Source organism: Nitrospira sp., assembly GCA_024998565.1.
Lineage (GTDB): Bacteria > Nitrospirota > Nitrospiria > Nitrospirales > Nitrospiraceae > Nitrospira_A.
On sequence record JACOEM010000005.1, the window covers coordinates 1 to 57,671 of the forward strand.

Genomic DNA, 57,671 nt, shown 5'->3' on the forward strand with positions numbered 1-57,671 from the left:
CTCAGCGATGCGGTCGCTCCCTGATACGGCCCAAACCGTCCCTCCGAATTCTTCGGTGTCCTACCGCCTTAAGTCTATGCGTCAGCCGCCGATAACGGTTGTGATGAATAGTCGTCGTCATCCTGCATGGTATCTTGCCATAGCTCTGACAGGTGTGGTGTGCGGGTGCGCGGGGCAAGCGCCTCCTCCGCGGAGTCATCATGACGCCACCGCCGGACGGATCGGCGTAGGGGCTGAGTCGCCGAAGTCGGAGAACGGGTTCTCGCCGGTACCCCCGCTTCTGACGGCCGATGAGTATGAGCATCTTGCAGATCGATCCGTGGCCGGGAGGAATTTGACCGTTGCGATGGCGCAGTACGAGAAAGCGTTGCGACTGGACCCGGGGCGCGCACGGGTTCGAGAGAAACGCGGCATCCTGTTTCTTGAGAGGGGATTGGCCGAGGATGCTCTTCTGGAATTCAAGGTCATAGCCGATCAAAACCCGATTTATGCTACGGCGTTCGACGGGGAGGGGCGAGCGCTGGTGAGTCTTGGCCGGTTGGAAGATGCCCAGAAGGCGTTTCGCCGCGCCCTAACTCTAAATCCGCAAGATTGGCGCGCCTATGCGTGGCTGGGCATTGTCGCCTATGTTCAGGAACGGTATCCCGATGCCCTTGCCGCATTTCAAACCGCTTACTCCATCAAGCCGGAGCATCCTGGTCTGGCCAACAACCTTGGGCAAACCTACGTCGCATTGGGGCGCTATGATGACGCGATTGCCAGTTTTCGCCTGGGTGACGCGCATGCGCCGGACCATCCACGCCTCACCCAGAATCTCATCGGTGCACTGACATTGGCCGGACAACACGATGCGGCGGAGCAGATTCGCCGGCACCGGGACCACGATGTGCCGACGAAAGCTCAGCACAGCCAGAACACACGTTTCAGCGAGTAAGACTCCCATCGGAAGCGTCCTCACCGCTGGTAGAGGGCCGTAGAGCCGATCGCCGCGCGTTCCCAACCTATGACATCAACAGACCATTCAAGTTTGTGACGGTGTGCACCGATACCATATCCATTATGAACGATGCCATCACAGCAACAACCAAAGTGAACCTCGACGGTGCATCGCCTTCGGATAGCGAAATTCTAACCGTGTTGGAAGTGGCGCGCTTTCTGCGCGTGCCCAAGTCCACGGTCTATAAGCTCGCGCGCCTCGGACAACTGCCGGCGTCAAAAATCGGAAAGCATTGGCGGTTTCTCCGACGCGATATCCACGACTGGATGCACAACCGAACTCAGCAGAACTGATCTCTTTCTGAGAGAGCATCTGCGGGGTTTACAGGAACATGAGTGGCTCGGACGGCCTTGCCGTCCGATGCTCGGGCCTATCACCACGGACGGGTTAGACGAGGAAATCGATGGCCGACACCAACACGGTAAGAAAAACGGATCTCCCCGCGCCCAAGCTGTCTCCTGACACGTTCAAACAGCTCAGGGATCTGATCTATGAAAAGACGGGCATCTTCTTTCAGGACAATAAGACCTATCTGCTGGAAAGCCGGCTCCTCCCTCGATTGAAGGCCTGCCACTGTCAGACGTTCGAGAGTTATCTCAACTTCCTGCGCTTCGATGCATACCGGGACCGTGAGGTCACCGAACTCTATACGGTGATCACCACCAATGAGACCTATTTCTTCCGCGACGAGGCTCAGCTTGAGAGCTTCATGAAGGTCATGATCCCGGAAGTGATGAAGACGAACGCGGGCACAAAACAGCTCCGGATCTGGAGCGCCGCCTGCTCGACCGGCGACGAGCCCTACACCCTTGCTTTGCTGCTGCGGGACTATGCTCCGCTCTCAGGCTGGACCATCGACATCCTGGGAACTGATATCAGCGAAAATGTCCTGAACATTGCGCGGACCGCGACCTACAGTTCCCACTCCCTGCGGAAAGTCCCGCCGGGCATGCTGGCCAAATATTTCACCGGCAAGAAAGAGCAGCAGACGCTCGTGCCTCAGGTGAAGGACATGGTGCGGTTCATGAACGTGAACCTCTACGACCGCCCCAGACTCAAGCTGATCCGCGGCATCGACATCGTGTTCTGCCGCAACTGCCTGATCTATTTCGACGAAAAAGCCAAAGGGCAGATCGTGTCGGATCTGCGCGACGCCTTGCGGCCCAAAGGCTACTTGATGATCGGATTCTCAGAAACATTGCACGACACCACCGGGCTTTTCAGAACCATTCATGCGGGCCGTTCCGTCATTCATGAGAAACAGTAAGGAGGATGATTCATGCCAGCCGATCCAAATATGAAGATTCTCGTCGTCGATGACATGTCCACCATGCGCCGCATCGTGAAGAATATCCTGAAGCAGCTCGGCTTCAACAATTTAGAAGAAGCCGAAAACGGGCAGGAAGCGCTGACGAAGTTAAAAGCCGACACCTATGGCTTCGTGGTGTCCGACTGGAACATGCCGGTCATGATGGGCATCGACATGCTGCGCGCCATTCGTGCCGACGAGAAGCTGAAAAAAATCCCCGTCCTGATGGTCACCGCCGAAGCGCAGAAAGAAAATCTGATGGAGGCCGTCCAGGCCGGCGTCAGCAACTATGTCGTCAAGCCGTTCACCGCCGAGACGATGCAGGAGAAGATCAACAAGATTTTCAAGTAATCGGCTCTTAACCGGTGAGGGTCACGATGGCACAACCACAGGCGGCGACAAAAAAACAGATTGCGGTCAATGACGATGAGCAGGAAGCGAAGGCGCCTGACACGAAACTCTACGAGGAGCTGGGAGAACTCGCCCGGTTCATCGATACCACGATGAAGACGCTCTCCGAATTCAGCGCCCCGGTCAATGCATCGACGGAGCAGTTACCTCAAGCGCAGACCCACCTTCTCAATCTGAAAACCCAGACCGAACAGGGCACACATCGGGTCATGCTTGAAGTGGAGGCCATCCAGGACAACCATGCCCAGATCAGCAAGATGCTGAAGGAGATGACACAGACCCTCCAGCAAGCGAAGGTTTCCCCCGCGCTCATACAACAGATGCACACACTGGGGCAGACGCTGGGACAAGACGACAAGCGGTTGCTCGATATTATGACGGCGCTGTCCTTCCAGGACCTGGTGGCGCAAAGCGTCAACAAACTCGTCACGATTCTGGATGAAGTCGAGCATAAACTCCTTCAACTCGTGGTGGTCTTCGGTCCCTATCAAAAGCAGGCTGCGAAGGCCGATCAGGGCAAAGCCAGCGAAATGTTGAAGCAACTGGAAGCAACGAAGAATACGTCGATGGATCAGGATCTCGCGGACGAAATCTTGAAGCAATTCGGTTTTAACTGAGGTGGGTTATGAGCGATGAAATGCAGGAAATACTGAACGACTTCCTGACCGAATCCAATGAAATGCTGGAAGTCTTGGATCAGCGATTCGTCACCCTCGAATCGGATCCCACTAACACGGACCTTCTGAACGAAATCTTTCGTGCGATGCATAGCATGAAAGGATCCGCCGGTTTTCTCGGTTTTAATCACCTGGTGGACGTCGCGCATCGCGGAGAGAACATTCTCAACAAACTGCGCCAGGCCGAAATGGCCGTCAGCCCGGCGATCATCAGCGTGATTCTTGAAACCATCGATGTCATCAAAGCGATCATGGCCGACATTCGGGAGTCGGGTACCGACAACCATGTCGCCACGGCCGTCATTGCGTCGAAACTCGACGATATCCTCAACGGCACAGCACCGAGCGAGCCTCAGGCCTCGGCACATGTGGAAACATCGCCGGCTGCGCCGAAGGTCGAAACTTCCACGCCCGCTCAGGAGGCCCCGGCGACCGCGCCGCCGACGCTGGGTGAAATTCTGGTGAACGACGGCCTGGCCTCTAAAGAACAGGTCCTCGATGCGCTGACCACCCAACAACATCAGCCGGAGCCCAAGACGCCGCTGGGCGAGATCTTGCTTCAGGCGAAAGCCATTACCGAGCGCGCCCTGGATCAGGCGCTGCACAAGCAGGAAAAACAGCCGAAGCCTGTGGAAGAGGATGCCACCATCCGCGTGGAAACCAAACGCCTCGACAGCGTGATGAATCTGGTCGGGGAGTTGGTCTTGGGTCGCAATCGTCTGATCAAAATCGGAACGCAGCTGGAACAGCACCATGAATCCGATCCGCAGGTGCGCGTGTTGAGCGAAACACTCGCGCAACTCAATCTGGTGACCACCGACTTACAGCTGGCTGTCATGAAGACGCGCATGCTGCCGATCAAGAAAGTGTTTGCCAAGTTGCCTCGCATGGTGCGTGACCTCTCGCAGAAGCTGAACAAGCAGGTTCATCTCGAAATGCGCGGAGAGGAAACTGAACTCGACAAGTCCGTCGCCGACGAAATCGGAGACCCGCTCGTGCACTTGGTGCGCAACGCCATCGATCATGGCATTGAAACTCCGGCAGAACGACAGGCCAAAGGCAAACCGGCCGAAGGTCAGCTGACCATTGCCGCCAGCCAGGAAGGCAACAGCATCGTGATCCGGATCAACGACGACGGTCGCGGGATTCAAGTCGAGAAGATCAAAGCGAAAGCGTTGGCAAAGGGGCTGATCAGCGAAGCCGAACTCGCGACGATGGAGCCTCGCGAAGTCTTGAACCTCATTTTCCTGCCTGGATTCAGCACGGCCGAACAGGTGACCGATGTGTCGGGTCGTGGCGTGGGCATGGATGTGGTACGCACCAACATTCGAAAAATCAACGGTAGTGTGGACCTCGAATCCGAAGCCGGCAAAGGCAGCCAGATCATCATCAAGCTGCCGCTCACGATTGCGATCATTCAGGCGCTCATGGTGGAAGTTGAACGCTCGATTTTCGCCATCCCGTTGAGCACCGTGATCGAAGCGGTCCGGATCTCACGTTCGGACATCAAAACGATCAACGGGCGTGAAGTGTTGCACCTGCGGGATCGAGTCTTGCCGCTAATTCGTCTGGCGCAGGAATTCGACATTCCAACCGACACGGAACGGGAGCGATTTTATGTGGTCGTCGCCGCGTTGGGCGATCGACGAGTCGGAGTGGTCGTCGACGAACTGCGCTCGCAGGAGGAAGTCGTCATCAAGTCCATCTGGGATTATCTGGAAACGGTCAAAGGCGTGTCAGGAGCCACCATTACCGGCGAGGGTAAGGTCGTGCTGATTCTGGACACTTCGGAATTGGTCCAGAACGCCCAAGCTTGGCACAACTCCGGGATAACCGTCTAACGGTCGCCCCCGGCGAATAAGCAGAGACAGGTGAGAGATAGTCACCTGCGTAGGCTAACGCGATAGATGAACAGCGACGTGCGAGATCGGAGGAAGTATGTCCACTCTCATCAATGAAATCGATGCTCGAACCAGATTGGCCGGGGCCAATCAGATGGAATTGCTGCTGTTTAAACTTGGTACTAACGAAATCTTCGGGATCAACGTGTTTAAGGTTCGTGAAGTGATGAAATTGCCCGAGCTCACTCAGATTCCGGAGGCAGACAGCCGCATCGTGGGGATGGCCAATATTCGCGGAATCATGGTTCCCGTGGTGGGCCTTAAACGAAGCTTGGGATTGGGAACGGAACACGAGGGTCAGGTGGGAGGCCCGCCCGGAACAAATCCCTATTTGATCGTGTCGGAATACAACGGGAGCTTGCAAGGATTCCTGGTCGCCGGCGTCGATCGGATCATTCGCTTCTCATGGTCAGCCATCAAGACGCCCCCGGCGATTGTCAGAGAAAACAACAAAGGCGCGGTCACAGCCGTCACGATGCTTGAGGACGGTCGGATGGTCCTCATTTTGGACGTGGAAAAAGTGTTGAACGACATTTGCCCCCGTTCGGACGATGAGGTGTTTGCGGGTATGGTGGCCGCTCCGGCGCTTAAATCGAAGTGCATGTTGTTCGCCGACGATTCATCCGTCGCCCGGATGCAGATTCGTAAGGCGTTGGAACGTCTCGAGATGTCCTACATCATGGCGACCACCGGAGGAGAAGCCTGGGCAAAACTGCAAGCACTCGCAGATCAGGCGACGGCGGAAGGCAAGGAGCGAGTGGATCAGATCCAATGTATCCTCAGCGATATTGAGATGCCGGAAATGGATGGATTCACATTGACCAAGCACATTCGTGCCGACTCGCGGCTGGCGCACTTGCCCGTCATGTTGCACTCCTCCTTAACCGGTGCCTGCAACATGGAAAAGGGGAGAGCCGTCGGGGCGACCGATTACATCACCAAGTTCGACGCCAAGATGTTGGGTGAGAAACTCGCATTCCATATCGAGGAGTCCAACCAGCAGGCGCAGAAGGCCGCATAAGCACAGACTTCATGAACGACCGAAGATCCGGAGGCTTAAGCTTTCGGAATAGACGGCCGATGTATCGGCTAGAGATTATGGCGCTTCCACAGATACAGGCACAACGTGCAACGAATCCGGTCCGCGTCTTGGTCGTGGACGACTCGGCCTTCATGCGAAAAAGCCTGACGACCATGCTCGAAGAGGGCAAACAGATTCACGTTGTGGGCGTCGCACGGAACGGCGAAGAAGCGATTCAACAAGTCCAGCAGTTGAAACCCGATGTCGTCACGATGGATGTGGAAATGCCGGGGATGACGGGCCTGCAGGCGTTGCAGCAGATCATGTCGAAATTCCCTGTGCCGGTCATTATGGTCAGTTCGATTACCGTCGAAGGCGCTCAAGAAACCCTGCAGGCGTTGGAATGGGGTGCGGTTGATTTTGTGCCGAAACAACTCGATGGTGTCGTGTCCAAGATTGCGGACATTCAGCAACAGCTGGTCTCCAAAGTTCTGGCCGCCAGATATGCCGGCGCGAAACTGAAAAGGATGCCGGTGACGGGAAGCGTGAAGCCAGGCGTTATGCCGGCCAAAGCGTTAAGCAGCCAATCGGTGAGTGTGACTCGTGGCACCAAGCTCATAGCCATCGGCTGTTCGACAGGCGGACCCCAAGCGCTGTTTGAAATCATCCCGACGATTCCTGCGGATTTTCCGGCCGGCATCGTCATCGTCCAGCACATGCCGAAGTCCTTTACCAAACCGTTTGCCGAGCGACTGAACAATCTATCCCCATTGGATGTGCGGGAAGCCGTCGACGGCGATGAAGTGAAACCCGGCCGTGTGCTCGTCGCTCCCGGTGGGATGCAGTTTCGCATCGTCAAGAAAACAATTACGAGTTCAGTCGTCAAGTTATCGCCCAATGTGGAAAACCATCCTCACGCTCCGTCGGTCGACATCATGTTGAAATCCGTGGCGGCGCTGTACGGCGAACGCACGATCGGGGTGATCTTGACCGGGATGGGACACGACGGACTGGAGGGGATGAAAGCGATCAAGGCAGCGAAGGGGCGGACCGTGGCGCAAGACGAGGCATCGAGTGTCGTGTACGGCATGCCGAAAGCCGTCGTCGAGGCCGGATGTGCTGAGAAAGTGGTTTCGCTGTCCAAAGTGGTCGGCGAAATCATGAATATGGTGTGATAGGGAACCTCAACTCAATCGTTCACAAATGGAGAGGTAGGAGGAGTTATGGGGAGCATGATGAAGAGTATGACCATTGGACCCAAGTTCATATTGTCGATTTCTGTGGCGGCGTTCATCGCGATCGCCATCGGACTTTTCGTGTTGTATCAGCAAGAAGAAGATAAGATGGACACCATGCTGGTCGGGCGTGCCCAAGTGTTATCGCAGCAAATCTTGATCGGGCGGGCCTACATCGCCACCAACTATGCCGCCAAGATTAAGAAATCGAAGGCTGGCTCTGAAATCCAGGTGCTTAAAGAGCATGCGGGAAACGCGGACGCGATTCCGGTTCCGGCCACCGCGGTTCGAGAAATGGGGGAAGAAGCCACCAGGTCGGGAATGTATAGCGCCAGACTCGTGAGTCAGAACCCCATGAACTCCTCAAATTCCCCGAAAGACAATTTCGAGAACGAAGCGATCAGGGCCATTATGGCCGGAGCCGAGAGCTACGCTCGACGGGATGATATCAACGGAGTACCGACCTTTCGCCGTGCGGTCGTAGATAAGGCGACGACGGCGGCTTGCCTCAGCTGCCATACGAGCAATCAGGTCGGCGACACGCTCGGCATGTTGAGCGTGGCCTTGCCGATGGGCCCCGCCATTGCGCTGTCCAGTAAATCCATGTGGCAGACCGGCGGCCTGATGGCCGGCGTGGTCGTGATCATCATGGCGATCACCTATTTCCTGCTCCGCACGATCGTGCTGCAACCTTTGGCAAAAATGAGCGACATTTCTCGCGACATCGCCAAGGGCGAGGGCGACCTTACCAAGCGTGTGCCGGCTGAGGGCAACGATGAAATCGCTCACATGGGCAAGTACTTCAATGAGTTCATTGAAAAGTTGCAGAACATGATCAAAAAGGTCGCCCACGTGACGGACAAAGTGGCGTCCGCCTCGGTGGAATTATCCGCGACCGCTGAAGAGATTTCAAAGGGCACCGACACCTTGACCTCGCGCGCGTCTCAAACCGCTGCTGCGGTGGAGGAGATGAATGCGACCGTCGGCCAGGTTGCGCAGAACTCCGGCAAAGCGGCCAGTCTGGCGCAAGACACCGTGAAAACCGCTCAAGAAGGCGGAACCGTCGTGTCGAGCACCATCTCGGGTATGCAACAGTTGTCTGAAGCCGTGTCGAATTCGGCGACGATTATCTCTGATCTCGGCAAATCGTCCGACCAAATCGGCGAGATCGTGCGCACGATCGAAGACATCGCCGACCAGACCAATTTGCTGGCCTTGAACGCGGCAATCGAAGCGGCTCGAGCCGGTGAACAGGGTCGGGGATTCGCCGTGGTGGCCGATGAAGTCCGAAAACTCGCTGAACGGACGACCAAAGCGACCAAGGAAATCGGCGATATGATCCGCCAAATCCAGCACGATACACGGGGAGCCGTGGACTCGATGCAACAGGGTACACAGAAAGTCACGGCCGGTGTGGATCTGGTCAATAAGACCGGTGAAGCCCTGTCGCAGATCGTGCGCATGGTCTCAGAGAGCGCCGATATGATCCGACAGATTGCGGTGGCATCGGAACAGCAGTCGGTCGCGACGCAACAGATCGCAAGCGATATTGAAAATGTGGCGAAGGTCACCAAAGAGTCGTCGTCCGGCGCACATGAGTCGGCGAAGGCCAGTCAGGACCTGAGCCAGTTGGCGGTCGAACTGCAGGGGATCGTGGGTGGATTCAAGCTCTAAGCAGCAACCACGAGAAGGAGCCCAGCATGAGTGCGACTGAACAACAGGTGCAATCTCACTACCAGGCGACCGCAGACACGCCTGCGGACCGTCTGGAGGAGAAGACCGGTGACGATCTGCTGCAGTTCGTGATTTGCCTGATCGGTAGCGAAGAGTTCGCGGTGGATGTCCTGAGTGTACAGGAGATCAACCGGATCGTGGAGGTCACGCGAGTCCCAAAGACGCCTCCCTATGTGGAGGGAGTCATCAATCTGCGGGGCCGCATCATTCCCGTACTGGACCTGAGAAAACTGTTTGGCCTGAGCGGAGCCCAACAGACCACGCAGACGCGTATCGTGGTGGTCTCGGTACAGGCACGACTGGTCGGGCTGATCGTGGATTCAGTGGAAGAGGTCTTGCGGGTGCCGAGAAGCGCCATTGAGCCGCCGCCTTCGGTCGGCACAATGGCCGGGGCTGAATTCACCCAGGGGGTCGGACGGATCGATGACCGGCTCCTCATTCTGGTGGATCTGAGTCGGCTGCTCTTAGCCCGGGAAGCAGCGTAGGAATCTGCCTGACCATGATGGGTGTACGACAGAGGCGTTGTGATCGTCCAGGGGTGGGTTAGGAGTTCTGGGGGTCGGAAGAAGGTGGCTGAGAGGGTCCGCGACGGCTTCGGGCGTCAAGGACCCTCTCAAGCAACTGCAAGGACTCCGTCAACACATCCGATGCGCAACGCAAGGTGACATGAAACTGTTGCATGGCTTCCGGCCAACGCCCCTCCTTCTGCAGGACCTGAAATTTCCGATGTTGCTCATCGAGAATGGCTTGTTTGGCATCGAGCATCAAGCTATCGGCAGGACCCACGAGAGCACCTCCATGCAAGACAATTGTGACTCGATCGCACGCTATCAGAGTGCTTCCGAACGACGCAAGCCCACCATTCTGGGTACGGCGATGCGCGGCGTCCGGAAGCCGTGGTGAGGTAATCGACCCGTGGATATCGCAACAATCTTAGGTGTCGTCATCGCGATCGGCTCCATCCTGGGCGGCCAGGCGCTCGAAGGCGGCCATGTCGGATCAGTCCTCCAACTGACGGCGTTTATCATCGTCATGGGTGGAACGATCGGCGCCTGTTGCGTTCAGAACCCGCTGTCTGTGGTCTTGAAGTCCATCAGCATGGTCTCGCTGGCGCTGACCAATCCTCCTCACGACGTGAAAGGGACGATTACACAGATCCTCGACCTGGCCAACGTGTCGCGCAAGCAGGGGTTACTCGCGTTGGAAGGGAAAATAAAGGACCTGCACGATCCGTTTTTTAAAAAAGGCATCCAGCTGATCGTCGATGGCACCGACCCGAAACTGCTTCAGGAAATCCTGGAAATCGAGGTCGAACACCATGAAGAGGAAGGCGTCCATGCGGCCAAGGTTTGGGAAGCCGCCGGCGGATATGCGCCCACCGTCGGAATTCTCGGGGCCGTCCTCGGGTTGATTCACGTGATGGAGAACCTGGCCGACCCGTCAAAACTCGGCGGCGGTATCGCCGTTGCTTTCGTCGCAACGGTCTATGGCGTCGGCGCCGCGAATCTGTTCTTCCTGCCGATCGGCAACAAGATGAAGTTCAAACTGAAAGAAGAAGCCGGCTTGCGGACCATGGTCATTATGGGGCTCGTCGGCCTGGCTCAGGGCGAAAACCCCCGGCTCTTACAGGAAAAGCTCGAGAGTTTCCTCCCTCCGCACGAGCGAAGTAAAGAAGACAAGAAATAACATCACTGGTCGTGCGGAACCCTATCTCGTAGCCTTGATCCAGCACTTCACGTTGCACCTGAGACGATTCACGGGCATTCGATGGCGAAGAAGAAACACGAAGAACACGAAAACCACGAACGCTGGCTGGTGTCCTATGCGGACTTCATCACGTTGCTGTTCGCCTTTTTCGTGGTCATGTATTCCGTCTCGTCCGTCAACGAGGGCAAGTATCGAACGGTGAGCGACTCGATCAAAGCGGCATTGAATCCGGTGAACAGCACGCCGTCCAGCCGCTTGCCTTTCGCCGTCGGCGACGCGAAGCCGAAGATGATCAATCCCGACATGTCCAGCGCCAACGAACCGGTCATCAGGCGGATGAAAGAGATCATGAAAAAGATTCATCCGTCGCTCGCGCTGGAAATGCCGGATATCAAAATTATCGAAACCGGCAACGGGACCATCATGATTTCCCTGCCTGAATCGATTCTCTTTACGAGCGGAGAAGCACGGGTGCGTCCCGAGGCCTTACCGTTTCTGAAATCCCTGGCTCAGATTCTGATCGAGATGGATCGGCATGTCCGTATCCTGGGTCATACCGACAATGTGCCGATCAGGACCGCGCAATTCCCATCGAACTGGGAACTGTCGGCGGTCCGGGCCGTCATGGTCGTCCGGATTTTTTCCGAACTCTATGAAGTGCCGATTTCACACCTCTCAGCCACTGGATTCGCCGACTCCAAACCAGTCGCAAGCAACGACACGCCTGAAGGCCGGACGAAAAACCGTCGGGTTGAAATTATTATTCTGGAGAAGAGCCTGAGCGAGGAGACTCTCGATTCCATGTTGCCGGGCAATACCCCCCCGGCTCAACCGCTCTAAGAGCGGTCGGCATCTCCAGTGAGCGGACGGTGACCACGGCGTCTACAGCAACACCCTTAGGTGTTAAGAATTGTCCGACAGTGACCGATACGTACGTGAGGCGGAGTTCACCTCTCGAAAGGAAGATGTTCATGATCCTCAAGCCGGCTGGTGATTTAACAATATTTGAAGTCGGTGCGTTGTACGAGGAGCTCAAGCAGGCGGTCACCGCCCATCCTCAAGTCGAACTGGACCTGTCCGAGGTGGACAAACTCGATGCCTCAGCGATTCAACTGCTTATTGCCGTCCGTCGGTCCGAACGTATTGTGCTGACAGGGGTGACTGATCCGATGCGATCGCGCATGGCTGAATTAGGCGCGTAATCATTGTCCCACTTCGTCACCACGTACGGGAATCAAGCCGATGATGTCATACTTATCAGTCTCTCTGGGAGCCTTCTTCGCCGGTACCTGTGTCGCCTGGATGTGGTGTCAGCGCCGAACGGCTTCAGCAAGACAGGCGCTCCAGGCCACCCATGACGCCATGCTGAAAGAGCAGGCGGAGCGTACCGCCGCGTGGGAGCAACTCGGACAGTCCACCATTCCCCTGGTCGCCGTCCTAAACGCTCAAATGAAAAGCGTGATCAGCCAGACCGAGCAGGCTGCCACCGATCTGGGGCAGCGGTTCAGCATGATCGCGTCGCGCGCCACGGTCCAAGCCAGGGAATCGACGCATCTCTTTGGTGACGGCGAGATGAGCCTCGATACGGTCTTGAAGACCACGGACACCATGCTCGAAGGCTTTGTCGGCGACGTCATGAAGTCATCGGAAATGGCGCTTCAGATCGCGACCATTATGGACGAAGTCGAGCGTAGCACCAAGGCGATCACCGGCATGATCGGCGAAATTGAGTTTATTGCAGACCAGACCAGATTGCTGGCCCTCAACGCCGCGATCGAAGCCGCACGAGCCGGAGAACATGGTCGCGGGTTCGCCGTCGTCGCCGATGAAGTGACCAAACTGGCGAACCGTTCAGGACAGGCTGCCAGCAGCATTAACAGCCTGGTCATGGACGTCCAGAAGAACACCACGTTAGCGATGGGTACGGTGGAAAGCCTGGCGTCTGTGGATCTGAGCAAAACCTTGTCGATTAAACACCGCCTCGACAAGATGACGCGTGACCTGGCCGAACGGAATAATACGCTGAAATCGGCCGTGATGAACTCGAAATCCCATGCGGATGAACTGGCGCGGGACGTCGGTCAAATCATCATGGCACTCCAGTTCCAGGACATCACCAGACAGAAACTGGAACACGTCATCGAACCGCTCACCGAGGTTCGCGCGGTGATGGATGCCCTGATCCAGGGATTTTCGCAGGAGCAGGTGGCAGCCAAGATGGACTTCCTCACGAAGCTCGACCGCAGCTACACCATGGAAGAAGAACGCGCGGTGTTCCACCAGGCCGCAACCGGGTATGTCCCCGCGCCATCCCAGGATAGTGCTTCTTCGGAAGACGCCAATGTCACGTTGTTTTAGGTAACGTCCGTTTATCAGAAGAATGAAGGAGTGCGCCATGGCGAAAACAGTGTTGGTGGTCGACGATTCTCCCACGATGCGACAGATGGTGGCATTCACCCTGACCAGCGCGGGCTATCAGGTTGTGGAAGCCGGCAACGGCAAAGAGGCGGTCGGCAAAGTGAACGGCGGGGCCAAGCCGGACCTTGTCGTCACCGACCTGAACATGCCCGAGATGGACGGCATCACCCTGATCAAGGAAATCAGGAAGATGCCGGCCCTCAAGTTCACCCCGATCTTGATGCTGACGACCGAAGCCTCCGACGACAAGAAAAAGGCGGGACAGGCCGCCGGAGCCACCGGATGGATCGTGAAGCCGTTCAATCCCGAGCAGATGATGGCCGTCATTAAGAAGGTGCTGCCCGGTTGAATCGCGTCACCCGCCGATGGTCACGCGTCATCCGCAATCGGAACGTGGTAGCGACCAGGCGGGTGTGACTCTTTCATTTCCATCGACGAACGACGATTGACCGATGACGAGGCCCATCACATGAGCACTGATCTCTCACACTTCAAAGACGCCTTTTTCGAAGAGTCCCAGGAACACCTGACGACGATTGAAGAAGGATTGCTCCAGCTCGAACAGCGGCCGGGCGACATCGACCTGCTGAATCGAATCTTTCGCGGGGCCCATTCCATCAAGGGCAACAGCGGCATGTTCGGATTCACCGCCGTCTCCCAGTTCACCCACAAGATGGAATCGGTGCTGGATCAGCTGCGCAGCAGTCAGATGGTCGTGACGGTCGACATCACGGATTTGCTGCTGCAGTCGCTGGATTGCCTCAAAACCCTGATCGATTGCGCCCGCACCGGTGCCGCTCCTGACGAAGCCCACGTGGCCGCCCTTGGAGGCAGGCTTGAAGCCTGCCAAGGCACACCGGCTCCCGGCCAACCGACGGCGGTGCCGGCTGCGGATCAACGTTCGCTGCCGCCGGGCACACATCGTTTCACCATCACCTGGGCGCCGCCGCAGTACCTGTTTCAGCGGGGGCTCGATCCTGCACAGTTCCTCAAGGAACTGGCCGGCCTGGGTACCGTCACGCATCTCGCTTTGGATGCCGGACGATTACCAGCCCTGGCGGAGTTAGATCCCGAGCAATGTTATCTCGGCTGGACGCTGGATCTCGAAACCGGCAAAGACCTCAAGGTCATCGACGCAGTCTTTGATTTCGTCCGCGAGGACAGCACCCTGACGATCGTCGACAATCCGGTCGACACACACGCGACCGCCGCAGTGTCCGAGGGGGCGAAGCCATTGGGCGAAATCCTCGTCGAGACCGGAGTGGTGTCACAGTCTCAGTTGAATCAGGCCTTGTCCCAACAGAAGAAGGTCGGAGAAATCCTGGTCGAACAGAAAGTGGCCACTCCGGAGCAAATCTCCGAGGCGCTCAAGAAACAATCCGAAGGCGCCGTACCGGCCAAGAAGGCTGAAACCCCGTCGATCAGAGTCGATACCGTCAAGATCGATCGCCTCATCAACCTGGTCGGGGAGTTGGTCATTACGCAGTCCATGTTGAGTGATCTGGGGTCTCGTTTTGAAATGAGCCAGCTCCCGGTTCTGCTCGAACGCGTCGCACAATTGGAACGCAATACCAGGGAAATCCAAGAGCGCGTCATGGGGATTCGCATGGTCCCGATCGGGAATGCGTTCAGCCGGTTCCCGCGTCTGGTGCGCGACCTGTCCGGCAAGGCTGGAAAGAAAATTCAACTGATCCTGTCGGGAGAAGAAACCGAACTCGACAAGACCGTCATCGAATCGATCGGCGATCCGTTGACCCATCTGGTGCGGAACTCAGCAGATCATGGGCTGGAGCCGCCGGATGAACGCGTAGCCGCGGGAAAGCCGGAACAAGGCATCATCCGCCTCAACGCGTTTCACGAAGGCGGCAGCATCTGCATCACCGTCGAGGACGACGGGCGCGGTCTGAATCGGGACAAGATTCTTGCAAAGGGTATTAAGCAGGGATTGATCGCGGAGTCCGACAAACTGTCGGACGAGCAAATCTGGATGCTCATTTTCAAACCCGGGTTCTCCACCGCTGAAAAAGTCACGGATGTGTCCGGCCGCGGTGTCGGCATGGATGTCGTGAAACGCAACATCGAAGGCTTAGGCGGGACGGTGAGCATCAAGACCGTCACCGGCAAAGGCACCACGTTCACACTCAAGCTTCCGCTCACGCTCGCGATCATCGAGGGCATGACGGTTCGGGTCGGTCAGGATACGTACATCGTTCCGCTCCTCTCGATCCTGGAGTCGATTCAGCCTAAACGCGAGATGCTCAAAACCATCGTCGGCAAAGGGGAGTTGGTCAATGTGCGCGGCACCTATCTTCCTCTCATGCGCCTGTACGACGTGTTTCAGTTGGAGCCGGAACTCTCGGATCCGACGAAGGCCATCCTGTTGATTCTGGAAACCGAAGGCGAACGCGTCGCCGTGATGGTCGATGAAATTCTCGGCCAACAGCAGGTGGTGATCAAGAGTATGGAACAGAACTTCAGGAAGATCGAAGGGGTGGCCGGCGCCACCATTCTTGGCGACGGCACGGTCGGCTTTATTCTGGATGTGCGCGGATTGCTCAATATTGCGCGGCAAAGAACCGCAAAGGCGGCGTAGAGACGGCCTCAGAGACAGGATCGATGGGTTGGATACCACGAACAGGGCGAGGAGGATACGATGGCGACTCAGGAGTTGGCGAGCAAAGATTCGAATCAGCAGATGGGAATTACGACCGACGGCAGTCAATTCCTGACCTTCCAGCTGGGGGAAGAACTGTACGGGGTCGACATTCTCCGGGTTCAGGAAATCAAAGGCTACACGGCAGTCACTCGCATTCCCAATACGCCGGCCCACATCAAGGGTGTGCTGAACTTGCGCGGCACCATCGTCCCGATCGTCGAGCTACGGACGAAGTTCGGTATGCCGACGATTGAATACACGATGTTTACCGTGATCGTCGTGGTCGTCGTAAAAGAGAAAATCATGGGCCTCGTGGTGGATGCGGTGTCGGATGTCCTGGATATCGACAAGAAAGACATCCAGCCCGCTCCGCAGTTCGGAGCGCAGGTGGACGTGAGCTTCTTGAACGGCATCGGCAAGGCCGGGGACAAGCTGGTGGCCCTACTCGATATGGATCGTCTGTTGACCGATGGAGACATGCAAGAAGCGACGAAAGCCGCAGCCTAACTATTCGAACCAAGGGAGAGCAGGACATGGGATTGAACGTGGAATTATTAGAGTCCAGTTTTAAGCTTGTGGCCCCAAAGGGCGAGGCATTAGTGACCCGGTTTTACGAACGGCTGTTCAAGAAGTATCCGGCCGTGAAACCGCTATTCAAGAAGACCTCGATCAAGGAACAGAAAAAGAAGCTGTTGGCATCCCTGGTTCTCGTGATTCAGAACCTCCGTCACCCGGACAAGCTCACCCCCGTGTTGCAGGATATGGGGGCCAGGCATGTCGGCTACGGAGCGAAGCCGGCTCACTACGATGCGGTCGGAGAAAACCTCCTGGCCGTCCTCGGTGAATGTGCCGGACCGGCATGGACCCCCCAGGTCAAACAAGCCTGGACCGACGCATACGGAGCCATCAAGACCATCATGCTCGCCGGAGCGGAGCGTGCACATTCCACACAAGGAGACAAGACGATGAGTAAGGCAAAACAGAAGAAGGGCGCGGCGGCTGGAACGGAGATGATGGGGTTCTATCTGGGGGCCCTCGATCAGTCGCAGAACAACATTCTGTTGTGTGACCGTAACCTGGTCATCACGTATGCCAACGCCACCGCTCAGAAGACGCTGGTCGCGCTCGAGGCGGAGATCAAGAAGGTGCTGCCGAAATTCAATGCCTCTGCAGTCATCGGCGTCTGCATCGACGACTTCCATGTGGATCCGAGCAAGCAGCGCCGGATCTTATCGAACCCGGCCAACATGCCGCACAAAGCGGATATTCAGATCGGACCATTGACCCTCAGTCTTCTGGTCACAGCCATTATGAGTCCTACCGGGGAGTACCTGGGAAATGCGTTGGAGTGGGCCGACGTCACTGAAAAGCGGAAGATGGAGCAACAATCGGCTGCGATCGCCAAGTCTCAGGCGATCATCGAGTTCAACCTCGACGGCACCATCGTCACTGCCAACGATAATTTCCTCAATTGTCTCGGCTACACCCTCGAGGAGATCAAAGGGCAGCATCATCGGATGTTCTGCGATCCGGTCTATGTCAACGGCAGCGAGTATACGGCCCTGTGGGCAAAACTCAATCGCGGCGAGTTCGACTCAGGCGTGTACAGACGCATCGGGAAGGGCGGCAAGGAAATCTGGATTCAAGCCGTCTACAACCCGATTCTGAACGCTGCCGGCAAACCGCAGAAAGTGGTGAAGTTCGCCACCGAAATTACGGAACAAAAGAACAAGGCGGCGGAGTTCGAAGGGAAATTGGCCGCAGTCAGCAAGGCACAAGCTGTCATCGAATTCAACCTCGACGGCACTATCGTCACTGCGAACGACAACTTCTTGGGATGTTTAGGTTATAGCCTGGACGAGATCAAGGGCAAACACCACCGGATGTTCGCTGAACCGGGCTATGCCGCCAGCGGCGAGTATCAGGCCTTCTGGGCGAAACTCAACCGCGGCGAGTTCGATGCCGGCGTGTACAAGCGGATCGGAAAGGGTGGCAAGGAGATCTGGATTCAGGCTTCCTACAACCCCATCTTCGACGCCAGCGGAAAACCGTACAAGGTGGTGAAGTTCGCAACCGATATCACCGCTCAAAAACAGTCGCAGGCCGAAATGGAGAAACTTGTCGCTGAAGCCCAGGCTGTCCTCGGTCGGCTCGCGAGCAACGATCTCACGCAGGAAATGACGAACACCTATCGCGGCGATCTGGACAAGGTCAAGACCAGCATCAATGCCGTGGTGCAAAACCTCAGCCAGACCATCACCACGGTGCGGGAGGCTGTACAAGCCGTGTCGGCCGGCGCCGAGCAGATCACCAAGGGGAACGAAGATCTGTCTCAACGCACGTCGGAACAGGCGAGTGCGCTGGAGGAGACATCGGCCTCGATGGAAGAGATGACCTCGACCGTGAAGCAAAACGCAGACAACGCGAAACAGGCCAATCAATTGGCCATCGCGGCACGCGACATCGCCGACAAGGGCGGATCCGTCACCGTCCGCGCAGTGGAAGCCATGGGCGAGATCAATAAGAGCAGCAAGAAGATCGCGGACATCATCACCGTGATCGACGAGATCGCGTTCCAGACCAATCTGCTGGCCTTGAATGCCGCGGTGGAAGCGGCCAGGGCAGGGGAACATGGTCGCGGATTCGCAGTCGTGGCCGCCGAGGTACGCAACCTCGCACAACGGTCGGCGACGGCCGCGAAGGAGATCAAGGGCTTGATCAACGAATCGATCCAGCGCGTGAACGACGGCAGCGAGTTGGTCAATCAATCCGGCAAGACACTGGAAGAGATCGTCAGCTCGGTTAAACGTGTGACGGACATCATCGCCGAAATCACGGCTGCCTCGCAGGAACAGGCTCAGGGCATCGACCAGGTCAACAAGGCCATCATGCAGATGGACGAGACGACCCAGCAGAACGCGGCGTTGGTAGAGGAAACCACGTCGGCCAGTCAGTCGATGAAGGACCAGGCCAAGGAACTGATGACTCAGATCGAAGTGTTCGTGGTGAACTCGGCAGGAACACAAGCCCCTGCGCGACACACGGGCTCGTCGGTCAAGACGCCGGTCAAGTCGGGTGCCGCCGCCCCGAAACCGGCGCTGAAGAAGCCGGGCTTCTCGTCCAAACCGGGTGACGCCAAGGAGCCCGCCGGGGTTGGAGCCGGAAACGGTCACGACCGCCGAAAGAAGGACGACGACTTCGAAGAATTCTAGGGTTCATGCCGCGGGAGTGGGCAGATTTTGCCCACTCCCGCAGCGCGCCTCACTTCCTCGTGCCTGTACTTCTCCTTCTTTCTCCCGAACCGGGTCCCCCTTAAGAAACAAGTCAGAACGACCGATACAAGATGGTGCGGGTGTGCGCGAGCTGGATCAGCGTGGATAGTCCCGGTTGATACCACCTCTAGCCCAGGGACGGATCATGGACCTAAAAACAATTCTCTGGTACCTCGTCCTCTCCAGCCTGACTGTCGCCTATCTGGTTGTGTTGGCCGGTGTGCGAGCCGCCAAGTCGCACGATGTCTCGCATCATTCACATCGCATGATCGTAGGCTGCACGATCGTCGGGATCTGGCTGGTGGCCTACGTCCTCAAACAAGCGATCTTCGGGCGCGAATCGTTCAAAGGCCCTGACAGCGCCTATTGGAGCGTCTATGTGCCGGTGTTCGTCACGCACATGCTGCTCGCAGTCACGACCATAGGGTTGGGCGCCTACAACCTCTATATGGGCCTCCACCGCCTGCGGTACGGAAGCGTCGGGGCCATGGTGGCCGGCATGACGACCCACCGGCGGATGGGCAATGCACTGGTCTGGACGTTCAGCGGCACGATGGTCACCGCGTATCTCGTCTATTTGATGTTGTTTGTCTGGTACCGGAGCTAACACGATGGATTATGCCATTACGAAGCAGGAGTATGAGCGCATCCGCACCTTGTTGTACGACGAAAGCGGCATCTCACTGGGGGACAGCAAGCAATCCTTAGTGGTGTCCCGTCTCACCAAACGTTTGCGCGACCTCCAAATGGAGGATTTTTCCTCGTACTACGAGTACGTCACCCGGGATGAGAGCGGGGAAGAATTCACGCGGATGCTGGATCTGCTGTCCACGAACAAGACCGACTTTTTCCGCGAACCCAAACATTTCCATTTTCTGCGCGAGCGCATTCTCCCCACGTTGGAACAGGAGAAGCGCATTCGCATCTGGTCTTCCGCCTGCTCGACCGGGGAGGAGCCGTACACCATCGCCATGACGTTGCACGAGGCCGTGAAGAATCCGGCCTTGTGGAACTTTCAGATTCTGGCGTCAGACATCTCCACCCGTGTGTTGGCCCACGCCGCCAAAGGGCTCTATGCCGAAGAGCGTGTGCGCGAAGTTCCGGAAGAGATTGTGAAACGCCATTTCCTCCAGGGACGCGGGGACAGCGCCGGACTGGTCAAGGTGAAGCCGCACCTCTCCGCCATCATCAAGTTTCGCCGTATGAACCTGATGGACGACCGTTTTCCGATCAAAGCGCCGCTGGATCTCATCTTCTGCCGGAATGTGATGATCTATTTCGACCGTCCGACGCAGGAACGGCTGGTCAACAAGTTCTATCACCATCTCAAACCCGGCGGGTATCTCTTCATTGGTCATTCGGAAAGCCTGCAGTGGGTATCCCACCCGTTCAAGACCATCGCGCCGACGATTTACTGGAAGGAAGCCTGACCTGCATGGCTCGTATCGACACCGACACCTTCTCTCACATCCGGCGGATGAACGACAACCGTTTCCCGACCGAGGTCGCCTGTATTCTCCCGGGTGAGTTTTTCGTGAGCCGAGAACCCATGGTGGTCTATACCGTCCTCGGTTCCTGCATCTCAGCCTGTGTCCGGGACCCGATCGCGGGAGTCGGGGGCATGAATCATTTCATGCTCCCGGCACCGAAGGAGCATCAGTCGGGCGATGCCTGGGGAGGGGAATCCACACGCTATGGTTCTTTCGCCATGGAGCAGTTGATCAACGAGATCCTCAAGCGCGGTGGCATGAAACACCGGCTGGAGGTGAAGTTGTTCGGCGCCGGACGGATTTATGACGGCAATATCGATGTCGGGGCCCGGAATACAGAATGGGTCCTGCAGTACCTCAAGACCGAAGGTTACACGCTCGCGAAGAGCGATCTGGGCGACGTGTTCCCGAGAAAGGTCTACTACTTTACCGACTCAGGCCGAGTACTGATGAAAAAACTCGAGCGGGTGAAGAATCGGACGATTGTCGATCGAGAAACCGAATACCAGCATCGGATCGAAGTCGAACCGATTGCACAAGAGAGCAATGTCACACTTTTCTGACATCAGACGACTGGTGGCGGCAGGCGATAGGCCCTCACCATACAACCAGGAGATTCCTCGCCATGGCTAAGATCCGGGTTCTGACGATCGACGATTCTGCGCTGATGCGGCAAGTACTGGCCGAACTGCTTTCCAAGGATCCTGCCATCGAAGTGATCGGCAGCGCGCCGGATCCCTATGTGGCCAGAGAAAAAATCAAAGCGCTCAACCCCGACGTGCTCACGCTGGACGTGGAAATGCCGAAGATGGACGGGCTGACGTTTCTCGAGAAACTCATGCGCGGGCGCCCCATGCCTGTGATTATGGTGAGTTCGCTGACGGAAGCCGGTTGCCAAACCACACTGCGGGCATTGGAACTGGGCGCCGTCGACTTCATTACCAAACCCAAGATCGATCTCCGTGAGGGGATGGACAATCTCGCCGACGATCTGATCGCAAAAGTCAAAGGCGCTGCCACAGCCTGCATTCGGCGGGGAGCCCCGGTGTCCGGCCCGGACGGCGCCCGGCCGGCGGTCTTGAGTTCGGCCATGATCAAGACCACGGATATGATCATCGCCATCGGCGCTTCAACCGGAGGCACCGAGGCGGTCAAGGAGGTGCTGCAAGTCCTGCCACCCAACACTCCTCCGGTCCTGATCACCCAGCACATGCCGGAGCGGTTCACCAAAACCTGGGCCGACCGGATGAACCAACTCTGCCGCATCTCCGTCAAGGAGGCCGAGGACGGAGACAGCGTCCTGCCGGGGCATGCGCTGATTGCTCCCGGCAATTACCACATGACGCTGGTCCGCAGCGGCGCGCGCTATTCGGTCCGCATCAACCAAAACGAACCGGTCAATCGCCATCGCCCCTCGGTCGACGTCATGTTCGACTCCGTCGCGCAATATGCCGGCGGCAACGCGGTGGGTGTGATCCTGACCGGAATGGGCGGAGACGGCGCCAAGGGACTGCTGCGGATGAAGGAAGCCGGCGCCTATACCATCGCCCAGGACGAGGCCTCATGTGTGGTGTTCGGGATGCCGAAAGAGGCCATTAAGCTCGGCGCCGCCGAGATCGTCCGGCCGCTCAACGAGATTGCGTCGACTATTTTGAACCATGTCACCCGTGCCTGATCGTTCACCTTTGCGCAGAGAGGAGCCATCATGAAAATTTCCCAGGAAACGAATAATAGGAAAGCGACCCTGAGACTCGAAGGAAACTTTACCTACACCCAGCGCAAAGCGTTTCAAGAGATGCTGAAGACTGTCTGCACCGATCAAGTGGAAGAAGTCGTGATCGACCTGTCCCAGGTGGCGTTTCTCGACAGCGCGGCATTGGGGTTGCTGATGATCAGCCACCGGCAATTGGAAGCCGAACGACGCAAGCTCTCGTTGGCCTATCCTCAGCCGACGGTTCGCCAGATTATCGAACTGGCGAATTTGCATAAGACGATCCCGATGATCGATGCCGGCGTGTCGACCCTGGCTAAGAAAAGCGCCTAAGATCGGGACTCAGCTCGGGGGAGGAGCCGTGTATGCAGATCACTGAACGCCGTATCGGGCAGTCCATCATTCTCGATCTGACGGGTGAACTCAGCTACGCCAATCGCACCACGTTCAAAGCGGCGGTGGAACGGAGTAAGCGAGCGGGCTGTCGGCATCTGATTTTGAACATGCAAGGGGTTCGCTTTCTGGACAGTTCGGCGCTCGGCACATTGGCGCTGCTGGCCCAGAGTTTTCCGGCCGCGCAAGGCATGGTCAGCCTGCTGAACCCCCAGAGCTATGTCAAAGAAATCATCACCCTGGCGAATCTCCACCAGATCCTGCCGGTTTATAATTCGGAACAGGATGCCCTTGCCGGGAGCCGTCTTCCGGCGGCCGGATAACACCGGGATCAGGAGCAGCAGACGTGGCTGAGTCAGCACATCGCATCGTGGATGAATCTCTTGCCGGGAAGGCCGCCAAGCCTGTGCCGGTCATCCTTCTCGTCGACGACGATGAGATTACCCGTATCAGTATGGCCGGCCGGCTGAAACGATTGGGCTACCGTGTCATCGAAGCCGGCGATGGAGTCGCCGGATTGGCCGCCATCCGCGCACAACGTCCCGATCTGGTGATTCTCGATTGGATGATGCCGGGTCTCGACGGCCCCAGCGTCTGCGAGGCGATCCGTGCGGACGGGGAGTTACGGTCCAGCCAGGTCGTCCTCATGACCGCGCACGACAAGCCCGAACAGATTGCGGAGGGGCTCTCGCGTGGCGCCGACGATTTTCTCAGCAAAGCGGCGAGCAAGCAGGAAGTTCTGGCACGGGTGCAGGCCAGCCTCCGATCCAGTGCGCTGGTCCGTGAAATCGAACGTACGCGCGACGATCTCGATCGCTCTCATCGGTTGCTCTCCGCGAAGCAAGCGGAATTGGAGAGCGAGCTGCAATCGGCCGCGGACTTTGTGCGTGCCCAGCTTCCTCTCCCCGGCATGCCGGCTCCCGGAATCAGCATGCAGTGGGCCTATCAACCGTCTCTCGCCTTGGGCGGCGACCTGTTCCAGGTCAGTGTCTGGGGTTCCGAAACGCTCGGTCTTTATATTCTGGATGCGTCGGGCCACGGGGTGTCCGCTGCCTTGCGTGCCGTGGCGCTGATGAGTTTCCTCCGCGAGGACAATCTCGCGAAAGTCGTCGGAAGTTTCGATCCGGGGGCCATCATCACGGAAGCGAACCATCGGTTTCCGCTCACCCAGGACGGGGAATATTTCACCCTGTGGGTCGGGCGTCTGCATCTTCCGTCGCGCACCCTCTCGTATGCAGCAGCGGGACACTCCGGCGCTTTTCTCCATTCCCTCCAAGGGGACTCGCAATGGTTGTCTTCGGCGAGCCTGCCGCTCGGGTTCGACCCGGCGATCTCGTTCGACAGTGCGACCGCACAATTGCGGCCTCGGGATCGTCTGTATCTCCTGAGTGATGGGATCTATGAAGCTCCGTCGCCGGCCGGGGAGTTGTGGGGGAGGGATCGTTTGCAGGCCACACTGGAAAGCCACCGGGCGCACACATTGGCGCACAGCATCGGTGATACCATGACCACGGCCCGACAATGGCTAGAGGGCGACATTTTCCCCGACGATGTGGCGCTCCTCGGCGTCGAACTGCTCGACAGCACGGCTTCGGCAAAGGAGAAGTCATAATGGACGCTCACCCCGTCATGGACCTGGCAGCCGCCATGGAACGGTTCGACGGCGATCAGGACTTATTTCTGACCCTGGCCGAGATGTTTCTTGAGCGTTCGCCGGCCGCACTCGCGGCAATCCAAACCGCCCTCGCAGACAAGAATCTTCCGATGCTGGCCAAGGAAGCGCACAAATTAAAAGGTTCGGCGATGGAGTTCTGCGCTCGCCCGACGGTAGCCGCGGCAGCGCAGCTTGAGGAATCAGCCAGGCAGTCGGCCGTGAGCGAGATGGCGGCGATCGGAGAACAGGTCCATGCCGAAGTGCAGCGGCTGACGGCCGCCCTGCAGATCATCATCGAGAAGGGATTTCCGGCGTGACACGTCCCGCCGCATCCAGAACGCTGTTGGTCGTGGAACCTTGTGCCGAGACGCTGGCCATGGTCCTGGAGCAGGCGAAGACTCGCGACCTCTCGACCATGACAGCCCCTGATCCGCATGTGGCTTTGGCCATGATGGACATGGCCTCGCCGGATCTGCTCATGACCGACCTGTTTCTCCCTGAGCCGAACGGACTGGGGCTGATCCGCGAAGCGCTTAAACGAAACGCGCGAACGGCGGTGATTGCGACCACCCAGGCGGGGAATGAACAGGCTGTTCTGGATGCCGTTCGAGCCGGCGCGGGAGATTGTCTGTACAAACCGGCCCGGGCAGAAGAACTCGGCGTGGCGTTGGATCGGGCGCTCCGGAGAATTCCTCACACCATCGATGATGTGCCGGGCATCGAGCAGTTGGAGTATCGCCTGGTCATCGGAACCGATCCCGGCGACGTTGAATCCTGTGTGACCTGGCTGATGGAGAGTACGGCCATGGAACTGCCCGAAACCCAACGGCTGCACCTTCGCACAACCTTGATCGAGCTGATCGTCAATGCGGTGGAACACGGCAGCCTGGAAATCTACTATCGGGAAAAACATGAGGCGTTGAGTACCGACCGGTTTGATGCCCTGATCGATGAACGGCGCCGCAACCCGCGCTTCGCCCAACGGCGCGTCATCGTCCGGGCGCTGTATGATAAGTTCCACCGTCGCATGCGGTATGCCATCACGGATGAAGGAAACGGCTTCACCTGGAACCGCTTCCTGACGCGATCGGATCAACCCTGCGACAATCGCGACGCAAACGGCCGCGGCGTATTCCTCGCCAAGGCGTTCTTTCCCGATCTCACCTACAACGAGCGCGGAACCGAGGTCACGTTTTCTGTGCCGCTGCCGTAGGGCGCTCAGTCGCCGGCAGTCCGGCTTGACGTGCACCGTAACCACGGTTTATCTTCCCGTCGTCCATCTCATTTTCCTGTGACACGCTCACTTGTGAGGCACCCATGACTCGTTGCATGCGCCTGACGCTCTCCCTCGTATTCCTCTCCCTGTCAGCTGGGTGCAGTACCAGCGAATGGGTGCATCCGAACCGACCGAAGGATCAATTCACCCAGGATTACAACAAGTGTCAAGCCGACACGCTGCGCGATCCCAAACTCCAACAGGGGATCCAATTGCTCATCATTCAGGCCACCGAGCGCTGCGTCCAGAAACAGGGATGGCGCTTGGTCGAAAAAGAGTAGCCGCCCGCGCCTGTATCGTTTCCGAGCCGATCGAGCCCACTCCGGAATGATTCGCTCCACATGCCTGTTCGCCCGGCTGAGCTTCAACGGGTGAACGGTTCGACTCGCAACACCGCACCCCGGTATCAATGCCCGCCCGCTCGTGAACAGAGCCGTTTTTGTTGACTGACGGGTCCGGCTCCGCTATGTACATGATGAGACGCCCCTCGCCATAACATTCCGTCGGTTTCACCATGTGCTTCCCGGATCAGCCGGGGCCGTGCACCGGTATCGGGCCGTCGTTCAACTCATCGTCGCTTGAGCATGTACGCATTGAACCTCATGGCCCTGCCTCGCCGGCGAGGGCTGAATCGCAGCCGGCCCAAACCCAGACAGGATTAGACTTATGAAACGTATCGATCTCATCGCCGGCGCCCGGCCGAATTTCATGAAAATTGCGCCGATTATCGACGCTTTGAATGCCGCTCGCTCGAACGGCAGCGACCTGCGCTTCCGCCTCATCCATACGGGACAACACTACGATCGAGCCATGTCGGGAAGCTTTTTCGAAGAGCTCGGTATACCGGATCCGGACATCAATCTGGAGGTGGGGTCGGGGACGCAGGCTGAGCAAACGGCCGGTATTATGGTGAACTACGAGCGGGTCCTGACGAAAGAGAAGAGCGACCTCTGCCTGGTCGTCGGGGACGTCACCTCAACCATGGCCTGTTCGATCGTGGCGCGCAAGATGGGCATTCCCGTGGCCCATGTGGAAGGCGGCATCCGCTCGAACGACTGGACCATGCCGGAGGAGATCAACCGAGTCGTGACGGATTCCATTACCAATTGGTTCTTCACCACCAGCGACACCGCCAACGAAAATCTGCGCCGGGCCGGTGTCACGGATGACCGGATCTTCTTCGTCGGCAACACCATGATCGACACGTTATTGAAGCAACTCCCGCGTTTGCGTCCACCGGCCTGTTGGAGTTCCCTCGCGCTGGAACCGAACCGCTACTTCGTTGTGACCCTGCACCGTCCAGCGAATGTGGACGGCGAGCAGCAACTGCTCGGACTGTTGAAGGCGATTGCAGACGGCACCCACGGGTTGCCGGTAGTCTTTCCGGTGCACCCGCGTACCGCCAAGAATTTGCGCGAAGCCGGCAAGATGCTTCCTTCCATGCACTATGTCGATCCGTTGGGCTACCTCGAATTCAACTATCTCGTGAAACACGCCCGCGGGGTGATTACCGATTCAGGCGGCATCACTGAAGAAACGACCGTGCTCGGAGTGCCCTGTCTGACCTTGCGCGATAACACCGAACGGCCGGAGACCGTGACGATCGGGACCAACGAGTTGATCGGAACCGATCCGCGCAAACTCCCTCCCGCCCTTGCGCGCTTGATGGCCGGGCAATGGAAGAAGGGCGCCATTCCGCCGAAATGGGACGGGAAAGCGGCGGAGCGAATCGTGGCACAGTTAGAAACGCTGCTACTCTCATCATGAGTGCATTCCAAGCCTACGAACAGACGAAGACCTTGCGACACTCCACTCATTACGGTAAAGTAATGAAACCCGTTTTATGTAAGGAGCAAGGATGTCCACGTCGACGTTGACCAGCAAAGGCCAGACCACCATACCGAAAGACGTCCGTGAACGGCTCAATCTCCATCCGGGGGATCGTCTAGAATTTGTCATCGACGAGGACGGACGGGTGGTTGTGCTTCCCGCGAGTGTCGATGCCTCGGAGCTTGCCGGCATGCTCAAGCGGCCGGCAAAGCCGGTCACTGTCGAGGAGATGAATCAAGTGATTCGCAAGCGGGGGGGGCGGCGATGATCGGGATCGATACGAATGTGCTCGTCAGGCACTTGGTACAAGACGACCCCCGCCAGTCACACGCAGCCACACAGGTCATCACGAAGCAATGTACGCGAAATAACCCCGGATTTATCAACCGCATCGTCCTCTGCGAGCTAGTCTGGGTCTTGGAGAGCGCCTACGGATATTCGAAAGATACGATCGTGAATGTCCTGGATCGTCTGCTGCGAACGAGCCAACTCAGAGTGGAGGATGCACAGACAGCATGGACAGCCTATCGCCTGTATCAAAAAGGGAAGGCGGATTTTGCGGATTGCCTCCTGGGATCAACGAACCGGCTGGGGGGCTGTGAGTCGACCGTCACCTTTGATCGAGCCGCCGGCAGGCTCGAAGGATTCCAGTTGCTGTAGTGGTCCTGCCGATCTTGTGCGATGACACCGAATGGCTGGAGACCGTCACGATCGGGACCAACGAACTCATCAGCACCCACCAGGGCAAATAACCTATAGTCCCTGCCGCGAGTGATGATCGGGCACCAGAGCGGATCATCGAGACAAAGAGCCTCCAAGGCCGACACTCGATAGGCCCACGCGCGAGGGGTTATCTGACTCCAAGACCCCGCTTGTTATTCTATACTGGTTGTCGCCACTGAATATCTGATGGCATGGAGAAAACCCTGAAGGAATTCAAGCGTATCACCATGGACCCAGCGGTCATGGGAGGGAAACCCTGTATCCGGGGTATGCGAGTGACCGTTGGGACAATCGTGGGTTTAAGGGCGGCGGGAAAAGCGATTGAGTAGGTGTTGGCGGCCTATCCCTACATCGAACGGGAAGATATTTTGCAGTCCGCAACCTACGCAGCATGGCGCTCAGAGGAAAAAGACCTTCCTTTGGTCTCCGTGTGAAATTTCTCCTCGACATGAATCCTGCGCCTGACTGGCTCGGTGTGCTCACTGCGGAAGGGTGAGACGCCATCCACTGGTCGAGCATCGGCGATCATCGCGCCACGGACGAAGTCATGATGGCATAGGCCAGAGACAATGCCTATGTAACGGAAAACAAGGGCAAGAGTCACCCCATCGATCAATACTCAGCTTGCCCCATTATTCCACGACTGAGCGCTTCAGTAATGGAAACGCAGCTGAGCGATCATCAGAGCATCACTCTCGACGCAGTACACCATGCGATGTTCATCGGTTATTCGGCGCGACCAGAATCCTGAAAGCGCATGCTTCAATGGTTCAGGCTTGCCCATGCCCACGAATGGCTGACGCTGAGTCTCGCGTATCAGCTTGTTGATTCGCTCGACCATGCGCTTGTCTTGCTGTTGCCAGTACAGATAATCTTCCCAGGCCTCGTCGGCGAAGATCAGCTTCACTTGGCCAACTTCCGCTGAACGCCTTTGCCGGCGTTCAGCTGTGCCGCGGCAGCAAGAAGACGTGTGGCGTTGGCGGGGGTGCGCAAGAGATAGGCCGTTTCTTCAAGCGCCTTATAGTCTTCGAGCGAGAGCATGACGACGGACTGTTCTCCGTTGCGAGTAATGATCAAGGCTTCATGGTCGTCGCACACGCGGTCCATGGCGCTCGCGAGGTTTGCACGAACGGCAGTATAGGTAATCGCATCCATGGCAGGGCTCCTTATATGTACGTCTTACTGTACATTTGTAGCAGTCGAATGTCTAGCCTTCCGGACAAACTCTCATCCTGACATCGCGAAACTGACCCTGTGCCGGAGTCTGTGCATGACGAGCACGGCACTCATCAGCCCTGTAGTCATTGGCCAATCGGAATAAAGGAGGCTTGAACGCCCTGAGACGGGAGAAGAAGCGATCGCCGGGACAGACTCCGAGCCCGGATTATTCATGAATGCCGTCGCGAGGCGTTTGAGATCAAGGCCGACGTAGGCGTACTCGCAGTCCGTCGAGAAGGCCGAACGAGAACAGCCACGCCGGGCGAGAGGATCGGAAGACAGAGCAGGCATTCATGAATAGTTTGGGCTACACGAAGCGCAGACGAGTCATGAATTCATGTGGGATAGCACCGGTATATTCGACCCGTAGCGTCGTGATCGGATGCTTTGACCCATACCGTGTCGACGCCCATCCGCCCACCGGTTGCACACTGCCTTCACAGAGAGTACTCGCGCCACCTTCAACGGTGAGCAGGAGCGGGTGCTCGAACCCTTCCAAACGATACCCTCCATCCACGGGAATCGGCCGGCAACCCAAATGCCAATTGAGCTCTACCTGGTGCGTGCCGGTTCCGGTGAGCCAGTCCCAAATCATCCAGGAGCCGGGCGGCTCATACGACACCCCGCGTAAATGGGTCACGCCCAATCGATCTTTGTATCCATAGTGCCTGGCGATCACGGTGATTTTCCCTTCAGGCGTCTCATCTCTGTAAACCAGGTGGGTATCAAAGGGCCGTGACCAGGCGAGCGGACCGTCCTGCACGGCCTGATCCAGCCCATCGATGGTCACCGTATTGTGGGCACGCGTACTGCGAAAATACGTCCGCCACTCTTCATTGCCGGTGCAGGTATAAGTGCCCGGGTCGATCAACACATCGCGCGATCCGACCTGAAGGAACAGAGAGAGCGCATCGGCATGGCCGTGCGTATACCGTGGAGCCATGCCCAATGCGCCATGATCGAAAATCGCCTTGTCTTGCATCCGGCCGCGAATAATCGAATAGCCGGAGAGATGAAAGGTGGTCAGCCCGGGGGCATGCGGCTTGTGGGGGTGACCGAAATGCATGTACGGCGAGAGCGCCTGTTCATCCTCACCTTCCCCGATCGGCGGAAGGCTCCCGTCAATGGAGTTGCGGAACTCGTCCAGAAAATCGCGACTGCGCGCGAACACCGGGCGGATCTTCTCCGCCACCGGCGACTGCCGATGATCGAGGAGCGCCAGCACCATCCCATAGAGATCCGTGCAAAACTGAAGGTACCCCACTCCCTGCTCCTGACTGCCGCCGTCATGACTGATGTACCGGGGAGTCTCTGCCTCCAACAGGTAATGGCCGAACGCGAGCCATCGCTCAGCCATCTCCATTTCCGGGAAAAGACTGCCGGCATAGATCAACGCCACCGCAGCCGCCAATGTGTCATGAGGGGTGGTCAAGCGAAGCGACAGGCGTTTCCGAATCAATTCCGCATGGTCGGAAACGAGGGTCAGCACGGCAGGCCATACTCGCGCCGGGGAGAGCAACCACGGACGGAGGCCATCCATCGCATGACAGACAGCCAGCAGCCGAAGAGCGCATTCCGTCGGGGAAATATAGTGAATACCGGTCAAAAACGGATTCGCCTCCACCCAGGAGACGAGCTGTGCTTCCACCGCCGACACGGCGCCTGTGCGTGCGGCGGGTTCAGCCTGTTGCGCCAACATAGCCAGGAGCACCAGGTGCTGAAGCCGTGAGGGCTCCCACGCCATGCGAATATCCCCGCAGGAGTTACCGGCATGAATCGGAATGTCGGCAAAAAACCGGCGCGGCCACAGGGCGCCGGTATCCGGCGCTCTATGCCAGCAGGAGCCATCGGGTTGCCAGACCCAGGGATACCCGAACACCGTCACGACACCTTTGAGCAAGGTGTCCAGCTGTCCGTCGGCTGCCGGGAGATGCCAGGGTAAGGGCGGGAGAACAGGCGATGGGCTCGTGCAGAATGAATAGTGGGAAACATCCGGCGCGGTAAATTGCCGGTGCAGCGATCGCTTACCGAGCCCCTGCCGCAGGTGCAGCAACGAAAACAGCGCGCGTTCCCTCGCGTGGCTCCACCACTCCAAACGTCCTGGCGCAGCGAGCGCCTTCAGCGACGAGGCGAGGCGTTGGGGGAGGGCATTGGAATTGAATGACAGCGTTACGCGCAAGGATCAGCCATACAGAGTGAGTCTGAAGAAAACGTGTGAACAAGGCTCCGTCCATTCGGCCTTGGCAAGATGCCAGTCGCTAAAGGCACAGTACATTCGTCAGGCGCTGAGGTCAATGCCGAAATACCACGTACCGATCGGCCGTCATTCCTGACACACTTCAGACGCGCAACCCGGCACGAGTGTGTCATGCTGAGACATTGTCTGTATGGATCTGGAGTCAGTGGCGAACGGCACTAACACTACGTAGCGGAATTGTGATAAGGAACGTGGTTCATCGCACAGTCCAGCGAGATCATCAATGACCGACCGGCAAACGCCGAGTGGTGGACAGTATCAAACGAGGGGAGAAGAGGCGGAGTGAAGAAAGCATTGATCACCGGCATCAGCGGTCAGGATGGGTCCTATCTCGCGGAACTGCTGCTGGCCAAAGGCTATGAAGTCCACGGCATCGTCCGTCGCTCCAGTTCTTTAAATACCGCCCGGATCGATGGCATTTATCAAGACCCGCACGTGCCGGAGGCGCGCTTGCGGCTCGTCTATGGAGACCTCAACGACGCGAGTTCGCTCAATCGGATTCTGCGCACGATTCAACCGGATGAAATCTACAATCTGGGCGCGCAGAGCCACGTTCGCGTGAGTTTCGACGTTCCGGAATATACGGCCGAGGTTACGGCGCTGGGAACCGTTCGCCTTCTGGAGGCGATCAGAGAGTCGGGAATCAGACCTAAATTTTATCAGGCCTCCTCCAGCGAAATGTTCGGCAAGGTGCAGGAAATTCCACAGCGTGAAAGCACACCGTTTTATCCGCGCAGCCCTTATGGGGCCGCCAAGGTCTATGCCCACTGGATTACCGTCAATTACCGCGAAGCGTACGATCTGTTTGCCTGCAGCGGCATTCTGTTCAATCATGAATCCCCACGACGCGGCGAAACGTTCGTGACCAGAAAAATCACGAGAGCCGCAGCTCGAATCAAATTGGGAGTACAAAAAGAGCTGTATCTCGGGAATCTCGACGCCAAACGTGACTGGGGATTCGCCGGTGACTACGTACAGGCCATGTGGATGATGCTGCAGGCCGACCACCCTGACGACTACGTGATCGCGACGGGTGAGACGCACACGGTCCGGGAGTTTCTCGACCGCACGTTCGGTCACGTGGGACTGGATTGGCACGACCACGTGAAGATCGATCCACGATATTATCGCCCCACCGAAGTCGACCTCTTGATCGGCGATGCGTCCAAAGCCAAGCGGACGCTGGGATGGGAGCCGAAAGTGTCGTTTGACGAGTTGGTGACCATGATGGTGGAAGCGGATGTGCGAGCCGAGCGGCAGACGCTGGAGGGGACGGGTAAGGGGAGAGGATAGCGCTTAAGAAGAGCACTGAGGCTGAGGTAAAAGTTCAGAGATCGATATTCGGCCAGAAAGCCTGAGCGTGAGCCATTCCTGAGGGAGAAGCGGTGTATCGCTCATTCGAGGAGATGCCGGTCTGGAAGAAAGCGATGGACCTGGCTCAACAGATATTTGCGTTGACCGAGGGGCTTCCCAAACAGGAAGACTACGGATTGACCTCACAGGTCAGGCGATCGGCGCTCTCTGTCTCTGGGAATCTAGCCGAAGGATTTGGCCGTCATCATACAAAGGACAAGATTAATGTTTACTATGCTTCCCGTGCCTCGCTGACGGAGACCAAAAGCCACCTCATCTATGCCCAGAGGATTGGCTACCTGAAAAGGGATGATCACCGTCTCGCCCTGAAACTCATCGATGACATCTGGAAAGAGCTGAATGCGTTGATCCGTTCGCTTAGAAACAAAACTTCCCCTCAACCTTAGCCTTGACCTAAGCCTGAGTTTGCCTATGCCATCTTTCTTTTCGGACAAGCGCGTCGTCGTCACCGGAGGTGCCGGGTTCCTGGGTTCAGTCGTCGTGGCACAGCTCCGGGAGCAGGGCTGCCGAAGTATCTGGGTGCCCAGAAGTCAGGACTATGATCTCGTCCAGATGGAGGCCGTCCAGCGACTGTACGACGATGCGGCACCGGACATCGTGTTGCACTTGGCGGCACGGGTCGGAGGCATAGGAGCCAATCAAGCCAATGCCGGCCGCTTCTTCTACGATAACCTCATGATGGGTACACAGTTGATGGAAGTGGGGCGTCAACGGGGGCTGGAGAAGTTTGTCGCGCTGGCCACCATCTGCGCGTATCCCAAATACACCCCGGTTCCTTTTCGTGAAGAAGATCTATGGGCGGGATATCCGGAGGAAACCAATGCTCCTTACGGTCTGGCAAAAAAGATGATGTTGGTCCAGGCTCAAGCCTACCGGCAGCAATATGGGTTTAACGCCATTGTGCTTTTTCCAGTGAACCTCTATGGTCCCGGCGACAACTTCGACATGCAAACCTCGCATGTCATCCCGGCCCTCATCAGGAAATGTGTCGAGGCTCAAGCCAAGGGCGAGCAGCAGGTCATGCTGTGGGGAGATGGTTCACCATCGCGAGAGTTCCTCTATGTGGATGATGCAGCCCGCGCCATTCTGTTAGCGGCTGAACACTACAATGGCGACGAGCCGGTGAACATCGGAACAGGGGAAGAGATCACAATCCAAGATCTGGCTCATCTGATCGCCAATGAGGTGGGATTCAAGGGTGAACTCGTGTGGGATACGGCGAAACCGAATGGGCAACCCCGGCGATGCCTTGATACAAGACGCGCTAAGCAGCTGTTTGGGTTTGAGGCGGAAACGAAATTGCGAAATGGAATACAGGGGACAGTTGCCTGGTTTCATACGAACCGGGAGTCATTTCGTGAGGTCGCATTCTAGGGCCATCGATGCTCGCCGAAAACGGTCGAGGCGGGACGGCCAGGTGGAGAAGGTTGTCACAACCGCATGGTTTCTCAATCGGCAGGCCGGGGTGAGTTTGCATCGATAGCTCGAAGCGTAAGTTGGTAGCAACGGTTGCCGAAGATCCGGCACACTCACGAACAGGCGACCTACCCCCTCGCCGCGCTGCGCGTTTTGGCACGTCCAGGGTTTTGTCGTACCTAAATTAGATGCATGCAAAAGCCCGCCGGCTGATTGCGTACCCCGAATACTGGTGACCAGAAAAGTTCTCTATGAAGCATGCCTTCCAAGGATTTGACGGTAAAGACGCAATTCTCGTTTCTTTGTTCGCAATCGTCTCCGGCGTAGTGTTCTACATGATGTATGGTCTTCACGACGAAACACTTGTGAGCAGCATCAACGATGTGTGGTTTCAAAGTGATCTCAAACGAGTTTTTGAGAACATGACAGACCGACATGCACGCGGGCACTACCGGGTCAAAGTGCACCCCCTCCATTCACTTTTCACCTTCCCCCCCACCTTGGCCTTAAGAAAACTGGGAGTTACGCCGTTCAAAGCAGTTCAAATAGTAACGGCAAGCATAGCTTCTGGATACGTAGTCGCGATGTTTCTACTACTCAGAGCACTGGGATGCATCCGCTTTGATGCCGTGGTGTTTTCCGTCCTCGGCTCGGTCAGCTCGGCGGCCTTGTTCTGGCTTTCTGTGCCGGAGTGTTATGCGCTGGGTGCGACGGGTATTGCCGTTGGTCTTCTTCTGGCGGCACTGGCGAGCGAGAAGAAACAGGCCGGATGGAAATACGTCGCGGCCAGTGCGTTCTCCCTCAGCGCCACCGTTACCAACTGGATGACCGGGATACTCAGCACGTTCGTCGGGAACCATTGGAAACGCACAGTCGTTCTGACCGTCCTTGCACTGTCGACTGTGGCACTGTTATGGGGCCTGGAGAAACACTTTTTCCCGAACGCTGTGTTTTTTATCGGAGACCGAGAAGAGGGGCGATATCTGTTTTCTCCGACCTTTGGGCGAGTAGTTGAAGTTTTCAACACCTTCGTATTCCACACCATTGTGTCCCCGGCAGTTACCATGGCAGGAACGACTCAAACAGGGTGGCCGCTCTTGAGTATGCAATCGTCATGGCCCGGTTCGTCGGGACTACTCGGGCAAATCGGCGTGATCGTGTGGAGTCCGCTTCTAGCAATAGGGATCTGGGCTTTTTTCACTCTCAAAACCCTCGCAGGGCTTCGAATCGTTCTTGGACTGACAGTCCTCGGCCAGCTTGGCCTACACCTGCTTTACGGTAGCGAAACCTTCCTCTACGCCCTCCATTTCTTGCCTCTTCTGGTAACGGTTGCCGCTCTGGGTACACGCAGTCATCTGCGTATTCCCGCCCTTGCCCTGGCACTTGTATTGATACCCGTCGCGGGGATGAACAACTGGTGGCAATTCAATGCGGCGATCGCTCGGGCGGCGACGCCGCGCCACGAGGTCAAAACCCAAATGCGATTGCGGCCCCATGATTCCTGGCCGCGTAGCACGGGGCATGTCCTCCTGGCTTCCTCAGGTAGTCGGGAAGAACAGAAGGCTTATCACGAGCCCGGTGGCGGCTTTAGTCCAGGTGTAGGCACCTTCGGCATATCGGTATGGCTCAGTTCCCCGGACGGGAGGGAGTTCATAACAAGCGAAAACATCCCCCTTAACGATATGGTTCAATCATTTTCCTGGCGGGACAATGAACCGCTTCCCGGATTGAGAACCGTTACACCGTACTACTCTACCGAATGGACGCAATCTGATTGGGGGAAATGGCGACTCCATCTCAACCTACAGGACAATGTCACTCTCGACCCAGCGCTGCTGATCCGAAGTGCCGGCCCGGCAGGAGGGCCCATTCACAAGATGCACTGGGATGGCCACGCACTCTGGATAAATGAGCGCTGGTCAGTGACCATCCAGCCGGCTCCTACGGCTGTGAACCTCGGGGAGGAAGGGGCCTCCGACTGGCATCGAAGTGGGGATGCGGACCGAAAAGTAATCAGTGCGTCGGGATGGGCGTTTGCGCGCATACAGCTTGAGCGGGGTACACCGTGGACCATCAATGTCCATGACGCACATCCGGGCCTCCCCCCGGAGAGTGCATTCGAGCGGACCTCCGCCCAACTGAACGTGGATCTCCCAGACCCTCGGTTTCAACAGAGCCTGAATGCCCAAGCTGCGCATCTGATAATGGGCTTGGTGGGAAGAGAAACCAGACCAGGGGATCCCACAAACTATCCGCTAGCCTGGCAACGAGACGGGGCGTATGTCATAACCGCGCTGGCCAGATCAGGCAGGGTTGAGACGGCACGCATTCTTTCAAAGGACCTTGCAGAAAGGGATTTCTTCGGCGGGTTTGGGCCGGAGGCGGATGCCCCGGGCTTGGCCCTGTGGGCGCTCAGCATGGTCGCTCGCCAGTTACGCGACCAGGAATTCGACCGCTGGTTATGGCCGCACATGCAGCGAAAAGTGGGCCTTATCGAGGAAATGCTGACTGCCACTTCACCGATTCACAAAACGGTTGAAGGACCGATAGTGCCCAAGCATCTGGGGAAACCAGATTTGTCATTGATTGCGGAGCCTGCGCGAGACGGGCTGATCATTGGGAAAATGGATCACCATCGGCCAACACTCTTTATCAACGCCATAAGCTACCGCGGACTAGTGGAAGCAGCGGCGATGGCCCATCGCCTTGACCATCCCGAGGAGGAACGCCATTGGCTGAAGACCGCCGCAGACCTCAAAAGCAACTGGCAGAAAGCCTTTGCTACACCCCTAACAGACAATGACCGGACATACATCAGCGCGCTGTGGCCAAGCTGGGTGGCAGGTGAGCAACGTCAGACTCTCGCCGATCGTGCCGAACGCAGATGGCAGAGCCGTCGGGATGCAATTGGCAATTACAAGACGGCACCGTTGTGGACCTATTTCGAATTAGCAGAAGCGCATCAGTGGCTGTTCCTCGATCATCCGGATCGCGCATGGTCCACGATGCAGTGGTTTTGGGACCACCAGAGTTCACCCGGATTCTATACCTGGTGGGAAGGTGAGGGCGAGGAAAACTCATTTGAAAAATGGGTTCATATACGAGGATGGGTCAATCCTCCTCATGTCACGCCTCATTACTGGACTGCTGCAGAAATGGCGCTGCTCCAGATAGACATGCTTGGCTATCTCGATGAGGGAGCAACGGAGCCGGTACTCGTTATCGGTGGAGGAATCCCCCGAAGTTGGCTGCCCACCCCGATGGATGTCCGGGGGCTCAGAGTTGGAGATATACGTCTCGACTGGCATTGGAACGGCCATAATATGGTGGCCGTGGTCCACGGTGAATCGCGCGTAAAGGTGAAGTTAGGGGCCAGCTTTCCAGAGACTGCAGATCTGAGGGTCACCTATCAAAACACCTGAGTCAGGGCGGCCTCATGGAGAATGCAGTATCGTGCAGAGCAACGGTGTAGCCGGCGGCCATCCAGTAGCGATGTTGTGCAAAGGTGACGACGGGTACGGAGTGGCGTCCGTATTGAAGCTCTATGCCCGCAACGCGCCTGAGTTGCAGTTTGTCTGTCTACAGCCAGGGGCCATGTTCGATTGGCTGAAACACAATGGAAACCGCGTTCATTTGGTAGAGGGGTTGTCGAGTTTCACGGCCACAAGTTCAGCCCGCACGCTCATGCAATTACCTGCGGTCATGGCCAAGGCGTATCAATCCGCGACAACCTTGCACCAGCTTTTCAAGCAGCTAGGTATACGCGTCGTCCACGCGCATTGGCTGCCGCAACACATCATTGCCGGGCATCTGCGGAAACTCGGCTACACATCGGTGTGGCACATCCACGGAAATATGAGCCAGCGCCGACTTTTCGGCTTGGGGTCGAAGTTCAACCATCTGCTGGCTAAATGGGGGGCCGATCTGTTGATTCCCGTGAGCGACTTCATTGGATCCAACTGGAAAGGCGCGGGTGTCCCGATACGAGTCATTCACAACGCAGCACCCAAATTATTTGAAGGCCCGAATGAACGACGCGAAGACTACATTCGCTGTGTCATCGCCGGGCGTCTGACGGAAGACAAAGGGCACCACCTGGCGATTCAAGCCGTGCTGAATGCGAGAACTGCTGGGCACGATGTACGCCTCGATGTGTTCGGAGGCCCACTCGAACGGAATCCATATTATGAAGAGTTGGAGCGCCTGGTAAGTCACTTCAATGCTGCGGAAAGCATTCGCTTCATGGGGTTTTCGGACACACTCAGGCAGCAGCATCAGTTTTATGATCTGGGGCTGCAATGTCGCATCAGTCCTGAGCCCTGCAGCATGTGGGTCTGTGAAACGCTGGTGGATGGCCTCCCGTTGATCGCAGCCGATACCGGCGGGACGGCGGAACTCATCGAAGATGAGGTCACCGGATTGCTTTTCAGAGGTGGTGATGTCGGCGACCTCACGTCAAAACTGCTAACGTTGATCGAGGATCGTCACCGCCTCCGAATCATGCGGCGCGCGGCCTATGAACGAGGGCGACGCCAATTCGGAGTTGAGCGGTTTATCTCGGAAACCTATGATGCTTACGCCGTATCGTTCTCCCAATCGGGCTGAGGAATTCGTCGAAGAATGGAAGCAAGACCGACAGTGCCATGCAGCGCCGAACCATACGGACCGTCATCCGTGCATGCCGGCCAAGACTCCGCGAAACGCTTGGGAAGCAGAATCACCTCCGGGCTCTTCTGGTCGGTATTGAGTATTGCAGTGGGTAAGGGCGCAAGTCTCATCGCCCAGCTCATCCTCGGATGGCTTCTCGCCAAAGAAGATTTTGCGCTGTACGCCATCGCCATCTCCTGGTCGACCATCGTGATGGCGCTGAGAAACGGCGGGACCCAACGCCTTCTGATACAGAAGGGGACACAATATTCAGACCTGGCCGTGATGTATTTGAAGTTCGCCCTCCTGTTCAACGTCGTTGGCTTCGCGATCCTCATGGCGGCGGCTCCGATCCTCTCCGGCCTGTACGACAGTCATTCCCTGCGCGTAATGGTGTGGATTCTCGGGTTGTCGCTGCCCTTGAGTACGGCTGCCATGATTTTCCAAGCGAAACTGTCAGCCGATCTGGAATTCGCCAAGGTTTCCCGCCTGATCATCCTGTCATCGCTCGCCCGGCATGGGTCTATGGTCGTGTTTGCGTGGCTGGGCCTCGGGCCGCTGAGCTTCGTGTTGCCGCTGTGTGTCGTGGCCCTGGTGGAAACGGCGCTTGGATGGTACTGGGCTAGACGCTGGCCGCCGAACCGGCCACTGACCTGGCCTTCCATCTGTGGGATTTTCCAGGACAGCCGGTGGGTGATGCTCACCGCATTGGCAAGTGCACTCACCATCAACGGTGATTATCTTGCAATTAGTCTCCTCCAGAGCAAAGAACTGTTGGGTGTCTATTTTTTTGGGTATCAGTTGAGCCTCGCCCTAGTGGCATTGGTCACAAGCAGCCTGGACACCGTCATGATGCCGACGTTCTCCTCCCTGGGCCACGAAACCTCTCGCCAAACGGACCTGTTTGTAAGAGGAACTCGTCTCCTTGCCGTGGTGTCGACCTTTGCCTGTTTCGGCCTTGCGCTGGCCGCTCCGGCGGCGATTCACGGTCTCTGGGGAGGAAAATGGGACGAGGCGATTCCGGTGGTGCAGATCTTGTCGCTGGCAATGCCGGTGCGCCTCATGATTCCGCTGTGTCGAGCCATGTTGGAGGCCCGCGGGCAGTGGAGGCTCGTGTCGGTCCTTTCTATATCCGACGGCATAGGGATCACTATGGCGGGCGCCGTTGGTGCCCTTGAAGCCGTCATCGTGATCTACGGGATACAGGCGGTGATGGTGGGCCTCGCCTATCTTCTGCGCTGGCAATCCGATACCCTGATTTTTGCCATGTATGGCGCCTTTGCCACGGCCATGTTCGCCCTGTTCGTCACAACTGAGCGGCGCCGTGTTCCGTTGTCTGTTTCATCGAGCGGACGTGTCCTCTCCGACACCAAACTGGCCAGGGCAGGATTGTGGCTCAGCGATATGGCCCCGAGATTTCTGGCCGTCGTTGTGCCGTTTTTTTTGGTCGCCAATGTCTTCCTGCCCGGGCACGTGCCAACGGATGTCGGATTCGCTGCCATCAGTCTCTTTGTGGTCGTCATGGCAGGTCCATGGTTCATGCCCCAGTATCGCTCCCATTTTGTACGAGGAGGGCTGTATGTGGGTAGCGCCTTTCTGATGTATATGGGCGAACAATCCGGCATGTCCGACATCTGGCCTATCTACGTCACTTACAATACGCTCTTGGCCCTGATTGCCCTCCTGGTGTTGTTGAGCATGCGCTTCAGCCGTGGTAATCGATTTCAAACTACACCGTTGGATTATCTGATGGTATTTTTCGCCTTGATCGTCCCCCTGCTGCCCGAAATGCGTGCCGATATGCCGACTCTGAGCATTCTGGCGGCCAAACTCATTGTGTTGTATTTCTCATTTGAACTGTTGCTCCATACGTTTACAGATCGAGTCAAGCAATTGGGGTTCCTGTCTTTATGGGTCCTATTCGGATTGGGTGTAAAGGCATGGCTCTAGGAGTGAGACAACCAGTGCATCGTATGTTCCCCATGACCGGACTCCAGCCTGCCCCCCGCAGGCTGGTCACCATCATCATCGGGCTGGCGTTGATACTCACCTCGTCGGCCTGTGGGGGCCCGCAGGAGCGCAAGGCCCAATACCGCGCCAAGGCGCAGGATTACATCCAGGCGGGGAACTTTCCGAAGGCCCGTGTAGCATTGCGAAACGTACTGAAGATCGATCCCAAAGACGCCGACGCCTATTTTATCGTGGCACAGGTCGAAGAAAAGGAAGAGAACTGGCGCAATGCGGTCGCCAACTACCAGCAGGTCATCGATATCGTACCGGACCACAAAGAGGCCCTCATTATCTTGGCCAAGTACTACCTCGAGGCCAAACTCGCGGATGAGGTAGGGCGGACGGCCGACAAGGTTCTCAAAAAACATCCGCAAGACCCACAGGCCCAGGCCCTGAAGATCGCCTTGCTCGCGCAGCAGGACAAGATGGATCAGGCGATGGTCCGGGCGGAGGAACTCAGTAAAAAGTACCCGACCGAGCCGGATGTCGCAATTCTCCTGGCCACGCTATATGGTCAGAACCATCGCTTGCAGGATGCTAGAGCGACGTTGCAACGTGCACTCCAGGCACATCCACATCACCTGGATCTCCTGCACAATTTGAAAACTATCCTCGTCGAAGCTCACGACGACAAGGCCACGGAGCAGGTGTTGCGCCAGATCATTCAGGAAGAGCCCACGATATATGACCATCGGCTGAAACTGGCCAGATTTTTCGAACAGCTCAAGGCGACTGATCAGGCCGAAGCCGTGCTGCGCGACGCGCTCAAGGTGTTCCCTGAGAACGACCAGGCCTGGTTGGCCTTGGCTGATTTTTTAAACATGCGCCGGGGAAAGGAGGCAGCACGGGTTGCACTTCGACAAGCTGCCGAACTGCTGCCATATTCGACTCAAATACCATTCGCATTGGCAGCGCTGTATGAGTCTCATAAGGATCTCGCGGAAGCCAAGCGGGTCTATGAAACACTTGCGAAGGACTACGTCAGGAAGCCGGCGGGGTTGGATGCGGAGGTCAAAATCGCACAGCTCGACTTCCACGCCGGACGTCAGGCGGAAGCCGAGCAACGACTGTCGGAAGTCTTGCGGCAGAATCCTCGTTCGGCTCAGGGATTGATCCTGCAGGGAAAGATGGCCTTGATCGGACGAAACGGCAAGGACGCGGTGCAAGCATTTCGGACGGTGCTTCGCGATCAGCCGGAACTCGCCCATGTGCAGTACCTGCTCGGCCAAGCGTACTTAATGACGGGTGACTCATCGTTAGCCCGTGAGAGTTTCGAACGGTCCGTGGCACTTCAGCCCAGTCTGGTCGAGGCTCGATTCGCTCTGGCTATGATGGAGAGTCGAAGTGGACAACCGCAAAGCGCCAGGGCGCGCTTGAAGGCCATCCTGACATCTCATCCCGATCATCGGGAGGCGATGGAGCTCTTGTTCGGTTTGGACCTTGCGGCCGGAGATTGGAATCACGCCGCGTCGATTCTAAGTCGCCTACGGCAATTGCAGGGAGAAAGCGCCGCTGTCCTTATGGCGGAGGGTAGATTATTCGAGAGCCGCAAGGATTTTGCCGGGGCCATCGCGGCCTATGAGCGTGCGGCGACAATGGCAGTCGATGCTCAGGGACCTCTGGTGGCCGTCATCCGACTCGATCTTCAACAGAAGCAACCCGAACGTGCAAGACGCCGCCTAGAGGGTATCATTGCCGCACATCCCAATCATCCCTACGCCCATGGCCTGATGGGAGAAGTCTTGACCCTCATTGGACGGCGGGATTCGGCCATGGCCCAATTCCGTGAAGCGATCAGAATCAATCCGCGCTGGCTCACCCCTTGGCTGGACGCGGCGACACTCTCAATGGCACAGGGACAGGCAGACAACGCGGTTCGAACCCTGAAAGAGGGCTTAACCGCAAACCCCGCCAGTGAAGAGTTACACATGTTGTTGGCGTCCGTGTTGGCGAGCCAAAATTCAGTTGATGAGGCCATTGCGGCCTATGACGCCGTACTCCGCATGAATCCGCGCAATATTTTCTCGGCCAACAATCTGGCGGCACTGTTGGCGGATCACAAACACGACGCGCCGAACCTGGAGCGTGCGTTTTTGTTGAGCCGTGAATTCGAAAAAGACGCCCCGTACCCACTGTTTCTCGATACGCTGGCATGGGTGCGACTAAAAATGGGGCATCTCGAAGAAGCGCTACGCATCATGCGACAAGCGATTGTGAAAGCCCCGGATCTCCCGACACTTAATTACCACCTTGGCGCGGCGCTCTATCAGTCGGGCCGAAATGTGGAAGCCAAGGTGTATCTCGCAAAAGCGCTCAAGAGCACAGAACAATTCCAAGGGCGACGTGAAGCGCAAGAATTGTTCGCCCGAACGAGCGGATAGGAGTCGTGAACCATGCAGCTGAGTTTCAAGATCGTTCAGAGAATTACGTTAGGATTGCTCATAGGAATGTTTCTGACTGCCACTGTAAGCTGCCAATCCGCTGACGTGCGCGGGGCCTCTCAGGAGGTATCCAATTCCGACCAGGGGTACCAGCTCGGCCCTGAAGATGTCCTGCTCATTTCCGTCTGGAAAGATGAGCACCTGACAAGAGAGGTGGTCGTCCGGCCGGATGGCATGATTTCTTTTCCACTGGTCGGAGATGTCTCGGCCGAAGGTCGAACGGTGGAGGAACTGCGCATAGACCTCGCCAAACGATTGATTAAATATATTCCTGCCGTCAACATCACGGTGGCCGTTCTCAAACCGCTGAGTTACAAGGTCTATGTCGTAGGACGGGTAGCGAAGCCCGGCGAATTCCTGGTCGGCCACTATACCGATGTCCTTCAAGCTTTGAGCCTCGCCGGCGGATTGACCCCCTTTGCGGCGGAAAACGATATCAAGGTCGTGCGCCGGGTCATGGGACAGCAGCAGACCTTTCCGTTCCGGTACGGTGATGTGCGGAAGGGCATTGATCTGGAACAGAATATCATCTTGCAGCGCGGCGACGTCGTGATGGTGCCGTAACTCGTGAAGTTGTCGTTGCTGAGTTGCAAGAGGGTGTTGAGAGATTCGACGTCGAGAAGACATCTGTCTGATTTTTCGATTGCGGCTCTGGTCTTGGCCATCACCGTTCCATGTCTGGCGGCCGAATGGTCAGTGGTGCCGTCATTGAGCACGAAGGCCTACTATAACGACAATCTTTTGCTGACCCCGTTACCCCATGATCCAACATATGGATACTGGATTTCCCCGGGGGCCGAATTTGCCGGTAAGACCGAGCGTCTGGAGGTGAGCGGCAGAGCCGCACTCGATTTCGTCGACTACTATGGTGGAGAAACGACTAGATTCACCAATGTGTTCCTACCTCTTAAAGTGCGATATCGGACCGAGAAGGACGAATGGGGTTTCAAAGGAGGCTTTACCAGAGATAATACCTTGATGGGCGAGTTGTTGACGACCGGCATCGTACTACGATTTACCCAACGGAATCTCTGGAATCTCACCCCCAGCTGGACCAGAATGATCACCGAAAAATTGGCTTTTCAAAGTACATTTCAATTCACCGATGCTAGTTACCAGGACGGCGTGCGGTTCGGCTTAGTCGACTACCAAGTGTTCGGTGGTTCAGCCGGCTTTTTATATCACTTCACGGAACGTGATGATGTCCAGGTAGCGGCCACCTATACCAATTTTCATACAACGAATGCTCCGTTTGGATTAAGGGCCTATTACCCTGGAACCCTCTTCTCTTTCAATCACGCGTTCACCGAAGGCCTAAAGGTCACGGGCTACGGAGGCCCACGTTTTCTTAGTTCCACTAGCCAGTTGGGTGGACTGAATCAAACTACAAAGGACACGATCTGGGTCTATGGTGCCAATTTGACGCAAGAGTTTGAAAAGGCCAGTGTGCAACTGAGTATAACAAGGGACATATTCCCCAGCGGCTTCGGCAGTTTAGTTAAAACTGATCGTCTCGGGGCAGTAATTTCTTACGATGTCACGGAAAGTCTTACCGTTTCTTTAGATGCTGCAGGATACATTGTGTCTGGAGCCAGTTCTCAGGTCGGAGGAAGGTCACTCTCCGAACAACGGCTTATCTATCTTTCACCGAAATTGATGTGGAACATATCAGAATGGTGGAAGGCCGAAGCCTCCTATGGTTATCGGTGGCGGGACATCGATACACTCAGCGAACCGGTGATGTCCAACATGCTCATGTTTATGTTGACGTACTATCCGCCAAAACTCGCGATCTCGTATTAGAAGGATATTTCTATGCAGGACCAACAACGGTTGCAGGACTCAGAATCCTCTGTGACCCTTCAGGATTACCTCAAGGTAGTTCGTCGAAGAAGCACAATCATTCTGCTCGTTGCGGGACTTTTTCTGACCTTGAGCATCGCTGCGGCTATGCTGTGGCCGCCGACGTTTAGGTCTACCGCCACCATTCTGATCGAAGAACAAGAAGTGCCTGCAGAGTTGGTCCATAGCACCATTACGAGCTACGCCGATCAGCGGATCGAAATGATCAAACAACAGGTGATGAGCCGCTCCAGCCTTTGGAAGGTCGTGGAGCAGTACAATCTGTATCCCGAAATGAGACGCGACAACCCCACCGAAGGGGTCATCAAACGTTTCATCAAGGACATCGAAGTTGAAGTCATCAGCGCCGATGTGATCGACAAACGGACGCAACATCCGACCAAGGCCACCATAGCCTTCACTGTTTCCTATAATAGCGGATCGCCTGAAACGGCCCAACGGGTGGCCAATGAGTTGACGAGCCTGTTTCTCGGCGAGAATCTCAAAAGCCGCGAACGGCAGGCGCAGGAAACCACCACGTTCCTCAAGCAGGAGGCGGAGAGCCTCGCGGCCCATATCGAAGAGGTTGAAGCCAAGTTATCCAAGTTCAAACAACGAGCGGCAGGTGCGTTGCCCGAGTTAATGCCCCTGAATCTCCAGATGATGAACCAGGCCGATCGTGAACTGATGGACCTCGACCAGCAAATTCGCAGCCTCGAGGAACGCAAGTCGTATCTTGATGGGGAACTGGCAACCATCAAGCCGAATACCCCCATCCTCTCCGTCACGGGAGAACGTATCCTCGATAGCGTAGAGCGGTTGCGCGGGCTCAGGGCCGAATACGCCGGAGTGGCCGCGAATCTTTCACCCGATCATCCGGACGTGATTAAGATGAAACAGGAAATCACAGCGCTGGAAAGGGACACCGGTGCGAACCCGGAAACCGAAGAGATCGCCAAACAATTGACCGATGCCCGGGCCAGGCAGGCCACGCTCGCCGACCGCCTCGGGCAGGATCATCCGGACGTGCTCCAGACGAAACGCACGATCGTCGCGCTGGAACGGGAATTCCGCCGGATCGGCACCAGTGCCGGCAACAAGCCGTTGCAGCGACCGGAGAATCCGGCTTACATCAATATCCAGGCTCAACTCAATTCTGTGAATTCTTCCCTGCAAGCCTTGAAAACCAGTCGCGCGACCGTCAAACATAGGCTTCAAGATTATGCGCAACGCATTGAGCGGACACCGGCACTGGAACCGGACTATTTGACGCTCGCGCGCGACCGCGACACCTCCTCTCAAAAGTACCAGGACATTCGCTCCCGGCTTCTGGAAGCAAAGGTGTCGGAGGGCCTCGAAGTTCAGCGAAAGGGCGAGCGATTTTCTCTTATCGATCCGCCGGGACTGCCGGAGTCGCCCGAGAAGCCCAACCGGAAAGCTATTGTGCTGTTGGGATTCATCCTGGCGCTGGCGGGAGGAGCGGGGGCCGCCGCGCTCACGGAGCATCTCGACCATTCAATTCGTACCCCTGAACAACTGGCGCGAGTGTCGCAGGCCTTCCCCCTGGCGGTCATTCCTTACATGCCCAATCGGGCAGATCTGGCTCGTGCACTCGCCAGAAGAAACAGGATTCGTCTCGCGGGCCTGGGAACGGTGGCCCTGTTGTTGCTCATCTGCCATCTGTTTTGGACCCCGTTAGATGTGGTGTGGTACGCAGCGCTTAGAAAATTCGGTATCGAGTAGGAGCAGGATGGTGAAAACGCCCACCAGCTTTCTCAAAGGTTTAGGCTCAGGCCGAGGCTGAGATTGCAAGAGTCTGCTGAGCTCACTCTTGACCTCGACCTCAGCCTAGCATGAAAGGGATTACCATGGAATGGTTTCAAGCTGCGCTTGATCGATACAAACAGCAACAACACCAGGGCCATGCCGCTCCTAAGCCCGAACGTACCCACTCCATGCGATCCGTGCCGGCCCCTATCGTCTACACACGTACGCGATCGGTACAGGTTCCCGAGCCGGTGTTGCGTGAACAGCGCATTATGGCCGGATTCGACGCCGGGCCATTCGTAGATGCCTTCAAGATTTTGCGCACACAAGTCATGCATCGGATCCGGGAAAAAGGCTGGAATGTCATCGGCGTGACCAGCCCGGGCGAGGGGGAGGGAAAGACCTTCACCGCGGTTAATCTGGCCGCCAGTCTGGCCATGGACGTGACGCAATCCGTGCTGCTGGTCGACGCGAATCTCCGGCACCCCAGCGTGCATGAGATGTTCGATCTGGGTGAGTGCCAGGGACTGGCCGACTATTTGCTGGACGATGTGCCGATCGAACAATTACTGGTGCATCCCGGTATCGGCCGCTTCGTTCTTCTGCCCGGAGGACGGGCTGTGTCGCACTCGGCGGAAGCATTGACGTCACCGAAGATGTTGGCCCTGGTCGAGGAGTGCAAGCACCGCTACCAATCGCGTATGATCCTGTTCGACCTACCGCCGCTCTTGAAGACCTCGGACGTCCTGGCTTTTGCACCCCATCTGGACGCTCTTTTGTTGGTGGTGGAAGAGGGGCGTACAAAAGCGGAAGATGTGGAACGAGCGCTATCGCTCATCAAACCGTCGACACCTGTGCTGGGGACGGTCGTCAACAAAGTGGGCCACGCGACGGCCACGCCGGCGACCATGAAGAGAATGATATAGGCCATCGATGTATAAAAGCTTCTACCGCCTCCACAGCAAACCGTTCTCGCTGCTGCCGGACAGTGAGTTTCTCTATCTTGGTTCGACTCACCGCACCGCCTACAGCCTGTTGGAGTACGGCCTCCTCACCGAAGCCCCATTCATGGTGCTGACCGGCGATCCCGGAATGGGTAAGACCTCGCTGCTTCAAAAATTGATCGCGGATACCCGCGACGCCTTTTCGATCGGCTTCCTCACCAATGCCCGCTACGATGTGGATCATCTGCTGCCGTGGATTCTCTTTGCGCTTGGTCTGAATAACAAACAAGTCGATCCGGTCGAAGCCCAGCATCTCTTCGCCAATTTTCTTGCCCAGGAAAGGGCACGACACCGGCGGGTGGTACTGATCATGGACGAGGCGCAAAATCTGGGCGTCAAACTACTCGAGGAGTTGCGGTTGCTCTCCAATTTGAATCAGGAAAAGACGCTGCAACTACAAATTATCCTCTCCGGCCAGCCGGATCTGCAAACACTCCTGCGCCGGGTCGATATGACCCAGTTCGCGCAGCGGGTCGTGGTCGATTACCATCTGCAACCTTTCACGGAGGAAGAAGTCGCGCACTATATTCGCCACCGTATCCAGCTCGCAGGATCGACGCAACCGCTCTTTAGCGCCCCGGCTTGTGCCTTGACCTACCGTTTGAGCCAGGGAAATCCACGTTTGATCAACCAAGTGTGCGAAATGGCCTTGACCTATGGGTATGCGCAGCAGGCCGCGCGGATCACCGCGAAACTGCTGGCGCAGGCGGCGCTCGATCGACGAAAGAATCGAATCCTGCCGCTGGCGGAACTGGACGATCTGGAAGAGCTCGCGGCAGGGAAGGATGCGGAGGAGCCCGATGCACAGGAATCCATCGCGCACTCTCTGCCATCGCGTGAGTCTCCACCGCAAATCGAGAGCCAACAACCTGTCGGCGCGGCAGAACCCTACTATCAGCGGGGAATGACGCTCCGGAAATCTCAGGACTATATCGCCGCGATCGCCCAGTTCGAGCAGGCCGCACGCGACCCGGCCTACCACCTTCGGGCATTTGGACAGATCGGGCTCTGCTACCGGGCGCTTGGTCTTGTCCCCCAGGCCGTGGCGGCATTTCGAAAGGCCTGCACGGATTACAGCGCGCCGCGCACGCAAAGTTTAAGCGTACGGTATCTGTTGGGGCGAACCTTGGAACAGTTGGGAGAAAAACCGGAGGCTCTTGAGCAATATCGCCTGATTTTCCGCACCGACCGGACTTTCAAGGACACGGCCGTTCGCCTCTCAAGTCTGGAAGGGGATCAGACCCGCGAGGCAGGGCAGCCGGGTACCCACTCCTGGGGATTCGGACAAGCCTGGAAACACGTCCGGCAGTTGCTGAAGGGAAACAGTTGATCACAGAACCATTCCGGCGCCGGCCGTCTCTTCCATGAAACAAATTCTTCAACATAAACGGTCCGGAGCGGTGAAGGTAGAGGAGGTCCCTCCGCCTTCACTGCGAGGTTGCGGGCTGCTCGTGCTCAATGAAGCCTCCCTCATCAGCCCGGGAACCGAGAAGTCCACGATTCAGAGCACGAAAAAGTCGCTGGTGGGTAAGGCCATGGAACGCCCGGAGAAGATCAAGAAGGTCCTCTCCGCGATTCAAACAGACGGACTCGCGCTCACGCTCTCCCGCGTGTTCGATAAACTGGACTCGCCGGCCTCGTTGGGCTACAGCTGCGCGGGCACCGTGCTGGAGGCTGCTCGCGACGCGGGATCCTTTACGGTCGGGGACCGCGTTGCCTGTGCCGGGCAAAACTATGCGTCCCATGCCGAAATGATCTACGTGCCGAAACATCTCTGCGTGAAAATTCCGGACGGCGTGGATTCCGAGGATGCGTCTTTTGTGACGCTCGGAGCCATCGCTCTGCAGGGCGTTCGTCAGGCGGAGCCCAGGCTGGGAGACCGGATCGCCGTGATCGGCCTTGGACTGCTCGGCCAACTGACCGTGCAATTGTTGAAGGCCTCCGGTTGCCGTGTGCTGGGATCCGATGTCGATCAATCCAAGTTGCAGTTGGCGAGTGAGTCGGGAGCGGATATGGTAGCGCTGTCCTCCGATCTTGCGGATGCTGCCGCCGCCTTTTCAGACGGCCACGGCGTCGATGCGGTGATCGTCACGGCCAGCACCAAGGATAACGGCCCCATTGAGGCCGCGGGCGAGATCGCGAGAAAAAAGGGGAGGGTGGTGGTGGTCGGCGCGGTGGGAATGAATGTGCCCCGTGAACCGTACTATCAGAAGGAGTTGGACCTGCGCCTCTCCATGTCCTACGGCCCCGGACGCTACGACACGGCCTACGAGGAACATGGGCACGATTACCCGTTCGGATACGTACGCTGGACAGAACAGCGTAACATGCAGGCGTTTCTCGAACTCGTTGCGACAGGGAAGGTGCGCCTCAAGCCGCTGATCACCCATCGCTTTCCCATCGAGCAGGCGGAGTCGGCCTATGCGTTGATGATGGAGGGCTCGACACCCTATATCGCAATGGTCATCACATATCCCTCCGATCGGGCTCGTCCTTTACCGCGAACCATTGCCGTCGGGACAGCGCAGGCCGCTCGCCCGGTCATGCTGGGAATCATCGGAGCTGGAAACCACGTAAAGGATATGTTGCTCCCGCCGCTGCAAAACATGGAACACGTCGGCATTCGCGGCATCTGTACCGCCTCGGGAATCACAGCGAAGACCCTGGCCGGGAAAATCACTGCCGCCTATTGCACGAGCGACAGCCAGTCCATTCTGGATGACCCGGCCATCAACACGGTGCTGATCGGAACCCGCCATGACAGCCACGCCGCCCTGACGATCAAAGCACTGCTTGCGGGCAAGCATGTGTTCGTAGAGAAACCGCTCTGCCTGACGGAAGATGAACTGAAGGACATCCGCTCCGTCTATGAGAAGAAGGCACCCGACGGGTTGCATCTGATGGTGGGCTTCAACCGGCGGTTTTCTCCACATGCACAGGAAGCCGGGAGGTTTTTCGCATCGCGCGTGAATCCGCTCGTCATGCTGTATCGAGTCAACGCAGGACGCATTCCAGCCGATCATTGGGTACAACATCCGGAGATAGGAGGCGGGCGCCTCATCGGCGAAATGTGTCATTTCGTCGATTACATGCAAGCGCTCTCGGCCTCGCCGCCCACTTCGGTGTATGCATCCAGAATCGGACGTCATAGCTCCGGCATCACTGACGACCAATGCAGTATCGTGGTGAATTTTGCAGACGGATCCATCGGCACCATCATCTACACGGCAGAGGGAAGCAGCGAACTTCCGAAAGAACGCTTTGAGGCCCATGCGGACGGCAAGTCGCTCGTCATGAACGACTTCATAGAAACGCAGACGTATAAAGACGGCAAGAGTACCGTGTTCAAGACCGCAAAACGGGACAAGGGGTTTACAGAAGAAATGTCGCGGTTTGTCAAATCCGTTGCGGGAGGACAAGCCCCGGTCATCCCGTTTGAGCAGATCGACGCCGTGACACGGGCCTGCTTCCTGGCCTTACAAAGCCTGCGCTCCGGTGTTGCTTACCCCCTCTGACAAGGCCACAAACAGTGGGCTTTCTAATCGAATACGTTGCTCCCTACGGGCTATCGGTCCAATACACTGCTTGGCCTCGGCCTCAGCGTCTCACTCACGGTGAAACTAAATTCTGAAGACGAATGTAGTTGACCTCTCCTTCCTTATTCCGTAAGTAGGAAGCTATGTACGAACGTTTCTACAATCTGACGCTCAAACCGTTTACCCTGGTTCCGAACCCTGATTTCCTCTATCGAGGCGAGACCCATCGTCTTGCGCTGATACGGGATCCTTGCCCATCCCGGGTTCGTCGTACTCACCGGAGAACCCGGGATGGGCAAGACCACGCTCATCCAGCAGATCCTTGCCGAGCATCGGAACCATTTCACGACCGGACTCATCACGAATACCCATGCAGGAATGGAAACACTCCTGCCCTGGATCCTGCTGGCCTTCGGTCAGAATGAGAAGAGTCTGGATAAGCTGGAAGGGTTTCATGCCTTGCAGCAGTTTCTGGACAAGGAAGCTTCTGCCAAGCGACGCGTGTTGTTGATCGTCGATGAAGCACAGAATCTCGGCGCGAATCTCTTGGAGGAACTGCGCCTGCTCTCCAACCTCAATAAAGACAAGGCGCCCATCCTCCAGATTATTCTCTCCGGACAGCCGGATTTACGACAGCTCCTCCAACGCAAGGACCTGACACAGTTCGCCCAGCGCGTGATGGTGGACTACAGCCTCGAACCCTTCAAAGAAGAAGACAGTCTGGGTTACATTGCCCACCGCCTGCGAGTCGCGGGCCGCGAGGAACCGATCTTCACGCACCATGCCACTCGTATGATTCATCGGCTGACCGGCGGCATCCCACGCCTGATCAACCAACTGTGCGATACGGCCCTGACCTATGGTTTCGCAGAGGAGGCCCCGTTTCTTTCAACCAAGATCGTGGCGCAGGCGGCGAAAGACCGGAGCAAAGGGGGCATTCTCCCGCTCACGGACACCGATGCTCTCACGGCGATGACTCCGGAACAGGATGCGGCAGAACAGGCTCAGCTCGCCACCTTCGCATCCCGAACCGCTTCCACTCCAAGCCTCGGCGACCGATCAGTCAAGACCGTGGAGGCTACCACAGCAGCCCATCCGCCAAGCCATGACGCGGGGGAGGCCTACGAACGTGGCCTGGCGCTCAAGAAAGTCGGGTTGCATAAAGATGCGCTGCAACAGTTTTCCCTCGCCGCCCAGGATGCGGCTCTGACATTCAGGGCCATGGCGCAAGTCGGCATTTGCCTGAAATCCATCGGCCAGTCTGAGGAAGCAGCCATCGCATTTCGAAAAGCCCTGCAGGCACAACGTGTCGCGTCCGCCGACACCATCCAGGTGCGGTACCTGCTCGCGCGCACACTCGAATCCTTGGGACGAATCGACGATACACTTGAGCATTACCGCTGGATCAGGCGGGAAGAACCCACGTTCAAGGACGTCGCCGAACGCATCGATCGTCTGAGCGGTCGCCAGGCTTCATCGCCTCGTGGCGGCGAGAAGAACGGCGAGTCCACTGGATCGAACATCCCCTGGTTCAAACACCTGCACCGTATTTTGGGCGCCTCGAAATAGCCGCTTTCTGCCTCGCCCAGTCCGCCGACCGTTCGCTTTCTGCGTATGTCTGCCGTCCACCAGCCCATGGTTGATCTCGTTCCGGGGTAGCGATTCGTACGCTTTCCCCAATCTGAAACGGTCTGAAGGGAAAACGTTCTGGTTACGGTGCATGGCCTTCCGGTTAGACCGTACCGTGGACGCAAGTCCACGCGATGAAGATCCGCCTGAGACGCGCCGGGCATCGCAGTCGCTATCGGCTGCGACAGCAGGTGGTCGAATCCCGTATTTGGCCAGATTGTGTCTTCTGATCAAACCAGCCACCAGCATGCTGCAAATCAGTCACCTGTAATGCTCGAACGCTGCCACCCACAATGCCCGAAACCAACCACTGGAATGGCCGGCAGAGTGTTCATTCAATCCATTTTCAATGTTCTCACGAGGCATTGAATGACAATTCTTGCTATTATATGCCATTCGTGGCATCGTGGACGCGAAAGGAGGTGCGCCGTGCAGAGCATGAACATTTCTTTACCCGACCCCTTGAAGCAGTTCGTGGATGGGCAGATCGCCGAAGGCCGCTATAGCAGCGTGAGCGAATATGTGCGCGAGCTGATCCGCGCCGACGAGAAACGCAAAGCCGAAGCACAACTCGAAGCGAAACTATTGGAAGGACTGAACAGCCGCGAGAGTGAAATGACACCAGCTGACTGGAGTGCCATTCGCCAAGAGGCCTTGGCGAAGCTGGGAGCACGAAAGAAGCAGCGCTAATGCCGACGGCCTACCAGCGGGCGGGAGCCAGGCGCGACCTGGTTGAGCATTTCGTCTACCTGACGGACAACGTGGGATTGGACACCGCGGAACGCTTCCTGGCCAACGCCGAAGCCAGCTTCAATGATCTCGCTGAACAGCCCATGATGGGTGCACCGCTGACACTGCAGCATCCCGCCCTGGCGAACATGCGCAAATGGCGCATCAAGGACTTCGACAACTACCTGATCTTCTACCTCCCGCATCCTGACAGTGTGTCGATCATACGTGTGCTGCATGCGGCACGAGACTGGTGGAGCTTGGACGTAGCTGGGCATGGAGTGAGAGCGCACAGCGCCTCGTGCAAGACGCCGGATACACGTGATGGATTGCGATGTGAAAGACTACAGCAGCGATTCTTGAAGCCGTCCACGGCACGGCGAGGGGACGGCATAAGGCCGGCGTGATGGAGCCGCTCACGCTGAGCGAATTGGCCGATGCCATGCTCGGTCGGTGAGTGAGTGGGGCCATCCGGATCACACTGTGTGAGGAGTCCATGCGGAAGTTACGCACGCAAGGGGAAGTCGGCCAGGTAGAGGACGAGACCACTCCCGCGTTAGCCAGGAGCGGTGGCTAAATCTCGTCAGAATGCCTGGCTGGCTTCGAGTAGAACAGATGGCTGCTTTGGAGCATGACGAATGCCTGGTGTGACCGGCATACGCCCACGTTCTCCGTATCCTTCTCCGTCTCAAGTTTCTCCTTCGCTGAGCCGATCATTCATTTGAGGACTGTCTCCATGGGTTTAGAAATCATCGAAATTGTCGAAGATGACCAGGGTCAGGCTAAGCTGTTGGATCAGGTCCTTCGGCAAGCGTCGTTCCGGACGAATGTCGCATTCGATGGCCCGTCCGCGATGCAGGACGTGTGGCGTATCAAGCCCTCCTTGATCATGGCCGACGATAACTTGCCCGGCTTGACCGGACGGGAAATGTGCAAACGCCTCCGGCAGGACCCTTCCACAAAATACATTCCCATCATTCTCATGTCCGGCTATTCATCTGAAGAACGTCGTGTCGAGGCACTCGATGGCGGAGCCGATGACTTCATCGTCAAACCCTATGCAGCGGGCGAACTGGTCGCGCGCGTGAGGGCGCTGCTGCGCCGATCTCAGCAGGGACAAGGACAGGAGGAGGAACTCGGTGAGGATCTCGCCTTGACGGAGAGTCTGTACGTGGCGGTGTACCGCGGGCAGAAGTTGACGCTATCCGCTCATGAATGGAAATCACTGCGGCGACTGACCAGTACGGTCGGAAGCGTGGTCCCGCGCGAAGAACTCAGCACGCTCCTCTGGGGGGACGACGCCCTGATGCATGACGGGGAAATCGACCGGTGCATGGAGCAACTGAATAAAAAACTGGCCGGGGAGAGCCCGGCGGCGGGACACATCAAAATGGTTCCCGGCGGCTTTCGTCTGATCATCCCTTCCTCAGAGAAGTCGGACATTGTCCAGGCTCAGTAACGCGCCTTTCCGATCGCCCTCGCTCCACAGCCGGCCTGCGGCCAGTGCGTCCAGCAACCAGGCCAACTCTTCCGGCACTCGTCTGGCTCGGCGACGAGCCCGCTTCCAATCCCGTTCGATTCGTGTCTGCACGGTGAGGTTCAGCTTCTTGCCCCAGCGCCTGAAATCCGCCCTTTCCTCATACCGCCCCAATAGGGCCTGCACCTGTTTGATCCGTTTCAGCCCATCCTGTTTGGTTGCCCCTTGTCCCGGCAGCCATTCCGTCTGATAGCGGACCGTCTTCAGGGCGAGGCGCAGAGCATGGAGACGTTTTCGACGAGGCTTCTCCGAGGCCTTCTCGATCAGCCGCGAGAGGACGCGCTCATGCTCGTGCCTCAAGACTTCCAGTCGGTGCTTCAGGGAAAGACCCGGGGAAGTGATCAGCGGAAGCGCCTGCTTCCAGACTGCCTGTTCAATCTTGCGATAGGCCTGCGCGCGAGTCAGCTTGTGTTCCCGTCCGACGATCCAGGCCTCGACGGCTGTGATGTCCGACTCGGGTGCTTCAATCTTCATCAGATATTGCCGGAAGACTTGCAAAGCCCTCAGCCGACTCAAGCGACTCACGGTCTGAGCCATCACCGCGGCGCGGTTACGATTGTCACAGAGCTCCAGTAATGCTTGAAGTCTACGGCAGTGGGTGCGAATCGAGTGGATGGTATCAGCGGTGCCGTCGCCCGCCATCGCGTGGCGTATCAAACGAAGCACCGTGGCTTGGTAGGTGGCAGCCGCCTGAACGACTTCTTGCCCGAGACTGGCCGGTGCTGTATGAATAGGGGAGCGTGGTCTTCTCATGGCAGCCTCACAGTGGAAGTGAGAGAGGCCGGCCGGAGAGCAGCGGCAAGACTTCGAGTACCGATTGAACTAGTAACGGCCACCTGACCACCGACTTTCTTCCTGCCGGAGGATGCCCGATGGACTGCCTCTTCTTTCGACATGGTATCGCGATCGAGCGTCAGGAGTGGAGCGGGCAGGAACAGGACCGTCCACTGACCGACAAAGGCGCAGCGCGAACCCGAGAATCCGGCAAGGGACTGCTCAATCTGCGCATCAAACCGACGCATATCCTTTCAAGTCCCCTGGCGCGTGCGCACGACACCGCCGCCATTCTTCAACCCTTGATTCGTTCCAACCCGAAGATCCGGATCTGCAGCGAACTCGATCCAACAGCGGCACCTCGCACCCTGTTTGCGCTGCTGGATGCGCTGCCGCCGGACGCCGTCGCGCTCTGTATCGGCCATGAACCTCACCTGAGCCTGGCCGCGGGAATCCTGCTCACGGGAAAGCCCTGCAGCGGCCTGTCACTCAAAAAAGCAGGAGCCTGCCTGATCCACATCGAAGAGTCCGTGAGGCCCGCGGCAGGACGACTCGAATGGTGGCTGACGGCAGCACAACTGCGGGCTCTCGCATGATCACCAGCCGACTCACAAGCCAATCCAACAAGTAGCGAATACCGGTTGCGCATCGTGAAACCGGATCTGCCGGGATACTCGAGACTGCTCATAGAGACAGACAGGGCTTCGCACATGCGCACCGTGCGAGGGAGGGCGGAGGAAACAGAGGCCGACGCGGCAGACGCTTTAGCCCGCATTATTCATGACGGTTCGTCGCGAAATTGTCGAGCCACGTCGCGAGACCGGCGGCCGAAGGCTCGTCGCAGCAGCGGATCGGCGATTGCAGCAGAAGCGCTCATGAATAATGCGGGTTAGGTGACGTCGTCTTCCTGGCTTGTGGTGACGAACTGAACCGGCCGCTTGAACACCTTCTCGAAGAGATCGCTGCGACCCCGCGCCGCCCAGATTTCCAGCTCGGCATCACCCGACACGTCCACCGTGATGACGACGGTCTTGCCGATTTTGACCTCGACATTCCGCACCACCGAAAACTGGCT

The 57,671-nt window shown here is 57.3% G+C and carries 55 protein-coding genes and 1 pseudogene (1 of these 56 running past the window's edge); 51 read left to right on the plus strand and 5 right to left on the minus strand.

The window, feature by feature from the left end; all coding sequences use genetic code 11:
* The first annotated feature begins 103 nt into the window (after positions 1-103).
* From H8K11_09505 to H8K11_09665, 33 genes and pseudogenes are all read left to right on the plus strand, one after another.
* On the plus strand, positions 104-934 hold the full coding sequence (locus tag H8K11_09505) for a tetratricopeptide repeat protein (GenBank protein MCS6263980.1): 831 nt from the start codon (positions 104-106) through the stop codon (positions 932-934).
* A gap of 125 nt (positions 935-1,059) precedes the next feature.
* On the plus strand, positions 1,060-1,290 hold the full coding sequence (locus H8K11_09510) for a helix-turn-helix domain-containing protein (protein ID MCS6263981.1): 231 nt from the start codon (positions 1,060-1,062) through the stop codon (positions 1,288-1,290).
* Between the two features lie 110 nt (positions 1,291-1,400).
* Positions 1,401-2,264: a protein-glutamate O-methyltransferase CheR gene (locus tag H8K11_09515; GenBank protein MCS6263982.1), complete on the plus strand. Its 864-nt coding sequence runs from the start codon at positions 1,401-1,403 to the stop codon at positions 2,262-2,264.
* A 12-nt stretch (positions 2,265-2,276) separates the two neighbouring features.
* Positions 2,277-2,657: a chemotaxis response regulator CheY gene (cheY, locus tag H8K11_09520; GenBank protein MCS6263983.1), complete on the plus strand. Its 381-nt coding sequence runs from the start codon at positions 2,277-2,279 to the stop codon at positions 2,655-2,657.
* A 26-nt stretch (positions 2,658-2,683) separates the two neighbouring features.
* The gene (locus H8K11_09525) at positions 2,684-3,334 is read left to right on the plus strand and encodes a protein phosphatase CheZ (GenBank protein ID MCS6263984.1); all 651 of its coding nucleotides are present in this window, start codon (positions 2,684-2,686) and stop codon (positions 3,332-3,334) included.
* A gap of 8 nt (positions 3,335-3,342) precedes the next feature.
* On the plus strand, positions 3,343-5,235 hold the full coding sequence (locus H8K11_09530) for a chemotaxis protein CheA (GenBank protein ID MCS6263985.1): 1,893 nt from the start codon (positions 3,343-3,345) through the stop codon (positions 5,233-5,235).
* Between the two features lie 97 nt (positions 5,236-5,332).
* Positions 5,333-6,316: a chemotaxis protein CheV gene (locus H8K11_09535; protein MCS6263986.1), complete on the plus strand. Its 984-nt coding sequence runs from the start codon at positions 5,333-5,335 to the stop codon at positions 6,314-6,316.
* Positions 6,317-6,393: 77 nt separating this feature from the next.
* Positions 6,394-7,491 (plus strand): chemotaxis response regulator protein-glutamate methylesterase, encoded by a 1,098-nt coding sequence (locus tag H8K11_09540; GenBank protein MCS6263987.1) that lies wholly within the window; start codon positions 6,394-6,396, stop codon positions 7,489-7,491.
* Between the two features lie 57 nt (positions 7,492-7,548).
* Positions 7,549-9,225 carry a DUF3365 domain-containing protein gene (locus tag H8K11_09545; protein MCS6263988.1) on the plus strand — a complete coding sequence of 559 codons (1,677 nt, stop codon included), beginning with the start codon at positions 7,549-7,551 and terminating at the stop codon, positions 9,223-9,225.
* Positions 9,226-9,317: 92 nt separating this feature from the next.
* Complete coding sequence (locus H8K11_09550) at positions 9,318-9,770, plus strand: chemotaxis protein CheW (protein MCS6263989.1); 453 nt, start codon at positions 9,318-9,320, stop codon at positions 9,768-9,770.
* A gap of 181 nt (positions 9,771-9,951) precedes the next feature.
* Positions 9,952-10,188, plus strand: coding sequence for a hypothetical protein (locus H8K11_09555; GenBank protein MCS6263990.1), 237 nt, complete (start codon positions 9,952-9,954; stop codon positions 10,186-10,188).
* A 12-nt stretch (positions 10,189-10,200) separates the two neighbouring features.
* Complete coding sequence (locus H8K11_09560) at positions 10,201-10,971, plus strand: flagellar motor protein (GenBank protein MCS6263991.1); 771 nt, start codon at positions 10,201-10,203, stop codon at positions 10,969-10,971.
* 81 nt (positions 10,972-11,052) lie between these two features.
* On the plus strand, positions 11,053-11,832 hold the full coding sequence (locus H8K11_09565; GenBank protein ID MCS6263992.1) for an OmpA family protein: 780 nt from the start codon (positions 11,053-11,055) through the stop codon (positions 11,830-11,832).
* A 131-nt stretch (positions 11,833-11,963) separates the two neighbouring features.
* Complete coding sequence (locus H8K11_09570) at positions 11,964-12,194, plus strand: STAS domain-containing protein (GenBank protein ID MCS6263993.1); 231 nt, start codon at positions 11,964-11,966, stop codon at positions 12,192-12,194.
* Between the two features lie 40 nt (positions 12,195-12,234).
* Entirely contained in the window at positions 12,235-13,350 is a 1,116-nt protein-coding gene (locus H8K11_09575) for a hypothetical protein (GenBank protein ID MCS6263994.1), read from the plus strand.
* 37 nt (positions 13,351-13,387) lie between these two features.
* Complete coding sequence (locus tag H8K11_09580) at positions 13,388-13,759, plus strand: response regulator (GenBank protein ID MCS6263995.1); 372 nt, start codon at positions 13,388-13,390, stop codon at positions 13,757-13,759.
* Positions 13,760-13,879: 120 nt separating this feature from the next.
* Complete coding sequence (locus H8K11_09585) at positions 13,880-16,003, plus strand: chemotaxis protein CheA (GenBank protein MCS6263996.1); 2,124 nt, start codon at positions 13,880-13,882, stop codon at positions 16,001-16,003.
* A 102-nt stretch (positions 16,004-16,105) separates the two neighbouring features.
* Positions 16,106-16,573 (plus strand): purine-binding chemotaxis protein CheW, encoded by a 468-nt coding sequence (locus H8K11_09590; protein ID MCS6263997.1) that lies wholly within the window; start codon positions 16,106-16,108, stop codon positions 16,571-16,573.
* A gap of 26 nt (positions 16,574-16,599) precedes the next feature.
* Positions 16,600-19,278 (plus strand): PAS domain S-box protein, encoded by a 2,679-nt coding sequence (locus H8K11_09595; protein ID MCS6263998.1) that lies wholly within the window; start codon positions 16,600-16,602, stop codon positions 19,276-19,278.
* A 205-nt stretch (positions 19,279-19,483) separates the two neighbouring features.
* On the plus strand, positions 19,484-19,945 hold the full coding sequence (locus H8K11_09600) for a DUF420 domain-containing protein (GenBank protein ID MCS6263999.1): 462 nt from the start codon (positions 19,484-19,486) through the stop codon (positions 19,943-19,945).
* 4 nt (positions 19,946-19,949) lie between these two features.
* Positions 19,950-20,768, plus strand: a complete 819-nt coding sequence (locus H8K11_09605; protein MCS6264000.1) for a protein-glutamate O-methyltransferase — start codon at positions 19,950-19,952, stop codon at positions 20,766-20,768.
* Positions 20,769-20,815: 47 nt separating this feature from the next.
* On the plus strand, positions 20,816-21,391 hold the full coding sequence (locus H8K11_09610; GenBank protein MCS6264001.1) for a chemoreceptor glutamine deamidase CheD: 576 nt from the start codon (positions 20,816-20,818) through the stop codon (positions 21,389-21,391).
* A 62-nt stretch (positions 21,392-21,453) separates the two neighbouring features.
* On the plus strand, positions 21,454-22,503 hold the full coding sequence (locus H8K11_09615; GenBank protein ID MCS6264002.1) for a chemotaxis response regulator protein-glutamate methylesterase: 1,050 nt from the start codon (positions 21,454-21,456) through the stop codon (positions 22,501-22,503).
* A gap of 30 nt (positions 22,504-22,533) precedes the next feature.
* Positions 22,534-22,872 (plus strand): STAS domain-containing protein, encoded by a 339-nt coding sequence (locus H8K11_09620; GenBank protein ID MCS6264003.1) that lies wholly within the window; start codon positions 22,534-22,536, stop codon positions 22,870-22,872.
* A gap of 32 nt (positions 22,873-22,904) precedes the next feature.
* Positions 22,905-23,255: an STAS domain-containing protein gene (locus H8K11_09625; protein ID MCS6264004.1), complete on the plus strand. Its 351-nt coding sequence runs from the start codon at positions 22,905-22,907 to the stop codon at positions 23,253-23,255.
* A 23-nt stretch (positions 23,256-23,278) separates the two neighbouring features.
* Positions 23,279-24,544: a SpoIIE family protein phosphatase gene (locus H8K11_09630; protein MCS6264005.1), complete on the plus strand. Its 1,266-nt coding sequence runs from the start codon at positions 23,279-23,281 to the stop codon at positions 24,542-24,544.
* A complete protein-coding gene (locus tag H8K11_09635) occupies positions 24,544-24,903 on the plus strand; it encodes an Hpt domain-containing protein (GenBank protein ID MCS6264006.1) in 360 nt (119 codons plus the stop codon). Before H8K11_09630 ends, H8K11_09635 begins: the two co-directional genes overlap by 1 nt.
* Positions 24,900-25,799, plus strand: a complete 900-nt coding sequence (locus H8K11_09640; protein MCS6264007.1) for a response regulator — start codon at positions 24,900-24,902, stop codon at positions 25,797-25,799. Before H8K11_09635 ends, H8K11_09640 begins: the two co-directional genes overlap by 4 nt.
* Positions 25,800-25,903: 104 nt before the next feature.
* Positions 25,904-26,143, plus strand: a complete 240-nt coding sequence (locus H8K11_09645; GenBank protein ID MCS6264008.1) for a hypothetical protein — start codon at positions 25,904-25,906, stop codon at positions 26,141-26,143.
* A gap of 385 nt (positions 26,144-26,528) precedes the next feature.
* Positions 26,529-27,629: a UDP-N-acetylglucosamine 2-epimerase (non-hydrolyzing) gene (wecB, locus tag H8K11_09650; protein ID MCS6264009.1), complete on the plus strand. Its 1,101-nt coding sequence runs from the start codon at positions 26,529-26,531 to the stop codon at positions 27,627-27,629.
* Positions 27,630-27,720: 91 nt separating this feature from the next.
* Positions 27,721-27,960 (plus strand): type II toxin-antitoxin system PrlF family antitoxin, encoded by a 240-nt coding sequence (locus H8K11_09655; protein ID MCS6264010.1) that lies wholly within the window; start codon positions 27,721-27,723, stop codon positions 27,958-27,960.
* Complete coding sequence (locus tag H8K11_09660; GenBank protein MCS6264011.1) at positions 27,957-28,352, plus strand: type II toxin-antitoxin system VapC family toxin; 396 nt, start codon at positions 27,957-27,959, stop codon at positions 28,350-28,352. The genes H8K11_09655 and H8K11_09660 overlap by 4 nt, the downstream gene beginning before the upstream one ends.
* Positions 28,353-28,618: 266 nt before the next feature.
* Positions 28,619-28,849 (plus strand): annotated as a pseudogene (locus H8K11_09665) (DUF433 domain-containing protein).
* A gap of 218 nt (positions 28,850-29,067) precedes the next feature.
* On the opposite strand, the gene H8K11_09670 reads toward H8K11_09665, so the two are convergent.
* From H8K11_09670 to H8K11_09680, 3 genes are all read right to left on the minus strand, one after another.
* The gene (locus tag H8K11_09670; protein ID MCS6264012.1) at positions 29,068-29,322 is read right to left on the minus strand and encodes a Txe/YoeB family addiction module toxin; all 255 of its coding nucleotides are present in this window, start codon (positions 29,320-29,322) and stop codon (positions 29,068-29,070) included.
* Positions 29,319-29,570, minus strand: coding sequence for a type II toxin-antitoxin system prevent-host-death family antitoxin (locus H8K11_09675; GenBank protein ID MCS6264013.1), 252 nt, complete (start codon positions 29,568-29,570; stop codon positions 29,319-29,321). The genes H8K11_09670 and H8K11_09675 overlap by 4 nt, the downstream gene beginning before the upstream one ends.
* 370 nt (positions 29,571-29,940) lie before the next feature.
* Complete coding sequence (locus tag H8K11_09680; GenBank protein ID MCS6264014.1) at positions 29,941-31,812, minus strand: alginate lyase family protein; 1,872 nt, start codon at positions 31,810-31,812, stop codon at positions 29,941-29,943.
* Between the two features lie 360 nt (positions 31,813-32,172).
* Between H8K11_09680 and gmd the strand changes: the two genes are divergently transcribed.
* The 17 genes from gmd (at position 32,173) to H8K11_09765 (ending at position 55,744) form a co-directional block, all read left to right on the plus strand.
* Positions 32,173-33,183 (plus strand): GDP-mannose 4,6-dehydratase, encoded by a 1,011-nt coding sequence (gene gmd / locus H8K11_09685; protein ID MCS6264015.1) that lies wholly within the window; start codon positions 32,173-32,175, stop codon positions 33,181-33,183.
* A gap of 92 nt (positions 33,184-33,275) precedes the next feature.
* A complete protein-coding gene (locus H8K11_09690) occupies positions 33,276-33,650 on the plus strand; it encodes a four helix bundle protein (protein ID MCS6264016.1) in 375 nt (124 codons plus the stop codon).
* A 25-nt stretch (positions 33,651-33,675) separates the two neighbouring features.
* Positions 33,676-34,638: a GDP-L-fucose synthase gene (locus H8K11_09695; GenBank protein ID MCS6264017.1), complete on the plus strand. Its 963-nt coding sequence runs from the start codon at positions 33,676-33,678 to the stop codon at positions 34,636-34,638.
* 293 nt (positions 34,639-34,931) lie between these two features.
* Positions 34,932-38,102 carry a hypothetical protein gene (locus tag H8K11_09700; protein ID MCS6264018.1) on the plus strand — a complete coding sequence of 1,057 codons (3,171 nt, stop codon included), beginning with the start codon at positions 34,932-34,934 and terminating at the stop codon, positions 38,100-38,102.
* Positions 38,103-38,133: 31 nt separating this feature from the next.
* Positions 38,134-39,285, plus strand: coding sequence for a glycosyltransferase family 4 protein (locus H8K11_09705; GenBank protein ID MCS6264019.1), 1,152 nt, complete (start codon positions 38,134-38,136; stop codon positions 39,283-39,285).
* A gap of 150 nt (positions 39,286-39,435) precedes the next feature.
* Positions 39,436-41,277, plus strand: coding sequence for an oligosaccharide flippase family protein (locus H8K11_09710; protein MCS6264020.1), 1,842 nt, complete (start codon positions 39,436-39,438; stop codon positions 41,275-41,277).
* A gap of 14 nt (positions 41,278-41,291) precedes the next feature.
* Positions 41,292-43,718, plus strand: a complete 2,427-nt coding sequence (locus H8K11_09715) for a tetratricopeptide repeat protein (GenBank protein ID MCS6264021.1) — start codon at positions 41,292-41,294, stop codon at positions 43,716-43,718.
* Positions 43,719-43,730: 12 nt separating this feature from the next.
* Entirely contained in the window at positions 43,731-44,342 is a 612-nt protein-coding gene (locus tag H8K11_09720) for a polysaccharide biosynthesis/export family protein (protein MCS6264022.1), read from the plus strand.
* A gap of 3 nt (positions 44,343-44,345) precedes the next feature.
* Positions 44,346-45,581, plus strand: a complete 1,236-nt coding sequence (locus H8K11_09725; GenBank protein ID MCS6264023.1) for a hypothetical protein — start codon at positions 44,346-44,348, stop codon at positions 45,579-45,581.
* A 12-nt stretch (positions 45,582-45,593) separates the two neighbouring features.
* Positions 45,594-47,363 carry a lipopolysaccharide biosynthesis protein gene (locus H8K11_09730; protein ID MCS6264024.1) on the plus strand — a complete coding sequence of 590 codons (1,770 nt, stop codon included), beginning with the start codon at positions 45,594-45,596 and terminating at the stop codon, positions 47,361-47,363.
* Between the two features lie 125 nt (positions 47,364-47,488).
* Complete coding sequence (locus H8K11_09735) at positions 47,489-48,313, plus strand: CpsD/CapB family tyrosine-protein kinase (protein ID MCS6264025.1); 825 nt, start codon at positions 47,489-47,491, stop codon at positions 48,311-48,313.
* A 7-nt stretch (positions 48,314-48,320) separates the two neighbouring features.
* Positions 48,321-49,721 (plus strand): AAA family ATPase, encoded by a 1,401-nt coding sequence (locus tag H8K11_09740; protein ID MCS6264026.1) that lies wholly within the window; start codon positions 48,321-48,323, stop codon positions 49,719-49,721.
* A gap of 34 nt (positions 49,722-49,755) precedes the next feature.
* Positions 49,756-51,906 (plus strand): bi-domain-containing oxidoreductase, encoded by a 2,151-nt coding sequence (locus tag H8K11_09745; protein MCS6264027.1) that lies wholly within the window; start codon positions 49,756-49,758, stop codon positions 51,904-51,906.
* Positions 51,907-52,218: 312 nt separating this feature from the next.
* Positions 52,219-53,496: an AAA family ATPase gene (locus H8K11_09750; GenBank protein MCS6264028.1), complete on the plus strand. Its 1,278-nt coding sequence runs from the start codon at positions 52,219-52,221 to the stop codon at positions 53,494-53,496.
* 489 nt (positions 53,497-53,985) lie between these two features.
* Entirely contained in the window at positions 53,986-54,246 is a 261-nt protein-coding gene (locus tag H8K11_09755; protein ID MCS6264029.1) for a type II toxin-antitoxin system ParD family antitoxin, read from the plus strand.
* A complete protein-coding gene (locus H8K11_09760) occupies positions 54,246-54,692 on the plus strand; it encodes a type II toxin-antitoxin system RelE/ParE family toxin (protein MCS6264030.1) in 447 nt (148 codons plus the stop codon). Before H8K11_09755 ends, H8K11_09760 begins: the two co-directional genes overlap by 1 nt.
* A 329-nt stretch (positions 54,693-55,021) precedes the next feature.
* On the plus strand, positions 55,022-55,744 hold the full coding sequence (locus H8K11_09765) for a response regulator transcription factor (protein ID MCS6264031.1): 723 nt from the start codon (positions 55,022-55,024) through the stop codon (positions 55,742-55,744).
* Here the strand turns inward: H8K11_09765 and H8K11_09770 are convergent.
* The gene (locus H8K11_09770) at positions 55,712-56,575 is read right to left on the minus strand and encodes a CHAD domain-containing protein (protein MCS6264032.1); all 864 of its coding nucleotides are present in this window, start codon (positions 56,573-56,575) and stop codon (positions 55,712-55,714) included. The genes H8K11_09765 and H8K11_09770 overlap by 33 nt on opposite strands.
* Before the next feature lie 119 nt (positions 56,576-56,694).
* On the opposite strand from H8K11_09770, the gene H8K11_09775 reads away from it, so the two are divergent.
* Positions 56,695-57,192 (plus strand): histidine phosphatase family protein, encoded by a 498-nt coding sequence (locus tag H8K11_09775; protein MCS6264033.1) that lies wholly within the window; start codon positions 56,695-56,697, stop codon positions 57,190-57,192.
* Positions 57,193-57,485: 293 nt separating this feature from the next.
* Here the strand turns inward: H8K11_09775 and H8K11_09780 are convergent, their stop codons facing one another.
* Positions 57,486-57,671: the end of a Ppx/GppA family phosphatase gene (locus tag H8K11_09780; protein ID MCS6264034.1), read on the minus strand. It continues 1,368 nt past the right edge of the window; only the last 186 of its 1,554 coding nucleotides appear in the window; the start codon falls outside the window, past its right edge; its stop codon occupies positions 57,486-57,488.

What these genes read in the sequence shown, in the direction of transcription:
- H8K11_09505 (MCS6263980.1), top strand. Translation starts at nt 104, where the DNA reads ATGAATAGTCGTCGTCATCCTGCATGGTATCTTGCCATAGCTCTGACA.
- H8K11_09510 (MCS6263981.1), top strand. Translation starts at nt 1,060, where the DNA reads ATGAACGATGCCATCACAGCAACAACCAAAGTGAACCTCGACGGTGCA.
- H8K11_09515 (MCS6263982.1), top strand. Translation starts at nt 1,401, where the DNA reads ATGGCCGACACCAACACGGTAAGAAAAACGGATCTCCCCGCGCCCAAG.
- cheY (MCS6263983.1), top strand. Translation starts at nt 2,277, where the DNA reads ATGCCAGCCGATCCAAATATGAAGATTCTCGTCGTCGATGACATGTCC.
- H8K11_09525 (MCS6263984.1), top strand. Translation starts at nt 2,684, where the DNA reads ATGGCACAACCACAGGCGGCGACAAAAAAACAGATTGCGGTCAATGAC.
- H8K11_09530 (MCS6263985.1), top strand. Translation starts at nt 3,343, where the DNA reads ATGAGCGATGAAATGCAGGAAATACTGAACGACTTCCTGACCGAATCC.
- H8K11_09535 (MCS6263986.1), top strand. Translation starts at nt 5,333, where the DNA reads ATGTCCACTCTCATCAATGAAATCGATGCTCGAACCAGATTGGCCGGG.
- H8K11_09540 (MCS6263987.1), top strand. Translation starts at nt 6,394, where the DNA reads ATGGCGCTTCCACAGATACAGGCACAACGTGCAACGAATCCGGTCCGC.
- H8K11_09545 (MCS6263988.1), top strand. Translation starts at nt 7,549, where the DNA reads ATGATGAAGAGTATGACCATTGGACCCAAGTTCATATTGTCGATTTCT.
- H8K11_09555 (MCS6263990.1), top strand. Translation starts at nt 9,952, where the DNA reads ATGAAACTGTTGCATGGCTTCCGGCCAACGCCCCTCCTTCTGCAGGAC.
- H8K11_09565 (MCS6263992.1), top strand. Translation starts at nt 11,053, where the DNA reads ATGGCGAAGAAGAAACACGAAGAACACGAAAACCACGAACGCTGGCTG.
- H8K11_09570 (MCS6263993.1), top strand. Translation starts at nt 11,964, where the DNA reads ATGATCCTCAAGCCGGCTGGTGATTTAACAATATTTGAAGTCGGTGCG.
- H8K11_09575 (MCS6263994.1), top strand. Translation starts at nt 12,235, where the DNA reads ATGATGTCATACTTATCAGTCTCTCTGGGAGCCTTCTTCGCCGGTACC.
- H8K11_09580 (MCS6263995.1), top strand. Translation starts at nt 13,388, where the DNA reads ATGGCGAAAACAGTGTTGGTGGTCGACGATTCTCCCACGATGCGACAG.
- H8K11_09585 (MCS6263996.1), top strand. Translation starts at nt 13,880, where the DNA reads ATGAGCACTGATCTCTCACACTTCAAAGACGCCTTTTTCGAAGAGTCC.
- H8K11_09590 (MCS6263997.1), top strand. Translation starts at nt 16,106, where the DNA reads ATGGGAATTACGACCGACGGCAGTCAATTCCTGACCTTCCAGCTGGGG.
- H8K11_09595 (MCS6263998.1), top strand. Translation starts at nt 16,600, where the DNA reads ATGGGATTGAACGTGGAATTATTAGAGTCCAGTTTTAAGCTTGTGGCC.
- H8K11_09600 (MCS6263999.1), top strand. Translation starts at nt 19,484, where the DNA reads ATGGACCTAAAAACAATTCTCTGGTACCTCGTCCTCTCCAGCCTGACT.
- H8K11_09605 (MCS6264000.1), top strand. Translation starts at nt 19,950, where the DNA reads ATGGATTATGCCATTACGAAGCAGGAGTATGAGCGCATCCGCACCTTG.
- H8K11_09610 (MCS6264001.1), top strand. Translation starts at nt 20,816, where the DNA reads ATGAACGACAACCGTTTCCCGACCGAGGTCGCCTGTATTCTCCCGGGT.
- H8K11_09615 (MCS6264002.1), top strand. Translation starts at nt 21,454, where the DNA reads ATGGCTAAGATCCGGGTTCTGACGATCGACGATTCTGCGCTGATGCGG.
- H8K11_09620 (MCS6264003.1), top strand. Translation starts at nt 22,534, where the DNA reads ATGAAAATTTCCCAGGAAACGAATAATAGGAAAGCGACCCTGAGACTC.
- H8K11_09625 (MCS6264004.1), top strand. Translation starts at nt 22,905, where the DNA reads ATGCAGATCACTGAACGCCGTATCGGGCAGTCCATCATTCTCGATCTG.
- H8K11_09635 (MCS6264006.1), top strand. Translation starts at nt 24,544, where the DNA reads ATGGACGCTCACCCCGTCATGGACCTGGCAGCCGCCATGGAACGGTTC.
- H8K11_09645 (MCS6264008.1), top strand. Translation starts at nt 25,904, where the DNA reads ATGACTCGTTGCATGCGCCTGACGCTCTCCCTCGTATTCCTCTCCCTG.
- wecB (MCS6264009.1), top strand. Translation starts at nt 26,529, where the DNA reads ATGAAACGTATCGATCTCATCGCCGGCGCCCGGCCGAATTTCATGAAA.
- H8K11_09655 (MCS6264010.1), top strand. Translation starts at nt 27,721, where the DNA reads ATGTCCACGTCGACGTTGACCAGCAAAGGCCAGACCACCATACCGAAA.
- H8K11_09660 (MCS6264011.1), top strand. Translation starts at nt 27,957, where the DNA reads ATGATCGGGATCGATACGAATGTGCTCGTCAGGCACTTGGTACAAGAC.
- H8K11_09675 (MCS6264013.1), bottom strand. Translation starts at nt 29,570, where the DNA reads ATGGATGCGATTACCTATACTGCCGTTCGTGCAAACCTCGCGAGCGCC.
- H8K11_09695 (MCS6264017.1), top strand. Translation starts at nt 33,676, where the DNA reads ATGCCATCTTTCTTTTCGGACAAGCGCGTCGTCGTCACCGGAGGTGCC.
- H8K11_09700 (MCS6264018.1), top strand. Translation starts at nt 34,932, where the DNA reads ATGAAGCATGCCTTCCAAGGATTTGACGGTAAAGACGCAATTCTCGTT.
- H8K11_09720 (MCS6264022.1), top strand. Translation starts at nt 43,731, where the DNA reads ATGCAGCTGAGTTTCAAGATCGTTCAGAGAATTACGTTAGGATTGCTC.
- H8K11_09730 (MCS6264024.1), top strand. Translation starts at nt 45,594, where the DNA reads ATGCAGGACCAACAACGGTTGCAGGACTCAGAATCCTCTGTGACCCTT.
- H8K11_09735 (MCS6264025.1), top strand. Translation starts at nt 47,489, where the DNA reads ATGGAATGGTTTCAAGCTGCGCTTGATCGATACAAACAGCAACAACAC.
- H8K11_09740 (MCS6264026.1), top strand. Translation starts at nt 48,321, where the DNA reads ATGTATAAAAGCTTCTACCGCCTCCACAGCAAACCGTTCTCGCTGCTG.
- H8K11_09745 (MCS6264027.1), top strand. Translation starts at nt 49,756, where the DNA reads ATGAAACAAATTCTTCAACATAAACGGTCCGGAGCGGTGAAGGTAGAG.
- H8K11_09750 (MCS6264028.1), top strand. Translation starts at nt 52,219, where the DNA reads ATGGGCAAGACCACGCTCATCCAGCAGATCCTTGCCGAGCATCGGAAC.
- H8K11_09760 (MCS6264030.1), top strand. Translation starts at nt 54,246, where the DNA reads ATGCCGACGGCCTACCAGCGGGCGGGAGCCAGGCGCGACCTGGTTGAG.
- H8K11_09765 (MCS6264031.1), top strand. Translation starts at nt 55,022, where the DNA reads ATGGGTTTAGAAATCATCGAAATTGTCGAAGATGACCAGGGTCAGGCT.
- H8K11_09770 (MCS6264032.1), bottom strand. Translation starts at nt 56,575, where the DNA reads ATGAGAAGACCACGCTCCCCTATTCATACAGCACCGGCCAGTCTCGGG.
- H8K11_09775 (MCS6264033.1), top strand. Translation starts at nt 56,695, where the DNA reads ATGGACTGCCTCTTCTTTCGACATGGTATCGCGATCGAGCGTCAGGAG.